Here is a 57,671-nt window from a genome sequence, read left to right on the forward strand (position 1 = left end):
CATGGCCCCGTTTGTGGAGCTGGAGTGGGGCGCTCAAGCCTATGCCCTGATGCAAGAGATTAAGCAGCTTTTTGACCCCGAAGGGCTGCTCAACCCCGGCGTCATCATCAACAGTGATGCGCAAGCCCACTTGCAGCACCTCAAGCCCATGCCCGCGGCTGGGCAACTGTATGCCGCAGTAGACCGTTGCATTGAGTGCGGTTTTTGTGAGCCGCAATGCCCCTCGCACGGGCTGACACTGTCGCCACGCCAACGCATCGTCGGCTGGCGCGAGCTGTCGCGCCGCGAGGCCGCAGGCGAGGCTCCGGGTGCATTGGGCCAAGATTACCTTTACATGGGGCTAGACACCTGTGCCACCTGTGGCCTGTGCGCCACGGCTTGCCCGGTGGGGATAGAGACCGGTGCCCTGACCCGTGCGGTGCGTGGTGAGCAGCTTTCGGGGGTGGCCCGCAGCTTGGGCCATGTGGCAGCGAATCATTTTGGGGCGACCCAAGCGTTGGCACGCACCGCGCTCAAGGCGGGCCATTGGGCCGAGGCTATGGTGGGCACGCAAGCCTTATCGCGCCTGACGGGCGGTGCTTGGAAAGAGGGCATGCCCACCCCGCAGCCGCTGGGCCGTGCCACCCGCACCCAAGGCGACAAGGTGGTGTATTTCCCCACCTGTGCAGGCCGCATGTTGGGTGCCGATAGCCCAGAGCAGGCTTTGTCTGCCACGGTGATTCGGGTACTTGAGCGTGCTGGTTACGCCCCCATCGTGCCAGACAACGTCAACCGCCTGTGCTGCGGCCAGTCTTTTGCCAGCAAGGGCTTGGCGCAAGATGCCGACGACAAAGCCGCCGAATTGGAAGCCGCCTTGCTCAAGGCCAGCAACAACGGGGCTTACCCGGTCATTTTGGACGCCAGTGCCTGCTCACTGCGCATGAAAACCTTTTTGGCCGAGCGCCTGAAGGTTTATGACTTGGTGGAGTTTGCCCACGATGCACTCCTGCCCCGCCTGATGCTGCACAAAAAGACCGAGCCGGTGCTGATCCATCTGAACTGTTCGGCCCGCCGCATGGGCTTGGAAGGCAAGTTGCGTCAACTCGCTGCCACCTGTGCCCACCAAACGGTATTGCCCGCCGAGGTCAAGTGCTGTGGTTTTGGTGGCGACCGGGGCTTTGTAGTGCCAGAACTCAACACCCATGCCCTGCGCAAGCTGCATGCCGAGGTGCCCACCGGGTGCTGCGGCGGCTACTCCAGCAACCAGACCTGTGAGATTGGCCTGACCCACGCCACAGGCATGCCTTACCGATCCATCGTCCATTTGCTCGATGAGTGCAGTGCCGAGGCCACCCGCCTTGCCACCTGCTGATACCGATTCACCCACTTTTACCCGTATCTCACCCTAGGAGAAAACACCACCATGCAACCCTGGACGCAAATCTACGACCCCCTGGGCAACCTTTGGTTGTCCTCGCTGGTCGCCGCGCTACCGATCATCTTCTTCTTTATCGCGCTGGCGGTGCTGCGCATGAAGGGCCATGTCGCGGGCACCATCACCGTGGCTATTTCGTTGGCCGTAGCCATCTTTTTCTACAAAATGCCGGTACAGATGGCACTGGCCTCGGCGGGCTATGGTTTTCTGTATGGTTTGTGGCCCATTGCGTGGATCATCATTGCAGCGGTGTTTTTGTACAAAATCACGGTCAAGACGGGGCAGTTTGATGTGATTCGGGCCTCGGTGGTGTCGATCACCGATGACCAGCGTTTGCAAATGCTGTTGGTGGGCTTTTCCTTTGGTGCCTTTTTAGAAGGTGCCGCTGGTTTTGGTGCTCCCGTAGCCATTACCGCCGCTTTGCTGGTCGGTCTGGGCTTTAACCCACTCTATGCGGCAGGTCTGTGCCTGATTGCCAATACGGCCCCAGTGGCCTTTGGCGCGATGGGTATCCCGATCATTGTGGGTGGTCAGGTCACGGGCATTGATCCGTTCAAGATTGGTCAGATGGCAGGCCGCCAATTGCCGCTGTTGTCGGTGATTGTGCCTTTCTGGTTGGTGGCCATGATGGACGGCTGGCGTGGCGTCAAGGAGACTTGGCCCGCTATTTTGGTGGCTGGCCTGAGTTTTGCCATCACCCAATATCTGACAGCTAACTTCATTGGCCCAGAGCTGCCAGACATCACATCGGCGCTGGTGAGCCTGATTTGCTTGACGGTGTTCTTGAAAAACTGGAAGCCCAAGCGCATTTTCCGTTTTGACAACCAGCAACCTACCGCAGCCGACCAGCAAAGCCACCATAGTTTTGGTCAGATTGCCAAGGCTTGGTCGCCCTTCGTCATTCTGGCTGTCATGGTCACGATCTGGAGTCTCAAGCCGTTCAAAGCCCTGTTTGCCAAGGGTGGGGAGTTGTATTCACTGGTGTTCCAGTTTCCGGTGCCCATGCTTGATCAATTGGTCATCAAGATGGAGCCAATTGTGGCCAAGGCCACACCCTATGTGGCGGTCTATAAACTCGACATTTTGTCGGCCACCGGCACCGCCATTTTCATTGCCGCCCTCATCAGCATGGTAGTGCTGGGCATGAAAACCAGTGATGCCGCCAAGGCGCTTAAGGAAACCGTGGTTGAACTCAAGCGCCCCATCTATTCGATTGGTATGGTGCTGGCCTTTGCCTTTGTGGCCAATTACTCCGGTCTGTCGGCTACTTTGGCGCTGCTGCTGGCGGGCACAGGGGTGCTGTTTCCGTTTTTCTCGCCATTTTTGGGGTGGCTGGGCGTGTTTCTGACGGGGTCGGATACTTCGTCTAATGCGCTGTTTTGCTCATTGCAAGCCACCACCGCACACCAAGTGGGCGTGTCAGACACCCTGCTGGTGGCAGCCAACACCACAGGCGGCGTGACGGGCAAGATGATCTCTCCCCAATCCATTGCCGTGGCCTGTGCTGCGGTCGGTTTGGTGGGCAAAGAGTCGGATTTGTTCCGCTTTACGGTCAAGCACAGCCTGATTTTTGCCACGATGGTGGGCATCATCACCACGCTGCAAGCCTATGTGTTTACTTGGATGATTCCGTAAGGTTCATCAGGCTCAGGCTCAGGCTCAGGCACTGGGCCGCTCGTACAGTCGCCAGCCGTTGCGCCCGGCATTCTTGGCTTGGTACAGCGCGGCATCAGCGCAGGCGATCAGGCCGTCCACATGGTCGGCATGGTCGGGAAACAGCGCGATGCCAATGCTGGTGCCAATTGAGGCAATGCCTGCTGCCAGTGGAAAAGGCTGGGCCAAGCTGTACACCAGGCGTGCTGCCAGCGCCTGGGCATCAGTCACCGTGAGCATATCGGGCAAGATGCACAAAAACTCGTCACCTCCCAAGCGGGCCACGGTGTCTACGGCGCGTACCGCATCGCGCAGGCGCTGCGACACTTGGCGCAGCAACTCATCTCCGGCGGCATGGCCCATGTTGTCGTTGACCCACTTGAAGCGGTCTAGATCCATGTAAAACACCGCCAGCGGCAAGTTGCTGCGTCTAGACTGCTCCATGCCTTGTTGTAATCGGTCGCGGGCAATGGCCCGGTTGGCCAACCCTGTCAGGGGGTCGTAGTTAGCCAACTCCAAGTCTTGTTTGGTGCGTTGCAGGTGGTCAATGGTGCATTGCAGCTCAAACTCCTTGACTTCATGCTGCACGACCAGTTTGGCAAAGGCCTCGGCCAGAGCGGCCAGCTCGGGGGATTCTGGGTGTTCCGAGGCCATGTCCAACAGTTCGGGCACGGCCTGCATGTCTCCTTGGTGGGCAATGCGTTCGGCCACGGTCAACAGCTTGGTCAGCAGCAGGGCATGGGGGGCTGCATCGTCGGAAAAAGGCAGGTCTGTGGGCATAGGTTCCTGGGCAGTGGTGAGGGAAGGCCTGGCGCTGCCGTGGCAGGCGAATCTGCGCGATGATAGCCACAGGCGGCTCGGCCTCATGCCTCCATGCGGTTTCGAGGCGCGACTTTTTGCGTCAGCGCAAAGCCACCAGAGCGCAGAGACAACAGCCCGTACTGGGCCTGTGCCCACATTCACATTTTTGCTACCAAATGCAGGATGTGTTCTACCTGCCGTTGCAATGCCGTGGGCACGGGCAAACGTCCTTGCATGACCGCTTGTGTATAGCGTGTGGTGCTGGCTACGTCAATTTCTGTGGGCAAGCCCGGCACCTCGCTGGCGGTGCCTGCCTGTTGCTCCTCCAGCAAGGAGTGCTGCCCCTGCACGAAGCCGTCGTAACGGGGCCAGCGGCGTGGGTCAGCAGCCACTTCGCCCTCTAGGCCGCGCGAGAGCAACGCATTGGCCTGGAGCAGCGTAAAGGTGGCACACAGCCGCTCTAGGTATTCAGGATGGGTGTAGCTGGTGACGACCAAGGCGGCTTCGGCGCCGGGGTTCATCAGTTTGACAACGCTGTGGCCGGGATTGCGCAGCCCAATCACTTCGCGTGCCGCCAGCAGGCGGGCCAGACCGGGGTGCAGATCGTGAGTGTCAATATGCGCCACTTGACCCGCAGCAATGGCTTCTGGTTTTGTCAGGGCTGCAACCCCCAGCGCCTGCAAAACCTCGGAGGCTAAAACCCGGCGCGCCTCGGTGCGCATGCCGTGTAGCAGCACGGGCAACCCCTCGCGGGCCAACAGCAAGGCCAACAGGGGCGTGAGTACCGGCAGCTTGCGGGCGCCGTTGTAGCTTGGCAGCACCACCAGCGGTCGGGTGCTGGTGGGCCACCGGGGCAATCGGGCGTGGGTAGCATCCAGAAAACCGGCCAGCTCTTGGGGGGTTTCACTCTTGATGCGCATAGCCAAGCAAAAGGCGCCAATTTCTAGATCACTCACCGTGCCGTCGAGCACCTGAGCGAATAAATCGGCGGCCTGTTCGCGGGTCAGTGGTTTGGCGCCGCGGGGGCCGCGCCCAATTTCTTTGATGTAGTGGCCTATGCCCATGAGGTTTCTCTGGCCTGGATCAGGCAGGTTGCAAAGGGCCATTTTCTACCAACCATCACGGCTCTGCCTGCAAGCGAGTTGCCCCGGTAAAATCGCTGCCTTGTACCCGGCCTGGTGTGCGCTTTGGGCGCCGACGGGCCACCCTCCCACAGTATCTCTCTGTGGCCGCTGCGCATTGGCAGTCGCTATCCCTCTCGTTCTGGAACGCTCCCCTGTGTCTTACGCCCCCGAAACCCGGCGCCGCCGCACCTTTGCCATTATTTCTCACCCCGATGCGGGTAAAACCACGCTGACTGAAAAGCTGTTGCTGTTTTCGGGTGCCATCCAGATTGCTGGGGCCGTCAAGGGCCGCAAGGCCAGCCGCCATGCCACCTCCGACTGGATGGAAATCGAAAAGCAGCGCGGCATCTCGGTGGCCAGTTCGGTGATGCAGATGCTCTACCGTGAGCATGTGATTAACCTGCTCGATACTCCCGGCCACAAAGACTTCTCAGAAGATACCTACCGTGTGCTCACGGCTGTCGATTCGGCCCTGATGGTGATTGACGCGGCCAATGGTGTCGAATCCCAAACCCGCCGCCTGATTGAGGTGTGCCGCCAGCGTGACACCCCCATCATCACCTTTGTCAACAAAATGGACCGCGAGGTGCGCGATCCGCTGGACATTCTGGACGAAGTAGAGCGTGAACTGGGCATGCCTTGCTGCCCTATGACGTGGCCGGTGGGCCAAGGCAAACGATTTGGCGGCATCATCAACCTGCGCAACCAGACCATGACGGTGTTTGAGTCGGGCAGCGAGCGCCGCCCGCAAGACTTTGAAGCCATCCCGCTCACCGAGGTAGACACCTTGCGCGCCCGCTTTGGCAGCGAGTTTGATGCTGCGATGGAGAGCATGGAGCTGGCGGTAGGGGCTTCACCCGCTTGGGATCATGCGGCGTTCTTGGCAGGCAAACTCACGCCGGTGTTTTTTGGCTCGGGGGTAAACAACTTTGGTGTCATGGAAGTGCTCGATGCGCTGGTAGACATGGCTCCATCACCTGGCCCGCGTGTCAGTACCTTGCAGGTCAACAAGCAGCCGGTGGTCAAAACCATCCAGCCCGAAGACGAAGGCTTTGCTGGCGTAGTCTTCAAGGTACAGGCCAACATGGATGCCAACCACCGCGACCGCATCGCCTTTGTGCGCGTGGCCTCGGGGCGCTACCAGCCTGGCATGAAGCTGCGCGTGCAACGCACCGCCAAAGAGCTGCGCCCCACCAGCGTGGTGACTTTCATGAGCCAGCGCCGTGAGGCCGTAGAAGAAGCCTATGCGGGCGACATCATCGGGTTCACCACCCACGGTGGTGTGCAGTTGGGTGACACCATTACCGATGGCGCGAGTTTGCAATTTACTGGCCTGCCCTTCTTTGCACCAGAAATGTTCATGACCGTGGTGCTCAAAAACCCGCTGCGCACCAAGCAGTTGCAGCAGGGCTTGGCGCAGTTGGGTGAAGAAGGCGCGATTCAGGTGTTCAAGCCCGACACTGGCGGCAACATGCTGTTGGGGGCCATTGGTCAATTGCAGTTTGAAGTAGTGCAACACCGACTGAAGGCTGAATACGACTGCGATGTGCGGCTAGAGAGCTGCCAATACACCGGCGCCCGTTGGATTACGGCAGACAGCCCCACCGACTTGCGCGCCTTTACCGATGCCTACCCCATGCGTTTGGCCCATGATGCTGCAGATACGCTGGCTTATCTTTGCACCAGCCCCTACGATGTGCGCTTGGCGCAAGAGCGATTTCCGAAGATTCATTTCCACCCACTGCGCGAGCATGCGGGCTTGAGCCTAGGCAGCGCAGGCTAAACCCATAAGCCACCGGGCCACTAGGCCAGCAACGCAGGAGGTATATTTTTAGTATGGTACGTCCTGCACTTCGCATTACCCTGCAACGGCTGTTGTTGGCGGTGCTGTTGTTGGTGTTGCTACCGTTGCTTATGGTGCATGGCTGGTTCTCCTACCGGGCGGCACAAACCTCTGCCGAGCAATACCAAACGCAATTGGCCCGCGAGGTCAGCGCGCGTATCTACGACAAGGTGGTGCAGTTCTTTGCGGTGCCACAGCAGGTGTTGTCGTTTAACGTACAGCTCTTTCGTGCCGGATTGTTGCAACCCCAAGATCAAGAGCGCCTGCTGCCATTCTTTTTGCACCAGTTGCGTCGTGAGCCGCTATTGACTTTTTTGTCGATGGGTAATGCCGAAGGGGAGTATTTTTCGGTCAGTCGTCCCCCGTTGGGAAAAGACAAGAGCTTGCGTCTGTTAGATGCACCCTTGAGCGAGGGGCGCGTGATGTCTATCTATCGCATCCGCGACGACAACCAGCGCGGCCAGCGCATCGCCTTGGGTAATCGCTATTTTGACGCCCGCACCCGGCCTTGGTTTCAAATAGCAGCGGATAGGGCGGGTATGCAATGGTATTTGCCCTATCGCTATGTCATCCACGATGAACAGGGCGCCTACGAGGCGATGGGCATGGGCATGTCGGCTCCCTTGCGCAATGCCGAAGGCCACTTTATCGGGGTGCTGAATGCCGATGTCGCGCTGGTGCAATTGAGCCAGTTGTTGGCCGACATCACCCGTGAGCTGGGCGGTGTGGCCTTGTTGGCGGACGCCAGTGGAGCCTTGTTGGCCACCTCCATCTCCGATCCGCTCTACCACTTAGACAATGGCAAAGCCGTCCGTATCCGGGCGGCAGATAGCCAACACCCAGTGATTCGCAGCACCGCCCAAGCAATGGACAGCCAAAACCAGCCACAGGGGCGGGCGATACGGCAAATTCAAGGAGAGCCGTACCTGTTGGATTGGTGGACATACCAACTCCCTGATGGCCCGCCCTTGCGCATTGGCGTAGCCTTGCCACAAAGCCGTTTTAATGCCCCCAGTGAAAATCTGATGGAGCATTTTGTGGGTTTGGTCATGGTGTCGGTACTGATCAGCCTGCTGGCGGCTTGGGTAGTGAGCAAATGGGTGGCGCGGCCCTTGGAGGCGTTGGGGCATTGGGCACAACAATTGGGGCAAGGCGATTGGAACAGTGCTCAGCCTCGTATCCATAGCCCGATGGCCGAAGTGGGGGCGCTGTCCCATGCTCTGGGGTTCATGACCGAGCAGATGCGCAACTACACACAAAATCTGGAAAGCCAAGTGGCCGAGCGCACGGCGGCACTAGAGGCTGCCAATCGTGAGCTGTCTAGCCAATCGCACACCGATGGCCTGACCGGGCTGGCCAATCGACGCTGTTTTGATGAGGTGTTGGCCGAGGAATGGTCTCGGGCCAGACGCACCCGCCAGCCATTGGCGTTGATCATGATAGATATCGATTATTTCAAACGCTACAACGACCATTATGGTCATGTGGAGGGCGACCACTGTCTGCGTCGGGTCGCCCAGATACTGGCGGACAATGTGCGCCGTCCTGGCGATTTGGTAGCCCGGTATGGAGGCGAAGAATTTGCCGTGATTGCACCAGCCACTGATCTGCATGGCATCCAGCAACTGGCAGAAAAGCTGCGTTTGGTCATTGCCCAAGAGGCCATTCCCCACGCCCTGCATACCCAAGGTTGTGTCACGGCCAGCTTTGGCGTAGCCATTGCGGTGCCCGATGGTAGCAACGGCCCCGAACCCTTGCTCCAGGCGGCCGATCGGGCGCTCTACCATGCCAAAGAAGCTGGTCGCGATCGGGTAGGGGTGGCGCTTTAGGAGGAAGGGGCCGCCGTCTGCTCGGCCAGCCGCTTGAGTTGGTAGAGGGTCTCCAAAGCCTCTCGGGGGCTTAGGGCATCGGGTTGTATCTGTGCCAGTGCCGCCTCTACGGGGCTGGATGGAGGTGGCTCTGCCGCTGGAGGTGCAGCAAACAAATCTACCTGGGCTTGGTGTTGGCTGGCACGCTCTTCCAAGCTCGCGAGGGTGTGGCGGGCGTGGTGCAACACAGCGGCAGGAATGCCCGCCAGCTTGGCTACTTGAATGCCATAGCTGCGGCTGGCTGGGCCACTTTGAAGTTCATGCAAAAACACAATATCGTGGCCGGATTCGGCGGCGCTCACATGCCAATTGACGGCATGGCGTGCTTGCGCAGGCAGTTCGGTCAGTTCAAAGTAATGTGTGGCAAACAGTGTGAGCGCCTTGGTCTTGTCATGCAAGTGGGTGGCAATCCCACTGGCTAGCGCCAATCCATCAAAGGTGCTGGTGCCTCGGCCAATCTCATCCATCAGCACCAGGCTGTGTGGTGTGGCGGCGTGCAAAATTTGCGCTGCCTCCACCATCTCTAACATGAAGGTCGATTGGGCGTTGGCCAAGTCATCGGCGGCCCCAATGCGGGTGTGGATGGCGTCAATCGGCCCCAAGCGGCAGGCGTTGGCGGGCACATGGCTGCCCATGCTAGCCAACAGCACGATCAGTGCCACTTGGCGCATATAGGTCGATTTACCGCCCATGTTGGGGCCGGTGATAATTTGCAAGCGTGTGTGGGGGTTGAGCCGTGTGTGGTTGGCTATAAAAGCGCCGCTCGAGGTTTGGGCCAATCGGGCTTCTACGACCGGGTGACGGCCCGCTTCAATGTCAATACAGGGCTCGGGGGTGAACTCTGGCACACACCAGTTCAGTGTGAGTGCGCGTTCGGCCAAGCAGCACAACACGTCCAGCGCCGCCAAGGCCCGTGCCATGCGTGTGAGTGCTGGCACATAGCCTTGTAACTGCTCCAGCACCTGCTCGTACAGCCATTTTTCACGGGCCAGTGCCCGCTCCTGTGCCGACAAAGCCTTGTCTTCAAAGGCTTTCAATTCGGGGGTGATAAAGCGTTCGGCGTTTTTGAGCGTCTGGCGGCGGCGGTAGTCGTCGGGCACTTTGCTGCTTTGGCCCTGCGTGACTTCGATATAAAAACCATGCACCTTGTTGAACTGCACGCGCAGATTGGCAATGCCAGTGCGGGTGCGTTCGCGGCTTTCTAAATCGAGCAAAAAAGCATCGCAATTGCTCTGGATGGCGCGTAGCTCATCCAAATCGGCATCAAAGCCATTGGCAATGACGCCACCATCGCGCACCAAGGCGGCTGGTTCTTCGGCTATCGCCGCTTGCAATAAGGTGACACAAGCCGGTGGCACTTGCAAATCAGCAGCAATATGGCTGAGGTAGGGGTCGGCCTCGGGGGGGAGCAGGGCGAGCAGCTCCTGCTTTTGCAAGGTTTTGCACAGCGCCACCAGTTCGCGTGGGCGCACTTGGCGCAGTGCGATGCGGGCACTGATGCGCTCGACATCGCTCACACCTTTTAGTGCGTTGCGCAAGGTTTGCCAGAGATTGCCATGCTTGTGCAGCGCCGTGGTGGCCGCCAGCCGCGCTTGGGCCTCGGTGCGCTCGCGCCGAGGCTCCAGCAGCCAAGTCTTGAGCAGGCGGCTGCCCATGCCGGTCATACAGGTATCGAGCAAGGACAGCAGTGTGGGCCCGTCTTCGCCACGCAGGGTTTTGACTAGCTCCAAATTGCGCCGTGTGCTGGCGGGCAGGTCGATCATGTCACCTGTGCGTTGCACTTGGATGTGGTGAACATGGGTCAGTGCCCGGCCTTGGGTGTGTTCGGCATATTGCAGCAGGGCACCAGCTGCCGCATGGGCTTGGGCCAAGTCTTGTGCGCCCCAAGCGTGTAGGCCAGCAGCCCCGAGTTGCGTTAGCAATTGGCGTGCCCCCAAAGCGGGGTCAAACTGCCAATCGGGCCTGGGGCTGATGGGGCATTGAAAAGCACCACGCTGTCGCAGCAGCAACAATTGCTGCTCAAAACGCTCGTTGCTACCGGCGCTGTAAATCACCTCGCTGGGGGCAATGCGCACCAACCATGCGGCCAGCTCGTCCGGGTGGCATTCTGCCAACTGCACAATGCCTTGCGTCACACTCATCCAAGCCAAGCCATAACGGGCGCGTGGCCCTTGGTGGATAGCCAACAACAGGGCTTCGGTTTTGTCTGAAAGCAATTCGGCATCGGTGAGCGTGCCGGGGGTGACCACCCGCACCACCTTGCGTTCCACGGGGCCTTTGCTGGTAGCTACATCCCCCACCTGTTCACAAATGGCAACCGATTCGCCCAACTTGATGAGGCGGGCTAAATAGTTCTCTAGCGCATGGAACGGCACCCCGGCCATCATCACCGGCTGACCTGCCGACTGGCCGCGTTGGGTCAGGGTGATATCCAGTAGCCGTGCTGCTTTTTCGGCATCGGCATAAAAGACCTCGTAAAAATCACCCATGCGATAAAACAAGAGCGTGTCGGGATACCCAGCCTTGAGGCTCAGGTATTGCTGCATCATGGGGGTGTGGTGTTCACCGGCCTTGGCCTTGATGGGTTTGTCGTTGTTATCCATTACTGATCCATGCCGCAGATAAAAAATTGCTTGGCACTAACTGTTTGCTAGACAAAGCGCAATTTTGCCGCTGTTGGGCTTAGCGAACTGCCCCATCTCGGACCGGACTGGGGTGCATTCCGTGGGCATTGGGCACGCTAATGGTGTCAGGCAAGCCGTTTTCTGTTACTTTCTTATGGCTATTGCACCTTACTATGTCTGATTCTTCGCCATTGCTGCACTGTCGCCGTGAATTCGTTTACCTCCAGAGCCTTATTTCCCGTCATCAGCCAGGGTAACGAGCCATCGTTGCAGCCCGAAACCTGTATGTCACTGGAAGACCCAGTGGTGGAAATTGCCGCCTTGCGCGCAAGGTTGGCGCAGACACAACAGCAATTGCAGGAGGCACAGCGCCAATTGCATGAGCAGGCCCGTGTCTTTCAGGCGATGGAGGACTTGGCCCGAGCGGGCTACTGGTGGCGTATTCGCGGAGACCACAGCAGCGGCTCGTACTGGTCTCCGGGGTTATGCCATTTGGCGGGTTTTCCTGAGCAAGAGTGGGTCAGTTGCCAACAGGGGCGCAGTGGCATCTTGCCCGACGATTGGAGCGCCTTTCAGGATGCAGTCGCCCGCATGGATGGCCGCGATATGGAATACCGCTGGCGCCGTCCCGACGGTCAGGTGCGCCGTTTGCGCACGCGCATGTGTCTGCACCAAACCCAAGAGGGCACCGTGATGGAGTTGGGTGTGGTGCTGGATGTGACCCAGGGGCACCAGGTGGCAGCACAACTGCGTGAACAACTGGACTTTATCCAACGCATTGCCAGCAGCATTCCAGGGTTTATTTACCAGTACCGCATTCGTCCTGATGGTTCGACCTGCATTCCGTACATCAGCGATGCCGTGCAAGAGCTGTTGGGGGTCTCGGCCCAGACCGTCATGCACGATTTGGCCCAAATTGAGGCCAGGGTCGATGCCAGTGATTTGCAACGCATGCGTCTTACGTTGCAGCGTGCGGCACACGACTTGCAACCGTGGCAAAGTGAATACCGAGTGCATGCCGACGATGGCACGATACGCTGGCACATGACCAGTGCCGTGCCGCAAATGGAGTCTGATGGCAGTGTGCTGCTGCATGGCTATACGTTGGACATGACCGAACGCAAGCGCGCTGAAGAAGAAATTGAACGACTGGCTTTTTACGATGCCCTGACCGGGTTGCCCAATCGGCGTCTGTTGCTCAATCGGCTAGAACATACGATTGCGGTATGTTTGCGCAAACAGCAGCGCGGGGCTTTGCTGTTCATTGATCTGGACAATTTCAAAGACCTCAATGACACCCAGGGCCACGATATTGGCGACCTGCTACTGACCCAAGTGGCACAGCGCCTCGTGGCTGTGGTGCGCGATGCTGACACGGTAGCCCGTTTTGGCGGTGATGAATTTGTGGTCATGCTCGATGGTCTCTGTGCTGATGTGAGCACCGCCACAGCCCAGGCCGAGACCGTGGCCGAAAAATTGTTGCGGGCCTTGAATACGCCCTACACCTTGGGCGCAGCACCGCATTACAGCACCCCCAGCATTGGTATCACGCTGTTTGGCGATGAGCGCCACAGCGTCGATGAACTGCTCAAGCGGGCCGATTTGGCTATGTACCAAGCCAAGGCCGCAGGCCGCAATACCCAACGCTTGTTTGACCCGTCCATGCAGGCGGCGCTGTTGGCCCGCTCCAGTTTAGAGGCCGACTTGCGCTTGGGGCTAGAGCGTGGTGAGCTGTTTGTGCAATACCAACCCGTGGTCAATCACCGTGGGCAGATTTTGGGCGCCGAGGCACTGGCACGCTGGCGTCACCCCGAGCGCGGCATGATCAGCCCGGCCGATTTCATCCCATTGGCTGAACAAACCGGCTTGATTTTGCCGCTGGGGCGTCATGTGTTGCGCACCGCTTGCCTGCAATTGGTAGAGTGGGCTGACGATCCGCAGGCTGCCCATCTCAGTGTGGCTGTCAATGTGAGTGCGCGCCAGTTTCGCCAACCGGGCTTTGTGGCCGAGGTGCTGGAGATTCTGGCCGAGACCGGCGCCAACCCGCGCCGACTCAAGGTGGAGCTGACCGAAAGCATGCTGTTGGGCGATTTGGAATGCACCATCGATCGTATGGAGCAACTCCAGCATGAGGGCGTAGGCTTTGCGCTGGACGATTTTGGTACTGGTTATTCCAGCCTTAGCTACCTCAAGCGCCTGCCGCTAGACCAAGTCAAGATTGACCAGAGTTTTGTGCGCGATGTACTCACCGACCCCAATGACGCCGCAATTGTGCGCACCATCTTGGCATTGGCGCAGAGCCTCGATTTGGTAGCCGTGGCCGAAGGGGTCGAGACCACCGGCCAGATGGGATTCTTGCGGTTGCACGGTTGTGAGCAGTTCCAGGGCTACCTGTTTGGCCGTCCGGGTTCGGCGCAGGCGTTGCAGGCACTGCTCCATGCCCAGCCCTGACTTTTACCAACGTTCAGTTTCCTATGCTCCAGCATCCCATGCCACAGCATCCTTTGTATGGCTGGCGTGGTGTGGTCGTGGTGTTGCTGTTGGCGGTGTTGGGGGCGGCACTGGCGGTGCAGGAGGTTCGCGAACAGCGTTTGCATGAGCGCCAAACCACCAAGGGGCAGATGCTGGAGTTGATGGCGCAGGCACTGGATGGGCAGGCGGCCCAGCAGGTATTGCGTGAGCACCTGAAAAATGGGGGGCAGGTGCCTTGCACACTGGCGCAACAGCGTGTGCAGCAACCAGCCACCATGCCCGAAAAAGCCCTTACCGCTTGGCTAACCAAAGTGCGCACAGCCCTGTCTGCCGAAGCGGTCTACATACTCGATGCCCAGGGGCAGGTGTTGGCCCAAGATGTTTCTAGTACCCGTTTATCTGCGGCTGGTCTGCACTTACGCCAGCGTTTTGCCATGGTGGCTGGCCCTGACATACAGGTACAAGCCGCCGTCAGCCCCAGCACCCATGAACGCCAGCTCTATCTGTTGGCACCTCTGTCGGCCCACTGCCCGCAGTCTGATCGAGTTTCTGGCGTGTTGGTGGTGCAGTTGGCGTTTTCTCCCTTGGATGCACTGTTGGCCCGTGCCGGCCATCCCATGCTGTTGCTGTCACCCCAAGGCGTGGTGTTTGCGGCCACACGGCCCGAGTGGATCTATACCGTGGCACCGCCACTGACACAAAGTCGCATTGACGCCATTGCCGCCTTGGGGCAGTTTGGTCATCATTTTGACAATGGTGTCGCCTCTGCCTTGCCGTTTTCACCTGTGGCCACCGAGGTGGTGGTAGATGGGCAGGCCCATACGGTACAGCAGCGTGGTATGGATTGGGGCCATCCCGATGGCCCTTGGCAGTTGGTCATGTTGGACAATGTCAGCCCGCAGATGTCTGCCGCCGACAGCTTGCGTTATGGTTCGATTGCTTGGGTCTTGCTGGTTTTGCTGGGGTTGTTGGTATTGGCCTTGCTGCGCAGCCGCGCCCGCATGGCGGCCATGTTGGCGCGCGTGCAACTGTTGGGCACAGCTTTGGAGCACAATCCGCTGGCAGTGGTTGTCACCGATGCCAGTGGTGTGATTGAGTGGGTCAATCCGCAATTTGAGCGCAATACCGGCTATGCGCTGCATGAAGTGCGGGGCCGCAAACCGTCTATGTTGGCCAGCGGCCGCACCTCGGCACAGACGTTCCATGATATGTGGAGTACCGTCATGGCGGGGCGCATCTGGACAGGGCAGTTTATTAATTGCCGTCGTGATGGCACCGAATACTACGATGATGTCACCATCTCTCCAGTGTTGGATGCCCAAGGCAAGTGCATGGGGCTGGTTGGATTGCAACAAGATGTAACCCGTCGTATTGGCGAGCAGCAAGAAAAACGCCACAGCGAAGCACGGCTGCGAGAACTCTTGCAAGAGCAAACGGCCATTTTTGACCATGCCCCACCGGTGCTGGTAGTGGGCAACGGTGTGGTGCACAAATTCAATCCAGCCTTGGTCGTTTTGTTGGGGCCAGTGCGTATCGGCCAAAGTACCAGTGCCTTTTTTGGTAATTTGGAGCAGCAAGCGGCTTTTTCGGCCAAGGTGGCCCCGTTGTTGGCGGATGGGCAACCCGTGCGGATCGATTGGCGTTTGTACCGCAGCAATGGCAGTCATTTTGAGGCCCGCTTGTCTGGGCATCGGGTGGAGCTGGAAGGCTGCCAAGAGGCCTCTTTGTGGGTGATTGAGGATGTGAGCGAGGCCCGGCGCATTGAGTTGGCGATGCAGGCGGCCATGCAGTTTCAGCAGGTGCTGATTGACACCATTCCGATGCCGGTGTTTTACAAAGATGCTCAGGGGCGTTATTTGGGCCTCAACCGTGCCTACACCCAAGCGTTTGGTCAACGCCGTGAAGACTTGTTGGGGCGCACGGTATTAGAGCTAGATTACCTTGGGTCTGCACTGCGTGAGGAGTTCCAGCAGGCCACCCAGATAGCCTTGGGCTGCATGCAAGCGCCTGTACACCGCGAGATCGATATTCCCCATGCCGATGGACAGCTGCACCACATGCTGTATTGGCTGCAAGGCTTTGCCCAGCCCGATGGTCAGCCGGGCGGAGTCATCGGTGTCTTTGTTGATATCACCGAACGCCAACGGGCTGCCCAAGAGTTGCAACAGGCCAAGGAGCGGGCCGAACAGTCGGTGGCCCTCAAGTCTAGTTTTTTGGCCAATATGAGCCACGAAATTCGCACGCCCATGAATGCCATCATTGGCATGTCACATTTGGCTTTGCAGTCGGGTCTAAATGAGCGTCAACGCGACTATATTGGCAAAATTGAGCAGGCCAGTCGCCACTTGATGGGCATCCTGAACGACATTCTGGACTTCTCGCGGGTGGAGGCTGGCAAGCTGCGCATTGACCCCCGTCCCTTTGTGCTCGATCAGGTGTTGGCTGGCGTCATTGATGTGATTGGTCAGAAGGCTGCGGCCCAGGGGTTGGAACTGATTTGTGATGTGGCCCCCGATGTGCCCACCCATCTGGTAGGCGATGCGCTGCGCATTGGTCAGATACTGATCAACTATGCCAACAATGCCGTCAAGTTTACCGAGCGTGGCGAGATTGGGGTGGCGGTGCGGGTGCAGGAAGAATGTGATGCCCGTGTGCTGCTGCGCTTTGAGGTGCGAGACACGGGCATTGGATTGGCCCCCGAACAGTTGCCACAACTGTTTCAGAGTTTTCAGCAGGCCGATGCTTCCACCACCCGCAAGTATGGGGGGACGGGTCTGGGTTTGGCTATTTGCAAGAGCTTGGCAGAACTGATGGGCGGGCAAGTAGGGGTACAAAGCCAGTGGGGAGAAGGATCGACTTTCTGGTTCACCGTACCCGTGCAACGCAGTGGCCCCGCCAGGGTGCTGCTGCCACCCCCCGATCTGCGTGGCAGCCGGGTGTTGGTGGTGGATGACAACCCTTCTGCTGCTGCGGTGTTGGCCGAAATGTTGCAGGCGATGGGTTTTGTTGTGGAGCAAACCCATTCTGGTGCCCAAGCATTGGTGGTGCTGTGGCAGGCCAGCGCCCAAGGCCGGGCCTTTTCCTTGGTCTTGCTGGATTGGCAAATGCCAGGCATGGATGGGTTGGAGTTGGCACGGCGCATGGGAGACATGGAGTTGCCACAACCCCCGCGCATTGCTATGGTCACAGCCTTTGGCCGCGAAGATGTGCTGCGCTCAGCCAGCAGTTGTGGCATTGCACAGGTGCTGATCAAGCCCGTCAACGCCTCCATGTTGTTGGACACCATTGTCGAAGTGCTGGCCAGCCCACAAGCCAAGTTTGCCAGCAGCACAGGTGGGGGTTGGCGCTCAGAAGCCGCATTGGTACCTCCGGCACTGCATGGGGCCAGGGTGCTATTGGTAGAAGACAACCTGCTCAACCAAGAAGTGGCCTGCGCTCTGCTAGAAGAAACGGGAGCGCAGGTGGATGTGGCTGGAGATGGGCAAGCGGCCATCGACTGCTTGCAGCACCAACATTACGATTTGGTGCTGATGGATATGCAAATGCCCGTCATGGACGGTCTGCACACAACGCGGTGGCTGCGGGCAGATCCGCGCTTTGCCACCTTGCCCATCATTGCCATGACGGCCAATGCCCTCGAGGTAGATCGCCAGCGTTGCTTGCAAGCAGGCATGAACGAGCACCTGTCCAAGCCGATGGAGCCAGAACGGCTGTGGCAGGTGTTGCAGCATTGGATTGCCCCCCGTGGGGCCACAGGTGGCGCAGCCTTGGTGCAGCCCCACATCGGGGCGACTGAGCACATAGAGCTGCCCCCACCGATTGCCGGGCTGGACATGGCCTTGGGCCTGCGCCACGCTTTGGGGCGGCGGGCGTTGTATGCAGACTTGTTACACCGCTTTGTCAGCCATCAAGCCAATACAGCGACAATTTTGGCGACCAGTCTGGCCCAAGGAGACCATGATACGGCCCGGCGGCTGGCCCACAGCTTGCGTGGGCTGGCCGCCACCTTGGGAGCCACTGCCCTGAGCCAAACGGCTGCAGAGCTGGAGCAAACCTTGGATGTGGACGTGGCACCCTCACAGGCTTGCGTGACCGAGCTGTTGGCCTCTTTGCAGACCCAGTTGCGGGCCGTTCTCGAGCCATTGAGCCTTTGGCAGGCCCAGCACAGCCGTTGCCAGTCTGCGCCCACAGACGACATGGCCCAAGGCAGCGAGGCAGCAGCACTGCAACGGCTTTATACCTTGTTGGATCAAGATGACCCCGCAGCTCTGGCTTATCTAGACCGCCATGCCGCTGCTTTGTCGCAGCGTGTGGGCACCAATTGGCCGCAACTGCTCAGTGCGGTGCGTCAATTTGATTTTTCAACGGCACAGACCTTGCTGCAAAGCTATCTGTCTTTGGAGCAAATCCCAGAACAAGGGGTACAACCCGGTGCTGCATCGGGCATTGGCTCCACCCCCTGACGTCACCATCACACCAGCCGCCAGCACACCAGGAGAGATCATGGAAGCAGCCTCTGTCACCCCTTTGCCACCGCAACGGCCCGAGCGGCCCTTGCCCGTGGTATTGGTGGTGGACGATACGCCAGACAACTTGGCACTCATGGCTGAGTTGCTCAAGGAGCGTTACAGCGTCAAAGTGGCTGCCAATGGAGAGCGGGCCTTAAAAATTGCCCAAGCCCGACCAGCCCCCGATTTGGTGTTGTTGGACATCATGATGCCTGGCATGGATGGCTACGAGGTGTGCCGCCAACTCAAGGCCCAAGAAACCACATGCGACATTCCGGTCATTTTTCTGACAGCCCGTGCTGATACAGAAGACGAACGCAAGGGCTTTGCCCTGGGAGCGGTGGACTACATTACCAAGCCAGTCAGCCCTCCCATTTTGTTGGCACGGGTGCAGACCCATCTGGCCCTCAAGGCCACTGCTGATTTTTTGCGTGATAAGAGTGCGTATTTGGAGCGTGAAGTAGCCTTGCGCACATTAGAAGTGCAGGCCATTCAGGACGTCACCATCATGGCGATGACCTCACTGGCCGAAACCCGCGATGATGAAACCGGCAACCATATTCGGCGCACCCAACTCTATGTCAAGGCCTTGGCCGAGCGCCTGCGCACCCAACCGCGTTTTGAGGCCCAACTCAATGAGCGCATGATTGAGCTGTTTTACAAGTCGGCCCCTCTGCACGACATTGGCAAGATTGGTGTTCCCGATGCCATCTTACTCAAGCCGGGCAAACTCACCGCAGAGGAGTTTGGTACCATGCAGCGCCATGCTTCTTTGGGGCGCAGGGCCATCGAAGGGGCTGAGCGGCGTTTGGGGATGCGGGTACCCTTTTTGCGCATCGCCAAAGACATGGCCTATAGCCACCACGAGCATTGGGATGGTGGTGGTTATCCGGAAGGGTTGGTGGGAGAAGACATCCCTTTAGCGGGGCGTCTGATGGCGCTGGCCGATGTCTACGATGCCTTGGTGCATCCACGCATCTATAGACCAGAACCGTTCACCCACGAGCAGGCTTGCACCATGTTGCTTCGGGGCCGAGGAACGCAATTCGATCCTGAAGTGGTGGATGCCTTTATTGACATAGCCCAAGACTTTCAGCGCATTGCCCGCAATTACCCCGACGAGAGCAGTACCCCAGCAGCCCGCACTGGGCGCAACAACCAGCCCCGACAAGCAAGCCACAGGCATTCAGATCCGCTCTCTGGTGCAAACACACCTGTTTAGAAAGGCGCGTCTGGCGTTTCGTGAGGGGTGGCCGTTGCGCTGGTTTCTGTGTCGGAGGCGGTGGCAGTGCTCACCGCATCGGTTTGGCGCAAACCTGCTTTTTCGCCTGCGCTGGCAAACTTGCTGTACTTACCCAGAATGCTGACCAGCTGGCCATAGATGCGTGGGTTGCCTGCCAGGCATTCGCCCTGCTCCAAGAAGTCGGCTTCTCCCGTAAAGTTGCCGATCAGGCCACCGGCCTCCGTTACCAACAACGAGCCTGCTGCCACATCCCAACTGCTCAAGCCAGATTCAAAGAAGCCATCGCAATAACCAGCGGCGATATAAGCCAAGTCCAGAGCTGCAGCACCGGGGCGGCGCAGCCCTGCCGTGCGTGGCATGACATCGGCCATCATGCGCATGTAGTTTTGAAAGTTGTCCCCAGGACGAAACGGAAAGCCTGTAGAGATCAGGCTGTCTTTGAGCTGGGTGCGTTTGCTGACGCGGATACGGCGCTCGTTCAGGTAGGCACCCCGACCTTTGGTGGCGGTGAATAGGTCATTGCGCGAGGGGTCGTAAACCACGGCCTGCTCAATTTTGCCGCGCACCGACAGGGCAATGCTGACCGCATAGACCGGAAAACCGTGGATGAAATTGGTGGTGCCGTCCAGTGGATCAATGATCCAGACAAACTCGGAGTCTTTGGCACCATATTGGCTGCCCGATTCTTCGGCCAAAATGCCGTGACCAGGATAGGCGGTGAGCAGGGTCTCAATAATGGCTTGTTCGCTGGCGTGGTCTACTTCTGTCACAAAGTCGTTGATCTGCTTTTGCGAAATGCGCACCGCCTCCACGTCCAAGGCCGCGCGGTTGATGAGGGCGCCGGCGGCGCGGGCAGCCTTAATGGCCACGTTGAGCATGGGGTGCAGATTAGACGACATAAATTGTGGGAGTTGGTGCGCTCACTGACAAAACAGCGGCGCACAGGCCAAGAACAAAGAAAACGCAGCCCGGCGATGCGCGCTGCGACAATAAGGCCCCTGATTTTACCTGTGCCGTCCCCAACGTGCATCGTGCCTTTGCAACGTTTGCAGCATGGGTGACGCCCCAGGTCTGCTCTGCCTGCCATGAAAACCCGCTTTATCCTGATCCAGACCAGCCATGCTGGCAATGTAGGTGCTGCTGCCCGCGCCATGAAAACTATGGGCTTTGATGATTTGGTGCTGGTAGCGCCGCGTTGGCCCAACGTGTTGCGCCGTGAAGAAACCATCCAGCGGGCCAGTGGTGCCTTGGATGTGCTCAAAAATGCCCGCATCGTTGAGACTCTCGATGAAGCCCTAGATGGCCTGAGTCATCTGTGCGCCACTGCCATGACACCGCGTGATTTTGGCCCGCCCACGCGCGCCCCGCGCCAGCATTTTGAGTTGCTGTTGCAAGGCGCCCTGTCTACCCATGCTGTGGCCCATGCAGAGGCCACAGCGGCTGCCACGGCTCCAACCAGTGCAGAGACGGGGGTGGGCTTTTTGTTTGGTTGTGAGCGTTTTGGCATGGCCAATGAAGATGTGTACCGTTGTGATGTTGCCTTGCAGATCCCAACGCACCCGCAATTTGGCTCGCTCAATTTGGCCGCTGCCATTCAGGTAATTGCCTACGAGTGGCGCCAAGCTTTGGGCGGGTTTGCTGCGCTTGCCACAGCACCGGCCACTACCACCACAAACCGGGCCGATGCAGCCCAAGTGGCAGGGATGCTGGCACATTGGGAGCAGGCGTTGCTGGCTGTGGGTTTTTTGGACCCTGCGTCACCCAAAAAGCTCATGCCCCGGCTCAACCAGCTTTTTAATCGGGCGCAATTGCAGACCGAGGAAATCCACATCCTGCGTGGTGTTGCCAAAGCCATGATCGAAGCAGCACAAGCAAAGCACTAAACTTGCCAGCTCTTTGGCTTGCACGGTACTTTCTTTCCATGTTCACCCGCCTGCGCTCCGATATCCAGTGCATTCTTGAGCGCGACCCGGCTGCGCGCAGCACTTGGGAGGTATTGACTTGCTATCCCGGCCTGCACGCACTGGTGCTGCACCGCCGTGCCCATTGGTGCTGGACGCATGGCCTCAAGTGGCTCGGGCGCTTCATTTCTCACAGTGCGCGCTGGCTCACGGGTATCGAAATCCACCCCGGTGCCCAGATTGCACCCTGTGTCTTTATTGATCATGGCATGGGCGTAGTCATTGGCGAAACCGCCGAAATCGGCCCCGGCTGCACCATCTACCACGGTGTCACGCTTGGTGGCACTTCTCTTTACAAAGGCACCAAGCGCCATCCCACCCTGGGGGCCAATGTGGTGGTGGGAGCGGGTGCCAAGGTGTTGGGCGGCTTCACGGTGGGCGATGGGGCCAAAATCGGCAGCAATGCCGTGGTGACCAAGCCCGTACCGGCAGGTGCCACGGCAGTGGGCAATCCGGCCCGCATCATTGAGGCACAGGCCGATGTGCGTCGCGAGGAAGCCGCCTCCAAAATGGGGTTTTCTGCCTATGGTGTCACGCAAAGCGATGATCCTCTCTCTCAGGCCATGCGTGGCCTGATCGATAACGCCAGTGCCCAAGAACACCAGATTGCCCTGCTGTGGCAAGCAATAGAAAAGTTGGCTGCCGCCCCCCAGAACGGCAATTGCGTGCCTGCTGATGCCGCCCGACAGGAGCAGTTCGAGGCAGACAAGCTCAATGCCTTGGTGGGCAAGTAAGGGCTGGAGCCACTTTCTTTTTTGTATCAGGAGATCAGACCGATGGATGTATCCCAAGCCTTGCAGCAGCGCCGTTCGGTGCGGGCGTTTTTGCCACAAACCCCGAGTGCCCTGCTGGTGCGTACTGTGCTCGAGCGCGCTGCCTGCGCTGCTTCGGGGGGCAACCTGCAACCTTGGCGTGTGGTGGCCCTGACGGGCGAGGCGTTGGCGCAGGTGCTCCAGGCCGCTGCTCAATCAAACCCCCAAGAATATGCCAACAGTTTGTCGTATCCACCCAACCTGTGGGAGCCCTACCGCACGCGCCGTTTTGCCAACGGGGAAGACCTTTATCGCACCTTGGGCATCCCCCGCGAAGACAAAGCTGCACGGTTGCAACAACTGGCCAAGAATGCGCAATTCTTTGGCGCTCCTGTGGGCATCTTCATCTGCATTGATGAGCGTATGGGCCTGCCGCAGTGGATGGATGTGGGGATTTACCTGCAATCGTTGATGCTCCAAGCCACTGAAAGCGGATTGGCTACCTGTGCACAGGGATTTTGGCGCAAATATACCGAGGTGCTGCGCGAGCCGTTGGCCTTGCCCCAGCCCTACACCATTGCCTGTGGCGTGGCATTGGGCTATGAAGACACTGCGGCTCCCATCAATGCCCTTGAGGCAGGCCGCGCACCCTTTGATGAATGGGCTGTGATGCGCGGCTTTTGAGCCTGTCAGGCCCAACTGTCTTTTAGCCCCACAGCCCGGTTGAACACTGGTTTGCCCGGTGCATGGTCTACGCGGTCGGCCACAAAGTAGCCGTGGCGTTCAAATTGAAACTTGGCATCGGGTTGGGCATGGGCCAACGAAGGTTCAATGATGGCTGTGACCACTTTCAGGCTGTTGGGGTTGAGCGCCTGCAAGAAGTCCTTGCCTCCGGCATCGGGCTGGGCGTCAGCAAACAGGCGGTCGTACATGCGCACTTCGGCCTGTATGCCGTCACTCACGCCGACCCAGGTGATGGCAGCCTTGACTTTGACGCTATCGGCACCGGGCGTGCCGCTCTTGGTATCGGGCACTACGGTGGCCAGCACCTCGGTGATCTGCCCATGGGCATCCTTGGTGCAGCCGGTGCATTCAATCACATAGCCACCCTTGAGGCGCACCTTGTTGCCGGGGAACAGGCGCTTATAACCCTTGGGCGGGACTTCGGCAAAGTCTTCGCGTTCAATCCAAACCTCTTTACCTATCTGAAAGTGGCGTAACGGTGGTTCGGTGCCTGCTGGGGGATGGGGCAATGCGGGCAAGACGCAAGGCTCCAGATGTCCAGCTCCCATCACTTCGTCCCAGTTGGTGAGCACCAATTTCACTGGGTCTAGCACCACCATGCCCCGGTGTGCCGTGGCTTCAAGGGTCTCACGCAGGCAACCCTCCAGCGTGCTGTAGTCGATCCAGCTGTCACTCTTGGTCACGCCAATGCGCTCAGCAAACAGTTGCAAGCTCTCGGGGGTGTAGCCCCGACGGCGCAGGCCCACGATGGTGGGCATACGTGGGTCATCCCAGCCACTGACTTTGCCTTCATTCACCAGCTGTGCCAGCTTGCGTTTGCTGGTGACGACATAAGTCAGGTTCAGGCGTGCAAACTCGTATTGGTGCGGTGCAGGTGCTGCCAGCAAACCGGCCTCAATCAGGCGTTGCAACAGCCAGTCGTAGAACGGGCGCTGGTCTTCAAACTCCAATGTGCAAATGCTGTGGGTGATTTGTTCCAGTGCGTCTTCAATCGGGTGGGCAAAGGTGTACATCGGGTAGATGCACCATTGGTCGCCAGTGTGGTGGTGGCTCGCGTGCTTGATGCGGTAAATGGCTGGATCGCGCAGGTTGATGTTCGGGCTTGCCATGTCGATTTTGGCGCGCAGCACGGCTGCACCATCGGGCAAAGCACCATCGCGCATTTGGCGAAAGCGGGCCAGATTTTCTGCGGGAGTGCGGCTGCGGTACGGGCTGTCTATGCCGGGTTTGCCAAAGTCGCCCCGGTTGGTGCGCATTTCTTCGGCAGTTTGCTCGTCCACATAGGCGTAGCCGGTCTCAATCAAAGCCTCGGCAGCCCGGTACATGAAGTCAAAATAGTCGCTGGCCTGGTAGGGCTGGTCGTTGCCCGGTTGGCTCCAGTCAAAGCCCAGCCAACGCACGGCATCCATGATGCTGTCGACGTATTCTTGGTCTTCTTTTTCTGGGTTGGTGTCGTCAAAGCGCAGATGGCATACGCCACCATAGTCGCGCGCCAAGCCAAAATTGATGCAGATGGATTTGGCATGGCCCACATGCAGATAACCATTGGGTTCGGGCGGAAAGCGGGTGCGGATTTTGGCCGGGTCGGGCGCGCCCGCAGCGTGGTGAGCGGCATCGCCAGGGCTACCCGCCCAGCGGCGGCTGGCATAAGTGCCTTTGTCCAGGTCGTGTTCGATGATCTGGCGCAAGAAGTTGCTGGTTTTGGTGACTTCAGGGGCCGCAGTAGCGGCGGGGGCAGATGTGGGAATACTCATAGCGGGCATTTTAGGTGGCGGGTATGGTGACGGTGGTGGTGCTATGGCCGTTAGATATACGTCCAGAAACAAGTTTGCTGGCTTTTCTTGCCATCCTGTAGCCGCTGTGCGGCGTTAAGTCTGCATTCAACCGCAGACATTCGGGTTTGTGGTTTTCTTTTCAGGAGATTTCGGTATGGCAAGCAACCGTTTTTTTAGCGCACTGCTGGCAGGTGCCAGCCTGACCTTGGCGGCACTGCTGGGTACTGGCGCTGCGCAAGCCCGCGATGTGAATTGGTCGATAGGGATCAGCACCCCCGGCGTGGTGGTGGATGTGGACAATGGCCGTGCGGTGCGTGTGGTTCCAGCTCCGGTGTATCTGACCCCCCCACCCCCCCGCCCGGTCTACTACCCAGCGCCCCCTCAGCCGGTGTATTACGCTCCGCCCCCGCGTCCCGTTTACTATGCCCCTCCCGTTTATGTGGCTCCGCCAGCGGGGTATTACTATCGTGATGGTCGTCGGCACCATCGGCACCACCACCATGACCGGGGCCATCGGTATGGGCATGATCGCCGTGGTGATTGGGATCGTCGCTGAGCTGGTGCGCGGGCGTTGATAATGCACGATTTGGCCCTGTCGGCACAGGGGGCGGATGGGACTGGCATGTCAGGAGTTTGCTGTTGAAAACTGTTTTTGTCCTCAATGGGCCCAACTTGAACCTATTGGGTACCCGCGAGCCCACTGTCTATGGTGCTCAGACTTTGGCTGATGTAGAGCAAATCTGCATTGCCGCTTGCGTTCGGCATGGTTTTGCATTGCGTTTTCACCAAAGCAACCACGAAGGTGTACTGTTAGACTGGATTCATGAGGCAGGTCGTTTACACGCGGCCGGGCAATTGGCTGGTGTCGTGCTCAATGCGGGAGCCTATACCCATACCAGCATCGCTCTGTCCGATGCCATCAAGGGCACAGGGGTAACGCTGATCGAGTTGCACATCAGCAACGTTCATGCGCGCGAGAGCTTTCGCCACCATTCTTATCTGTCGGCGGTAGCCAAGGCCGTGATGTGTGGCTTGGGGGTACAGGGCTATGGGTTGGCTATTGATGCACTGGCCTTGTAGGCAGGGGGTGGAACAGGCAAGGTATCCATCCGTACCCTAGAGCATGTTGGCGTGGCTCAGAGTAAAGTGCAACCTGTTTTGCTTGACCATGGTGGGAGCCTGACATGCTGGATTTGCCACTGACTTTTTTACAACGCCCTGCAGCGCCGGGCACGCCTCGGCCTTGGCTGCTGGTGCTGCTACATGATGTAGCCAGCAACGAGCACGATTTGCTACAGCAAGTTACGGCATTTCCTGAGCGTTTTTACTTGTTGAGTCTGCGTGCACCACACCGTATGGGGCCGGGCTCCCATGCTTGGTTTGATTTTGCAATACCGCCTGGTGGCAGTCCGGTGATCGATTTGGAGCAAGAAGCCCAGAGTCGTGCACTGGTGGTGCAAAGCATCGTGGCGGCAGGGCTGCGCTTGGGCATTACACCAGAGCATGTAGTGGTGGCTGGTTTTGGTCAGGGCGGCATCATGGCTTTGTCGCTGCTGTTGGGGCGCCCTGAGCTTATGCGTGCTGCCATTGTTTGGCATGGGCGTTTGTTGCCAGATGTATTGCCAGACATGCTGGATTTGCAGGCCGAACGCAGCGCCTTTCAAGGCCACCAGTTGTGGGTAAGCCACGGCACGCACGATGCCGTGGTGCCTGCCGTCCATGCCCAATCTATCCGTCGCCAGTTAGAAAATACACCCATTCGTACCACCTTCCGTGAGTTTGCTGTGGGCCATGAGTTGCGGGTGGGCGAGGTGGCTGCCACCGTCTCGTGGGTGGAGGGGTTGGCGACTTTACAGCCTTCTTTTTGAACCAATGCCGCTGCCACCTTGGTTTTGACTGTAGCAGCCCAGAGCATTAACGAGATGGGTACACGCGCAGACAAGGCAGCAAGGTGTAGGCAGCGGGACCGATACATTCGAGCACTTGCGGGCTTTGCATGTGACGTCTGCCAATCAGCCAGAGCGTGCCCCAGTAGAGGGGTTGTGCAATACGGGACAGAGGGCTGTAACAGAGACAGAGACGTTGACATCCTCCCCGCCCTAAAGGACGGGGATTCCTACTGCTAGACGGCGATGCCCCGCCGCGAGAATGTTGCGTGCCGCATTCACATCGCGGTCGTGTTCCGCTGCGCACTCGCTGCACTTCCACTCTCTTATTCGCAAACCCGCTCTACCTTTCGGACTGCTGGCAGGGATGGCCCCGCAGCACGAGCAAGTCTGGGTGGTGTAGCTTTCATTCACTACTTCAAAGACGACACCGGCCTGATGGCTCTTGTATTCCAACATCGTCTTGAGCATGGCCCAGCCCGCATCCAGTGTGGACTTGGCCATCTTGGTTGTGACCAGCTTGGCGCTGCTCACATCACCGACAAAAATAGCGGCGTTTTGTTTCACCAGTTCCGTGCTGAACTTATGCAGCACATCTTTGCGCTGGTTGGCAATTTTTGCGTGGATGGCTTTGATCCGGTGCTTTTGGTGCGCCCGCTGTGCAATACCGAGTTTGCATTCGAGCTTGCGGTAAAAACGCCCTTCAATGCGTTCGCCAGTAGAAGTGACCGCCGCCTCTTTCAAACCCAAGTCGATACCGACACTGGCTGCGCCCGCACTGGCCTGGGCCTGCACCTTGACCACCACATTCAAATACCAACGACCCCGGCTGTCTTGGCTAAAACGGCCCGCACGCAACTCGTAGTCCGCTAGGCCGTAGCTGTCCCACAAACAAAAGCGATGACCCGCAAAGGCGATTTGCCCCGCTTTGTATTGCAAGGCCCGCGCTTTGAACGGAATCCAGCCCAAGCTGTATTTGCTGGACTGGGGGTTGGAGATACGCCAGCGCAGTTTGGCTTTTTTGAATTGCTTGCGTACTTTGGCGTAGTCCTCGCACACCTGTTGCACAGTGGGCGAACCGATGTGTATGCGATCGCACTGGCTGAAACCGTTGGTGAGCTTTTGCAGGTCGTAGCCCGAGAGCCATTGGTGGCGCTCGCGGATGGCGCGGTGGCTGGTTTCGTTGCAAAAATTCCAGACCTGATTAACCTCACGCGCCATCAACGCCAGCACTTTGGCGTGCTTGTCTTTGATGCGCAGACGCAGGGTTTTGGTGCAGTCCATGACGTAGATTATGGATTGCGCTTAACCCCGGACTGAACTCCGGGGCTTCCCTCCCGCGCACCGGGTGAAGTATGGACTGCTGCTGGGTAGTTCACAACATGCTTTTAAAAAGCGGATACCAGACTTGGAAAACAAAAAGCCCCCTGAATTGCTTCAGGGGGCTGGTTTTGGCGGAAACGGAGGGATTCGAACCCTCGATGAGGCTCTACACCCCATACTCCCTTAGCAGGGGAGCACCTTCGGCCACTCGGTCACGTTTCCAATCCTGCCATTGTACCCTGATTTTCAGGGTGGTTGCAAGAATCACTCGGCAGGTTTGTCCAGATCGAAGGCGGTGTGCAAAGCGCGCACGGCCAGTTCCAAGTATTTCTCGTCGATGACGACCGAGGTCTTGATTTCGGAAGTAGAAATCATCTGGATGTTGATGTTTTCTTGGCTAAGCACGCGGAACATGGTGCTGGCTACGCCCACATGGCTGCGCATGCCAATGCCGACAATACTGACTTTACAGATATGGGGATCGCCGACCACTTCTTGGGCGCCCAATTCGGGCACCACCTTGGTGCGCAGCAGATCCAAGGCACGGTTGTAATCGCTGTGATTGACGGTGAAGCTGAAATCAGCCTTGCCATCTTTGCTAATGTTTTGGATGATGACATCCACTTCGATGTTGGCCTCTGCCACCGGGCCGAGGATACGGTAGGCAATGCCGGGGGTGTCGGGCACACCCAGAACCGAGATCTTGGCTTCGCCACGGTTGAACGCGATGCCGGATACAACGGCTTTTTCCATTTTTTCGTCTTCCTCAAAAGTGATGAGCGTGCCCGATTGGGCTTCTTCGGCCAGGTCAATGTCCCAAGGGGTGAAGCTTGACAGCACCCGCATGGGCACCTTGTACTTGCCAGCAAACTCGACCGAACGAATCTGCAACACCTTGCTACCCAAACTGGCCATTTCGAGCATTTCTTCGAAACTGACAGTGTGCAAACGGCGAGCAGCAGGCACCACGCGTGGGTCGGTGGTATACACCCCATCCACATCGGTGTAGATCAGGCACTCGTCAGCCTTCATGGCAGCCGCAATCGCCACGGCGGAGGTGTCAGAACCACCACGACCCAAGGTGGTGATGTGGCCGTCCTCGTCAATGCCCTGAAAGCCCGTGATAACCACTACCTTGCCACCGGCCAAATCGGCACGTACGCGCTGATCGTCAATCGACTCGATGCGGGCTTTGGTGTAGCTACTGTCTGTGCGCACAGGCACTTGCCAGCCGGTATAGCTGATGGCGTCCAGCCCTTCGGCCTGCAAGGCAATGGCCAACAGGGCCGATGATGCCTGCTCACCTGTAGCAGCCAGCATGTCCAGCTCGCGTTGGTACTCAGCCGTAGATTTGGCAGGAGCCAGTTCGCCCGCCAGACCCAGCAGGCGATTGGTCTCGCCGCTCATGGCGCTGGGTACAACCACCATCTGGTGGCCAGCGCGCGCCCATTTGGCCACGCGTTTGGCAACGTTGCGGATGCGCTCGGGCGAACCCATCGACGTGCCGCCATATTTATGAACGATCAATGCCATTGGAGATGTGTGGTGACGAAACCCAGAGGGCGCGGCGCAGGTTGAACAATGTTTTGGGGCGCCGCCGCGTTTCGTGCAAAAGTAGGCCAAAACTTGTCAATTGTACCAATGCAGCACCGCACCAGTGCGGATGACGAACCCACGCCCTACCTTGAGGTGGATGCGATGGCCTCGCGTGGTGCAGGCGTGTATTTGCTGTTGCAACTGGGTTAACTGGTTGTTGGCTGGAGTTGTTTGGTGGGCGATGAGCAACCAGTGGCGCAGCACATTGGCTTGGCGTGCCGGGCTGAGGGCTTGTAACGCATGGATGTGGGGTGGGTTGCCCACTTGGGCCAAGTCTTGCTCGGCCAGCTCTGACAACAACTCCTTGGCTTGTGCTGCATGGGAAGCACTGCGGGCAAAAGTTGCACGAAACGCCGGGAAGACAGCTTCTAACACGGGCAACAGGCGGGCGCGGATGCGGTTGCGTGTGTAGCGTTCGTCGGTGTTGCTGGGGTCTTCGACCCAGTTGTGGTGTTGGGTTTGTAACCAACGGCGGATGTCTGCACCAGCGACCAATAGCAAGGGCCGGTGCCAAACCAACCCGCCGCGTTGCCACTGTGCGGGCATGGCTGCCAGCCCGGCCACTCCAGCCCCGCGCGAGAGTGCCAACAGAAGCGTCTCTACTTGATCGTCGGCGTGTTGTGCCAGTGCGATAGACGCTGGTGCTATGGCATGGGTTGTTGCAGCGGTTTGCAGGGCTTGGTAGCGTGCTGTGCGGGCCGCTTCTTCTGGGCTTTGTCCACGGGCATGGCGGGCATCGACGCGTTGCACCGTTAAGTGCACTTGAAGCCGTGCACATAAATCGATGCAATGCTGTTCAAAGTGATCGGCTGCCGCTTGTAAGCCGTGGTGGACATGGATAGCCGACACTTGGCCTGGCCAACGCTGGGCGCAGGCCAGCAACAGTGCGGTGGAGTCCGCACCGCCACTCAAGGCGATGGTGAGAGGCAGCACAGGGTGAAAGGCCGCGATGGCCGCCTCAAAACACTGCGTCATGGCTGCCGAAGTGGCTTTGGTTCAGCGGTGGTTGGCTTTGGTGTCGCTAAAACGGCCATAGCTTTGCAGACGGGCGTAACGGCGCTCTATCAGCTCATCTACCTTGAGGTCTGCTACCTGCCGGAAGGCGTCGCCCAGCGCCCGCTTGAGCAGGGCCGCCATGTGTTTGCTGTCGCGGTGTGCACCACCCACCGGTTCATTGACGATTTTGTCCACCAGCCCCAGAGCCTTCAGGCGGTGTGCGGTAATGCCCAGGGCTTCGGCTGCATCTTGTGCTTTGTCGCTGGTTTTCCAAAGGATAGAGGCACAACCTTCAGGGCTGATGACCGAGTAGATCGAATACTGCAACATCAGCAATTGGTCGCAGACACTCAGGGCCAGCGCACCGCCAGAGCCGCCCTCGCCGATGATGGTGGTGATGATGGGCACTTCCAGTTGTGCCATCTCGTAGATGTTGCGGCCAATGGCCTCAGATTGGCCGCGCTCTTCAGCGTCAATGCCCGGAAAAGCACCAGGCGTATCGACAAAGGTGAAGACTGGCAGCTTGAACTTCTCGGCGGTTTTCATCAGCCGCAGTGCCTTGCGATAGCCCTCGGGGCGGGTCATGCCAAAGTTGCGCAGGGCGCGCTCTTTCGTATCGCGGCCTTTTTGGTGGCCCAGCACCATACAGGCGTTGCCATTGAAGCGTGCCAAACCGCCTACGATGGATTTGTCATCGGCAAAGTGGCGATCACCATGCAGTTCAACAAAATCGGTGAACAAGCCTTGCACATAGTCCAGTGTGTAGGGGCGCTCGGGGTGGCGGGCAATCTTGGTGACCTGCCAAGGTGACAGCTCGCTGTAGATGCCCTTGGTGAGTTGTAGGCTTTTTTTGCTGAGTTGGTCGATTTCTTCGGAGATATCGACGGCGCTTTCGTTTTGCACATAGCGCAGTTCTTCAATTTTGCTTTCGAGTTCAGCAATGGGTTGCTCGAAATCGAGAAAAGTTTTTTTGGCCAAAATGGGTTCTCCTTGTGCGTTCTCAGCGCCGAATCTGGCGGGAGCAACGGCGTTCAGGGCGCTAGCGGCTGGGGTTCCAGCGAGCGCCAAATATACCAAGTGGCTACGCTGCACCACGGCTGCCAGGCTTGTGCTACCTCGCGTGCTTCACTGCGGCTCACCAGATCACCAGAAAAATAATTGTGGCTGATGCCACGGATCAGCCCAGCATCATCCAATGGCAACACGTTGGGGCGCAGCAGATGAAACATCAGAAACATCTCTGCTGTCCAGCGGCCCACCCCTCGCAACTGCATCAACTGTTGGATGATGGCCTCATCGTCCATGGTGGCCCAGCTTTGGGGACGCAGTTTGCCGTGGACGAAGTGCTGTGCCAGATCCAGCAGGTAATCTACCTTGCGCGGCGATAGCCCTGCGGCACGCATGTCGTCGACCTTCAGCTGCAATACATCTGCTGGCAAGACCCGGCGCGGTTCATCAGCAACGGGTGGCGGGGCCAAATCCAAGGCCAGTTGCACCACCGTGGTGGGGGGCATTGGCTCTGCAACCAGCGGTGCAGGCAACAGCGCCAACAGACGCTGCCACAGCGTTCTGGCGGCTGAGACCGAAATTTGTTGCCCCACCATGCTGCGAGCCAGTGTGGTGAAAGCATCCCGACTTGGGCGCAGCACATGTTCACCCAACTGCGGAATCAGGCGACGTAACACCCGATCTTTTTGCATCAGCTGCGCGCAAGCCTGCGCCCAATAGGGCGGCAGGTCGGGGTGGCTGGTGTAGCGGCTGGTTTTTCTGGCGGTTTTCACAGGCGGTGCAGGGGGTAGAACGGCTATTGCACAGCTTCCCAAGTGGTGCCGGTGGGGCTGTCTTTGAGCACAATGCCTTGTTCTAGCAGCTCTTTGCGGATACGGTCGGCCTCGGCCCAGTTTTTGGCGGCTTTGGCTGTAGCACGGGCGGCAATCTGTGTGTCGATGGCGCTGACGTCTAGACTGCTGCCCGCCTGCAGGAAATCTTGCGCAGGAGTTTGCAGCAAGCCCAGCACGCCCCCCAGTGCCTTGAGCAGTCCGGCCACTTGGGGCGATTTGCTGCGGTTGGCTTCACTGGCTAAATCAAACAGCACGGCTACGGCTTCAGGGGTGCCAAAATCCTCGTCCATCGCTGCTTTGAAGCGGGCGGCATAAGGATCGGCCCAGTCGATGGCGATGTCTGCGGCGGGCACCTCGGCCAAGGCGGTATAGAGGCGCTTGAGTGCGGCACGGGCATCGTTGAGATGCACATCGCTGTAGTTGAGTGGGCTGCGGTAGTGGCTGCGCACGACAAAGAAACGCACCGTCTCGGCATCGTATTTTTGCAGCACATCACGGATGGTGAAAAAGTTGCCCAGGCTTTTGGACATCTTTTCGTTGTCGATGTTGATAAAGCCGTTGTGCATCCAGAAGCGGGCCAAGGGTTGGCCGTGCGCCCCTTCGCTTTGGGCGATTTCGTTTTCGTGGTGCGGAAACTGCAAATCAGCGCCGCCACCGTGGATATCAAAGGTCTGGCCTAGCAGCGCACAACCCATCGCCGAGCACTCAATATGCCAGCCGGGGCGGCCTTTACCAAACGGACTCTCCCACTGCACTTCGGCAGGCTCGGTGGGTTTGGCGGACTTCCAGAGGACAAAATCCAGTGGGTCGTGCTTGCCATCTTGTACCGCCACCCGCTCGCCAGCATTTAACTCGTCGAGCGACTTGCCCGAGAGCTTGCCATAGCCTACAAACTTGCGCACAGCATAGTTCATATCGCCATTGCCCGCTGGGTAGGCCAAGCCCTTGTCTTGAAGCTGACCAATCAGCGACAGCATCTGCGGCACATAGTCGGTGGCGCGCGGTTCGTGGCTGGGGCGTTCAATGCCCAAGGCATCGGCATCTTGGTGCAAGGCGTCGATCATCCGATCTGTCAGGTGGCGGATGCTCTCGCCATTTTGCACGGCACGCTGGATGATTTTGTCGTCAATGTCGGTGATGTTGCGTACATAGCTGACACGGTAGCCGCTGGCCTTGAGCCAACGTTGCACCACATCAAAGGCAACCATAGAACGTGCATGGCCCAGATGGCACAGGTCATACACCGTCATGCCGCAGACATACATGCGGACATGGCCCGGCTCCAGCGGCGAAAACGCCTCCAAGGCACGCGATAGCGTGTTGTAGATACGCAGACTCATGGAATAGTGAGATCAGGGAAAGAGAGGGTTGGGAAGCAAACACGCAGACCCATCGGTAGTCTGGCAGGCAATGACAGCACTGGTGGAGGGAATAGGTCTTGGTTCGGCCCCCCTCCGCTACAATCCGCGCCAGTATAAGCGCCTGCGGGCCTGCTACGGCCCCTCCATTTTCCCCTCTTCATGATGCACGTTCGCCGCACCTTCTCCCATGTTCTGCGCCTGCTGACCTTGACTGCATTGCTAGGCTCTGGCATAGCCCAGGCCGATGAATATGGCGACATCCAGAAGCTGCTGCGCGCAGGCAAGCCTGCGGATGCGTTAGCCAAAACAGACCAACTGCTGACAGCCAAGCCCCGTGATCCGCAACTGCGTTTTCTGCGCGGTGTGGCCCTGACGCAAGCGGGCAAACGTGAGCAGGCCATTGCCGTCTTTACCAAGCTGACCCAAGACTACCCCGAGTTGCCCGAGCCCTACAACAATCTGGCGGTGCTCTATGCCGGGCAGAACCAGTTTGACAAGGCCCGCTCTGCGCTGGAAATGGCGATTCGTACCAACCCCAGCTACGCTACGGCCCATGAGAATCTGGGCGATGTCTATGCCCGCTTGGCCAGCACGGCTTACAACAAGGCGCTGCAACTCGATGGCACCCAGACAGCCAGCGTGCAACCCAAGCTGGAACTGATTGAAGGCTTGGCCTTCCCAACCGGTACGGCCAAGCCCGGTGTGAGCACAGCAGCACCAGCACCAGCACCAGCACCAGCACCAGCACCAGCACCAGCACCAGCACCAGCACCAGCACCAGTGGCCGTCAAGCCGGCACCGGCGCCTAGCCCGGTAGCGCCGCCGCCACCACCAGCGCCTGTGCCACCCCCGCCTGCGGTGCCTGTTGCAGACGCAGCGGCTGTGCAGGCAGTGACGACTGCCGTAGAAGCATGGGCCAGTGCTTGGGGCAGCAAAGACCTGAACGGCTATTTTGCGGCCTATGCCAAAAATACCGTTCCTTCGGGCAAGCAAAGCCGCAAAGAATGGGAAGCAGAGCGGCGTTCGCGCATTGAGGGCAAATCTCGCATCAGCGTCAATGTGCGTGACCTGAAAGTCACTACAGAAGGCGATACAGCCATCGCTCGCTTCCGCCAGGACTACAGCGCCGGATCACTACAAACCAGCAGCCGCAAAACCCTAGAAATGAACAAGATTCAGGGGCGTTGGGTGATCGTGCGCGAAACCGTCGGTAACTGAGCGGCCTTGGTTGCCGCCTGCGTCATGGATATGGAAATCGATGTGATCTCTCGGTATTTCTCCCGCTCCAACACCACAAGTCGCTGGCCGGTACTGGCGGCTGCTCTGACCTGTCTCTTGGTAACGCAGACACCATCTGCCATAGCCCAAGACCCTAAGACATCGGCCCGTGCCAGTGCCAAAGCCAGCAGCAAAGCGCCACCAGCGGCTCTGGTTGATGGTCAGGCCGAGACGCGTCTACTAGAGATTTACCAATCGGTGGGGCAGGGCCAACACCGAGAGGCCTTGGCCGGTGCCGAAAGTTTGGTGCGTGATTACCCCAACTTCCAACTGGCCCAATTGGTGCTGGGTGATCTGCTGGCTGCACGGGCGCGCCCAGCGCAGCAAATCAGTGCCGTTCCAGGGGCCCATTTGCCGGCCACCACCACCGAAAACCACAATCTGAATGTGCTGCGTGAGGAGTCCCGCAGACGGCTGCAAGCACTGCATGCGCGCCCGCCGGCCAACACTATTCCGGCCCAGTTCCTGACCCTGTCTCCACGCCAGCGCCATGCGGTGGCAGTAGATGCGTCTCGCTCTCGCTTGTATTTGTTTGAAAACACGCGCGATGGCCTGCGCTTGGTGGCCGACTACTACGCTTCGGTGGGTAAACTGGGGATTGATAAATACGTGGAAGGCGACCAGCGTACACCCATCGGTGTGTACTTCATCACCAGCCGCCTAGACCCCTCTACTTTGCGTGATTTCTATGGTGCAGGGGCGTTGCCACTGAACTACCCCAATCCGTTGGATCTCAGCCGGGGCAAAACCGGCAGCGGCATTTGGTTGCATGGCACGCCACCAGAACAGTTTGCCCGTGCGCCCCAAGCTACCGATGGCTGCGTAGCATTGGCTAACCCCGATTTGGAGCGTCTGCTGCGCACAGTAGAACGTGCCACACCGGTAGTCATTGCCCCTGAGCTGCGTTGGGTAGCGCCAGACAGTGTAGAGACAGCCCGCCAACAATTTGACGCTGTGCTCCAGGCTTGGAGCAGCGCCAAGGTGCAAGGGGATGTGCAAGGGCTACAACGTTTCTACGCCCGAGACTTTAAAAGCGCCTCGCAACAACCCCGGCAAGAGTGGCTGAACCGGCTGGCCAATGCGCAGCGAAGCAAGGAAATAGAACTCAAAGACAAGTCCTATCTCCATTGGCGAGATTCCAGCGAAACAATGGTTGTCACCTTTGGTGAAGTTGCCAAGGGTGAGCGCAGCGGCACGACCCGGCGCCAATATTGGAAACGCCAAGGCGACCAATGGCAAATATTCTATGAAGGAGTGATCAGTTGATGATTTCCAGAAGAAAGTCTGTGCTGGCACTGACCGCCAGCAGTTTGGTCTTAGGGCTGGCAATGGTGCAACCTGTGGCGGCCCAAGACGCTCCTAAAGTCAAGCTCAGTACCTCGATGGGCGATATCGTGGTGCAGCTTGACCCGGCCAAGGCACCCAAGTCGGTAGAAAACTTCTTGGCTTATGTCAAAGACAAGCACTACGACGGCACTATTTTCCACCGCGTCATTGACGGCTTCATGATCCAAGGCGGTGGCTTTACCGCCGACATGACGCAAAAACCCACCAAGACGCCCATCATGCTGGAGTCGGGCAATGGCCTGAAGAACCAGACCTATACCATTGCGATGGCACGCACTGGCAATCCACATTCGGCCACATCGCAGTTCTTCATTAATGTCAAAGACAACGACATGCTCAATGCCCGTCAGCCCGGCAATGATGGCTATGCAGTCTTTGGCAAAGTGATTGATGGCACTGCCGTGGTAGACAAAATCAAGGCGGTGCCCACTGGCAACAAGGGGTTCCACCAAAATGTGCCCACCACGCCCATCACCATTACCTCAGCCACTGTGCTGCCCTAACCCTTTTTGATAGAAAGCCTTTTGCCATGAGCAACCCCCAAGTCGAACTGCACATTGCCAACTATGGCGTCATTACCCTGGAACTCGACGCAGACAAGGCCCCCAAGTCGGTAGCCAACTTTTTGGCCTATGTGGGTAAGGGCCATTACGACAACACCATTTTTCACCGCGTCATTCCGGGCTTCATGATCCAGGGCGGCGGTTTTGAGCCGGGCCTCAAGCAAAAGGGCACCGATGCCCCGATCGAGAACGAAGCCAACAACGGCCTGAAAAACGCCAACTACACCATCGCAATGGCCCGCACCAGCGATCCGCACTCGGCCACGGCACAGTTTTTTATCAACGTGGCCGACAATGGCTTCCTGAACCATACTGCCCCTAGCGCCCAAGGCTGGGGCTATGCAGTGTTTGGCAAGGTGGTCTCGGGCACCGAGGTGGTAGACAAAATCAAGGCCGTGAAAACAGGCCGCAGCGGCTTCCATGACGATGTACCCAAAGAAGACGTAGTGATCGAAAAGGCTGTGGCACTCTAAGCCTACCGTTTCTCTCTGTCCCCGTGACTACGACCGTGCCCCGGTTCGAGGAGCTTGTAGCTCCATCGCACTGGCGCACGGTTGATTTCATTGCTGATTTGCATTTGCATTCGGGCGATGCAGCCACCAGTGCGGCATGGCAATGCTATTTGCACACCACACCCGCCGATGCTGTTTTCATCTTGGGAGACTTGTTTGAGGTCTGGGTGGGCGATGATGCCTTGGCAGAGCCAGACAGCTTTGAGGCCCATTGTGCAACGGTGTTACAGGCAGCGGCACAGCGCCGAGCGGTTTTCTTTATGGCGGGCAACCGGGATTTTTTGCTCGGGGCTGCGTTCGCCCAACAGTGTGGCATCCACATCCTGACAGACCCTACCGTGCTGCAATGGGGTGTGCAACGCCTGTTGCTCAGCCACGGCGATGCCCTGTGTCTTGACGATGTGGAGTACCAGCGTTTTCGGGTTGTGGCCCGCAGCGCACCGTGGCAACAGCAGTTTTTAGCCCAGCCTTTGGCGCAGCGTCGGGTACAAGGCCGCCACATTCGGCAAGAAAGTGAGGCGCGCAAACAATCGGGTGCCTTCTATGCCGATGTGGACAGTGCCACCGCTATCGCGTGGTTAGAGGCCGCAACAGCCAACACCTTGATTCATGGTCATACCCATCGCCCGGCAGAGCATGTTTTGGCCCCCCATTTATCGCGCATGGTATTGAGCGATTGGGATTTGGCCGCCCAACCTGCCCGTGCGCAAGTGCTGCGCTTGGATGCTCAGGGGCTGCACCGCATTTCTTTGATCCATGCTCAACCCGGCGGGATATAAGGGATCTGTTGGCAGTGGACAGTCATGGCCTGCCCCTGGCTGCATGCACTGGCACCAGCAGTGCCCCCAAGGTGGGGCGTAGCGCCCACAGCAAATAGCCTTAAAACTTACGCATATCGTTGCTACCAGCCCTTCGTTGGCAGCCTTGCCCCAGATTTCTATGCTGCCTCCTTCAGATTTTTTGGAGGTGCACCATGCAAAGCAATTGGGGAAAGAGTACGCGGCGTCAATGGCTGGCTGGCGCTGCGGCCAGTGGCGCGGGTCTGTTGCTGCCACTGGGGGCGCGGGCGGCCCCCAAGGCCGACCTATCAGGCGTCACACTGCGCATTGGCACCTATAAGGGCAACTGGCGGGCGCTGTTAACGGCGGCACAACTGACCCAGACCCCCTACAAAATCGAATGGCGCGAGCTCAACAATGGTGTGCTGCACATCGAGGCTATTCATGGCAATGCGCTGGATTTGGGTTCGGGCAGTGAGATCCCGGCCCTGTTTGCGGCACGGCAAAAAACCCAGGTGCGCTTTATTGCCGTAGTGCGTGAAGACCTGAACAGCCAAGTCACACTGGCGCGTAAAGACAGCGGCATTCAGCGCATTGCTGACCTCAAAGGCAAGCGGGTAGGCTATGTGCGCGCCACTACGGCCCATTATTTTCTGAGCCGCCAACTGGCCGAGGCTGGGTTGAGCTTTAACGATATCACCCCCATCAATCTCACCCCTGCCGATGGGCTGTCTGCATTTGATCGGGGCGACATCGATGCTTGGGCCATTTATGGCTACAACGGCCAGACCGCACGCATCAAATATGGCGCGCAGGTGCTCAAGACGGGCTTGGGCTACCTATCGGGCAACTTTCCGGTCTATGCCAATCCGCAATCGGTGGAAGACACACTCAAACAAGCGGCCATTGCCGACTACTTGCAACGCCTGCGCACGGCCTACCACTGGGCCAACCAGAATTATTTGGCCTATGCCAAGGCGCAATCACAGGAGACCCGCATTCCGGTGGGCGATTTGATTGAGTTGTGGAACAACCGCAGCACCAACTATGCGCTACGCGCGGTGGACAACGCCGTAGTGCAAGGCCACCAAGCTGTGGCCGACACTTTTTTGCAACTGGGCGTGCTCGATGGCCCAGCACAGGTAGCCCCTTTATGGAGCCGTACATTTGACCCGGTGCTGCGCAGCGCCTGACCCCCACTCAGAGAGCACTTGCGCATGACCACCACACCAAGACAACTACGGCTGGGCGCCTACTTTACTGGCGCGGGCGTTCAGGGCGATAGCTGGCGCCATCCTGCGGCCCACACCGACGCCTATCGCAACTTTGACCGCTACAAGGAGTACGCACAAAAGCTCGAAGCCGCCTGCTTTGATGCCCTGTTTTTTTACGACAACGTGTTTGCCGCCAGCGATGCCACCACCGTCTCCACTGCCCCACTGTCGCCGCGTTGGGATCCACTGGTGCTGGTGGCGGCACTGGCCTTGGTGACCCAACGCATTGGGCTGGTCGCTACCGTCAGTACCAGCTACAGCGAACCCTACAACGTGGCCCGCCACTTTGCCTCATTAGACCACCTGAGCCAAGGACGGGTGGGCTGGAATATTGTCACCTCCACTGCTGGGGGCGAAAACTTCAACCTGCCCGCCCACCGCGACCACGCTGAACGCTACGCACGCGCCCACGAGTTTGTGGATGTGGTCACGGGGCTATGGGACAGTTGGGCTGACGATGCCTTTTTGGAAAACAAGGCCAGCGGCCAATGGGCCGACCCGGCCAAACTGCACTTGCTGCACCATGTGGGCCAGCATTTCCGGGTCAAGGGGCCGCTCAATGCGCCACGCCCTGTGCAGGGTTGGCCGGTGCTGTGCCAAGCGGGCTCCTCTGAGGCAGGCAAAAATCTGGCTGCCCGCGTGGGAGAACTGCTCTATACCGCTGCCCAAGACATTGACGAGGCGCGCGACTTTTACCGCGACGTCAAGGCCCGTGCCGTACGCTATGGCCGGTCTCCTGAACAGATCCACATCCTGCCTGGGGTGATGCCAGTGATAGGCCGCACCCACGCCGAAGCCAATGCCAAATTTGCCGAACTGCTGGCCTATCGTGATACCGATGTGCAGTTGCGCGCCTTGTCCAGCTATGCCAGCTTGGGCGTGGATTTGACCGGGCTATCGCCCAGCGACCGTGTGCCACTGCCCGAGCATATCCCCGAGACCAACGCACACAAAAGCCGACAAAAACTGCTGGTGGATTGGATACGCCATGAACGCCCCACCGTGCAGCAATTGCTCACCCGGTGGAGTGCGGGCGGCCACCGGATGCTGGTGGGTACGCCCCAGAGCATTGCCGATGATTTTGCGCACTGGTTCCACACGGGAGCCTGCGATGGCTTTAATGTCATGTTCAGCAGCACGCCGGGCGGGTTGGATGATTTTGTTGAATTGGTGGTGCCCGAATTACAACGGCGCGGCTTATTTCGTACCGCCTACACCGGCCACACCCTGCGCGAACATCTGGGGCTGCCCCGACCGGCATTTCCTGCGCAACCTGCCCAGCCACAACCATTGGCGGCCTGAACAGAAGGGTTTTTTCTGCATATCGATGTGCGGATCGGTGGTTTGACCATGCAGCGTCTAAGCACGACACTGGGTTTCTGTGGTGATCTGGCACATCCCATTCATTGATAGGAGCTGGTAAGGGGAACTTTCACAGCCCGCCTGGTGCGGGCTTTTTTTTGTTCTACTTAGGCCTATAAATTAGGCGCTTGGGTTATGAGGACAAGTGGTTTGATGCTTTGGTAAAACCACCCCTTACACGTACATTGGGTGCCATCTTTGCCAATTTTTTGGAGTTTGCATGACTCAGTCTTTCCATCCCCCTTTGAGCGATGCTGCGCTAGACCAGTTGTTCCGCGAAGCCCGCACGGTTCATGCCTTCAAGCCCGAACCTGTGTCAGACGAGACCATCGCCCGCTTGTACGACTTGCTCAAGTGGGGGCCAACGGCCTTCAACGCACAGCCTGCGCGTTATGTGTTTGTGCGCAGCCCCGAGGCCAAGGCCAAGCTGCGCCCCACCCTGTCGGCGGGCAATGTGGCCCAGACCGATGCCGCCGCTGTCACTGTGATCGTGGCCCAAGACACACGCTTTTACGAACACCTGCCCGAACAATTCCCGGCCTATAACGCCAAGCCGTTGTTTGAAGCCAATGCCGATTTGGCTGCCTCTACGGCATTTCGCAACAGCAGCCTGCAAGGTGCTTACCTGATTCTGGCAGCACGGGCGCTGGGGCTCGATGCCGGAGCACAATCGGGCTTCAACCCCCAAGCCGTCAATGACGCGTTTTTCCCCGATGGGCGCTATCAGGTCAACTTCATCGTCAATTTGGGCGTGGCTGACCACAGTGGCACCCATCCGCGTGGCCCGCGCTTGGCCTTCGAAGACGTAGCGCAAATCGTTTAACCTTTAGCCCATGTGTCCCCCCGTCCATCCGTGCTGTGCCGTGGCTGGCAAGGCGGGGGGGTTGTTTGCCATTCCAACACCGCTATTGCAACATGCCTCTTTTTCGCACTTCCCTGACTGCCCTGGCCTTGGGGCTGGCGGCCTTGCTGCCTGTAGCCCACGCAGGCAAAACGCTCGACACCATCCAACAGCGCGGCCAGATCACCGTAGGTGTGAGTACCGGTGTGCCCGGCTTCTCTGCCGCCAACAGCCAAGGCCAATGGGTGGGGCTGGATGTAGATGTTGCCAAGGCCGTGGCTGCTGCTGTGCTCAACGATGCCAACAAGGTGAAGTGGGTGCCGTTGGCCTCGCAACAGCGATTTACGGCCTTGCAATCGGGTGAAGTGGATGTGCTCTCGCGCAACACCACCGTGACATTGACGCGCGATGCCTCAATGGGGCTGGCTGCTACCGCTGTGGTGTTTTATGACGGCCAAGGCTTTATGGTGCCCGCCAAACTCAAGGTCAAGAGTGCCAAGCAGCTGAAGGGCGCCACGGTGTGCGTGCAGTCGGGCACCACGTCTGAGAAAAACCTGACCGATTTCTCACGCTTGCATAACCTCAACCTCAAACCGGTGGTGTTTGACAAGTTTGATGCTGCCAATGCGGCCTACTTTGCGGGCCGCTGCCAAGCCTATACCACCGACACCTCGGGGCTGGCCTCGGTGCGGGCCAAAGAGGCCAAGAACCCACAAGAGCATGTTATCTTGCCAGAGTTGATCTCTAAAGAACCACTGGGGCCGCTGGTGCGCCGGGGTGACGATGAGTGGCAAGCCATTGTGCGCTGGGTGGTGTATGGTCTGATCGAGGCCGAAGAAAATGGCATTACCCAAGCCAATGTAGGCCAACTCAAAGCCGAAAGCACCGACCCAGTGGTAGGCCGCCTGTTGGGCAAGACCGAAGACACCGGCAAGCTGCTGGGCCTAGACCGTGACTGGCTGGTGCGCGCCGTCCAAGCGGTGGGCAACTATGGCGAAATCTACGAGCGTAACGTGGGCGAGAAAACCCCGGTCGGTTTGCCGCGTGGCCTCAACCGCCTGTGGAACCAAGGTGGCCTGCTCTATGCTTTGCCGGTGCGGTGAGGGGGCGTGAGCACCCACTGATTGCCCCCCGTCCAGCGCCACCACGCGCGCGGCGGCGCTGGTCTTGGCACCACCCCGGCACACGGGCGTTAGTGTGGCAGTTGTTGGCCTTGCTGGCCGTGGTGCTGGGCTTGGGTTGGTTGGTACACAACACCCAAGCCAATATGGCGGCGCGGGGTATTCAAAGTGGTTGGGATTTTCTCAGCCAGACGGCGGGCTTTGACATCGGTGAGCAAGCCATTGCCTTTGCTTCCACCGATAGCTACGCCCGTGCCTTTGCTGTGGGTGTGCTCAACACTTTGCGCGTGTCGGTGGCCGCGATAGTCTTGTGTACCCTGCTGGGGATGTTGGTGGGCATTGGGCGCTTGTCGCGCAATTTGCCGGTGCGCATGCTGTGCCGGGGCTATGTCGAGCTGTTTCGCAACGTGCCATTGCTGGTGCAGCTGTTGCTGTGGTATTTGCTGCTGGTGGAATACCTGCCCGACCCCACGGAGGCTTGGCATTGGGGCGACTTTGTGTTCTGGAGCAAAGCTGGCCTGAGCTTGCCGTTTCCGGTGCAAGGCCCACAAGGTTGGCACTGGAGCTTGCCCACGCTGCAAGGCTTTGCCATTGAAGGCGGTGCGGCGCTCTCACCCGAGTTTTTGGCCCTGCTGTTAGGCTTGACGTTGTATACCGCCGCCTTTGTGGCCGAAGTGGTGCGCGCGGGCATCACGGCCGTGCCACGCGGCCAGATCGAAGCCGCCCTGAGCATTGGTTTGGGCCGGGGCCAAACGCTGCGCCATGTCACAGGGCCGCAGGCGCTGCGCATCATCGTGCCACCGCTGACCAACCAATACTTGAACCTGACGAAAAATTCGTCGCTGGCGGTGGCCGTAGGCTACCCGGATGTGGTGTCGATTGCCAATACCAGCCTGAACCAAACGGGGCGGGCATTGGAGTGCATTGCCGTCATCATGGTGGTGTATTTGGGCTTGTCGTTGTCTACCGCCTTGGTCATGGGCCATATCAACCGCCGGGCCGCATTGCAGGAGCGTTAACCCATGTCCGCTCCCCCTGCACGCTCGATAGCTGCCCGCCCTGCGCCCCCCCGTACCGGGGGGCTACTGGGCTGGCTGCGCCGTGAATGGTTGGGTGGCTGGGCGCACAGCCTGACCACGTTGGCCCTGCTCGGCTGCGCTCTCTGGCTGCTGCCACCGTTGGCCGACTGGGCTTTGTGGCAAGCCATTTGGCAACCCGATGTGGCCGCTTGCCAAGCAGCACGGGGCAACGGTGCCTGCTGGGGAATGTTGGCAGAGAAATACCAGTTCATCATTCTGGGCCGCTATCCGCAGGAAGAGGGCTGGCGCCCTTGGTTAGCTTCCGGGCTGCTGCTGGCGCTGGTAGTAGCCAGCGGGATGCGCCGCTGCTGGAACCGTGGGTTGCTGCTGGCTTGGGGGCTGGTGTGGGGTGTATTTGTGGCCCTGATGGGGGGCGGTGTGTTGGGTTGGGCCTCTGTGCCCACCGACCGCTGGGGCGGCTTGCCCCTCACGTTGATGCTCAGTACCTTGTCCATCGTGCTGGCCTGTCCGCTGGCGGTGCTGTTGGCACTGGGGAGGCGTTCCCAGATGCCCGCCGTGCGGGCCTTGTGTAGCTTGTATATCGAACTGGTGCGCGGTGTGCCGTTGATCTCAGTGCTGTTTATGGCCAGTTTTTTGTTTCCGCTGTTTCTGCCAGCGGGGGCCACGCCCGATGTGCTGCTGCGTGTGCTGCTGGGCATTGCCTTGTTTGCTGCCGCCTACTTGGCAGAAACCGTGCGTGCTGGGTTGCAATCAGTGCCACGCGGCCAGATCGAGGCCGCCGCCAGCATCGGGTTGGGCTGGTGGCAAACCCAACGGCTGGTGGTGTTGCCGCAAGCTTTGGGCGCGGTGGTGCCGGGGCTGATGAACAGCTTTATCTCCATCTTCAAAGACAGTTCACTCATCACCATTGTCAGCTTGTATGAGCTGACCGGCTCGTTGGGGCTGGCCCTGAGTGGCGACCCCATGTGGCGTCCGTTCATGCTTGAGGGCTATCTGTTCATCACACTGATTTATTTTGTTGTTTGTGCCGCCATGTCGCGCTACAGCCTATGGGTGGAGCAACAACAGGCAGGCAGCCACGCCCGCTGATTTTTTGAATGCTAGAAGCCATGACTGCCCCTGCCGATACGGCCCCGCTGATCCGTTTTCAGCAACTGAACAAATGGTTTGGCACAGACTTTCATGTGCTGCGCGACATAGACCTGGACATAGCCCGTGGTGAGCGGCTCGTGGTGTGTGGGCCATCCGGTTCAGGCAAATCAACCTTTATCCGCTGCATCAATGCACTAGAACCTTTCCAGCAGGGCCACCTGTGGGTGGCTGGAGTGCCGTTGCACCCCGAAGGCCAAGAAGACGAGCGCACTATTGCCCAAGTGCGCCGCCATGTCGGCATGGTGTTTCAGCAGTTCAATTTGTTTCCGCACCTGAGTGTCTTAGACAACCTGACGCTGGGGCCGATCCATGCCGCCAAGGTGCCACGCGCACAGGCCCAAGCCCATGCACTGGCCCAATTGGAGCGCGTACACATTGCCGATCAGGCACACAAGTTTCCGTTGCAACTCTCTGGGGGCCAGCAGCAACGGGTGGCGATTGCTCGGGCGCTGTGTCTGTCGCCCGATATTTTGCTGTTTGATGAACCCACCTCCGCCCTCGACCCTGAAATGGTGCACGAGGTACTGGATGTGATGACCACATTGGCCCGCCAAGGCATCACGATGGTCTGCGTCACGCACGAGATGGACTTTGCCCGCTCGGTGGCCGACCGTGTGGTGTTTATGGACCAAGGCCAAATCGTGGAACAAGCAGCCCCAGAGGACTTTTTTGCCCGTCCTGCTACCGAGCGAGCGCAGCAATTTTTGGACAAACTGATTGGGCGCAAAAGTGGCAGCCTGCCCACCTGAAGCGGGCCGTGGGGGTTGCCGTTATAGCGGCTGTATCGCAACTTATGACGGCAACATCTTTGTCTTTGCACATCGCTTTTTATTATTTATAAGTTTTAAGAAAATGTTTTACATTCGTTTTGGTTATTAAAAACGGATGGGGCTGCTCCCGTCCGGTGCCAACTTCACCATCGTTCAGGAGTTATCCCATGTCGATTCAAGCCATCAACGTACGCAACCAATTCAAGGGCAAAGTCAAAGAAATCATCCGGGGCGATGTGGTCTCGGAGATTGATGTCGAAACCCCTTGGGGCATCGTCACCTCCGTCATCACCACCCGCTCGGTAGACGATTTGGGCCTGACCCTTGGCTCCGAAGTGGTCGCACTGGTCAAATCGACCGAAGTGTCGATCGCCAAGCTCTAAACCCATAGGAATAGGGATACGCGCCATGACCACTGCTGCTGCACCGCGCCAACTGCATTTGGGCGCTTTTTTGTTTGGTGTGGGCCACCACATTGCTGCTTGGCGCCATCCCAAGGTAGACCCGGCTGCCGCTTTGCGCCCAGCCCACTACCAGCAACTGGCCCGCATTGCAGAATCGGGCCTGTTTGATGCCATTTTTAGCGCCGACACCATGGGCCTGCCCGGCACGCCCGCCGAGGCATTGGCCCGCAACGTGCCGCCGCACCAGTTTGAACCGCTAGAGTTGCTCACCGCCTTGGCCGGTGTCACTGAGCGCATTGGGCTGGTGGGCACGGTCTCCACCACCTACCTGCCGCCCTACCATCTGGCGCGCAAGGTTGCCACACTAGACCACCTGAGCGCAGGCCGTGCCGGCTGGAACCTTGTCACCTCTGGCTCTGACCAAGAGGCCCAACTGTTTGGTCTAGACCAACAAATTTCGCACGCCGATCGCTATGAACGCGCCCGTGAATATGTCGATGTGGTCAAAGGGCTGTGGGACACTTTTGAAGACCAGCCCTATCTGTTGGATAAGGCCGCTGGCCGTTACTTTGACCCGGCCAAACTGCACCGTCTGGCCCACGATGGCAAATACTTCAAGGTACACGGCGCTTTGCAAAGCCAGCGCCCGGTGCAGGGCTACCCGGTGCTGGTGCAAGCGGGCTCCTCCGAAGATGGGCAAGAACTGGCTGCCGCCACCGCCGAGTTGGTGTTTACCGCACACCAATCGGTAGAGAGTGCGCGGGCGTTCTACGCCAGCCTCAAGGGCCGTTTGGCCGCCTATGGCCGTAGCCCCGATGCCCTCAAAATTTTGCCCGGTGTCTCGCCCGTGGTAGGCCGCACCGAGGCCGAAGCGCAAGAAAAATACGAACAGCTGCAAGCGTTGATCGAGCCAGCGGTGGGCTTGGGGTTGCTGTCGCATTTTGTGGGTGGCTTTGATTTTTCTCCCTACCCCCTCGATGGCCCGGTGCCCAACCTGCCGCCCACCGAAGGCTGGCAAAGCCGCCAAGACCTGTTTCTCAAATTGGCCCGCGAAGAAAACCTCACCCTGCGCCAGCTTTACCAGCGCGTGGCTACCGCACGTGGCCACTGGACGGTGGTGGGTACACCTGAGTCGGTGGCCGATCAGTTAGAGCACTGGTTTACCACTGGTGCCGCCGATGGCTTCAACATCATGGCCCCCACGCTCCCCTTTGACTTGCAAGATTTTGTCGATCTGGTGATTCCAGAGTTACAGCGGCGCGGTTTATTTCGCACGGCCTATAGCGGCCACACCCTGCGTGAGCACTTGGGCTTGCCCCGGCCCACCCACCCCGCACAGCAGTCAACACGCCCATGAATTTTCAGCAATTGCGCTCTGTCCGTGAAGCCGTGCGGCGGGGATTTAACCTGACCGAGGTGGCCGCGATGCTGCACACATCGCAACCGGGCGTCAGCCGCCAGATTCGCGAGTTGGAAGAAGAACTGGGCGTAGAAATCTTTGCCCGGGCAGGCAAACGCCTGACGGGCCTGACCCCACCGGGCCAGACCTTGCTGCCCATCGTGGAGCGCCTGTTGCTGGAGTCTGAAAACCTGCGCCGGGCCGGACAAGACTTCAACGCCAGCGAACAAGGGCGCCTGTCTATTGCGGCCACACACTCACAGGCCCGTTATGCCTTGCCGCAGGTCGTGCATGATTTTCGGGCGCTGTTTCCACAGGTCAGCCTGCACCTGCACCAAGGCTCACCACGCCAAGTGGCCGAAATGCTGCTCTCGGGCGAAGCCGATATTGGCGTTGCCACCGAAGCACTGGCAGGCTACGACACCTTGGTCACGCTGCCTTGCTACCGTTGGACGCACAGCATCGTCGTGCCACCGGATCACCCGCTGCTGGCGTATCCCCACCCCATCACCTTAGAGCAACTGGCCCGCTACCCCATCATCACTTATGAACTAGGCTACACCGGCCGCGCCCACATTGACGAAGCCTTTGCCCGCGAAGGCTTGGCACCCGACATTGTGCTCAGCGCGATGGATGCCGATGTCATCAAAACCTATGTAGAACTGGACATGGGTGTGGGCATCGTCGCCTCTATTGCAGTCGATGCCGAGCGCGACCGCCACTTGCGCCTGATCGATGCACGCCACCTGTTTGAAGTCAACCTGACCCGCCTGGGCCTGCGCCGGGGCACTTGGCTGCGTGGCTATGCCTACCAGTTCATTGAAAGCTTTGTGCCCACCCTGACCCGCGCGGTGGTGGATCAGGCCATGCAGGAGGCCCATCACCTTGCCTGAGGGTTCTTGCCTCTGACTCTCAGCCACCCTGCCCTTGGATTTTGAGCCGAATGGCACTGACCTCCCAACCCTGGGCGCGCAAACGCGCTTGCAGCAGGGGCAACAACTGCCGCAGTTTGGCCGCTACGGCATTGTTCTTGACGACCAAACACCAAGTGTCCCCCTCAATTGGCCCCGCTTGCACACTAGGACGCAACAACACGGGAATCAACGGCTCCACCACCCGCAATCGCTCACTGGACTCACGCATCAAGGCCAGCAAGGGCGCCAGCACAGGCGCTTCTTCCGAAGCCTGCATCAACGTAATGGCGTGGTGACGGCGAGCAGAGGTCATGGGGTTGGCGTATGGCTGTGCAGATGCAATAAAAGACCAATTATCTGGCAGCCGCCCATCAGCACCCGTATCCCACATGGCGGCTAAAATCTGGAAACAAGTTTCCGGTGCCGGTAGACTCTCTAGTGCTGTCAACAGCCACAGTGCTGCCTGGCACCACCCGACATCTTCATATCTTCACAGGGATTCGGACACCCTGCGGGCTTGGCCTGCTGGTGTGTTCCCGCTCGCATGGTCACCAACTTCCTTACCAAACTTTTCGGCAGCCGCAACGACAGGTTGCTCAAGCAGTACCGCAAGACCGTGGCACGCATCAACGCCATGGAACCAGAGTTGGAGAAGCTCGATGACGCGGCGCTGCGGGCCAAGACCGAGGCATTTAAACAGCGGGTGGCCCAAGGCGAATCGCTCGACGCCCTGCTGCCCGAAGCCTTTGCCGTGGTACGCGAAGGCTCCAAGCGCGTCATGCGGATGCGCCACTTCGACGTCCAGTTGTTGGGGGGCATGGCCCTGCACTACGGCAAAATTGCCGAAATGCGCACCGGCGAGGGCAAAACCCTCACCGCCACGCTGCCGGTATACCTCAATGCGTTGTCAGGCCAAGGCGTGCATGTCGTCACTGTCAACGACTACCTGGCCAACCGTGACGCCCAATGGATGTCACGCCTCTACAACTTCCTGGGTTTGACGGTAGGCATCAACCTGCCCAACATGCCCCGCGAGGAAAAACAGGCCGCTTATGGCGCCGACATCACCTACGGCACCAACAACGAATACGGTTTTGACTACCTGCGCGACAACATGGTGTACGAGTCGGCCGACCGGGTGCAGCGCCAGCTCAATTACGCCATCGTCGACGAGGTGGACTCGATTCTGATCGATGAAGCGCGCACGCCCCTCATCATCAGTGGTCAAGCCGAAGACCACACCGCCCTGTATCTGGCCATGAACCAGGTGGTGCCGCTGCTCACGCGCCAAGAAGGTGAAGCCGACCCCCGCACGGGCGAGGGCGTGACCAAGCCCGGCGACTTTACGCTGGACGAAAAATCGCACCAAGTGTTCTTGACCGAACAAGGCCACGAAACTGCTGAGCGCGTGCTGGCAGCCCAAGGCTTGCTGCCCGAAGGCTCATCGTTGTACGATCCGGCCAACATCTCGCTGATGCACCACCTGTATGCAGCACTGCGCGCCCACAACCTGTACAACCGCGACCAGCACTATGTGGTGCAAAAGGGCGAGATCGTCATCGTTGATGAATTCACGGGCCGCCTGATGGCCGGACGCCGTTGGAGCGAGGGCTTGCACCAGGCTGTAGAAGCCAAAGAGGGCGTAGCCATTCAGGCTGAGAACCAAACCCTGGCCTCCATCACATTCCAGAACTATTTCCGCCTCTACAGCAAACTCTCGGGCATGACCGGCACCGCCGATACCGAAGCCTATGAGTTCCAAGAGATCTATGGCCTCGAAACGGTGGTCATTCCGCCCAACCAGCCCAGCAAGCGCGACGACCAGCTCGACCGCGTTTACAAAACCACCAAAGAAAAATACGACGCAGCCATCAAAGACATTCGCGAGTGCCACGAACGTGGTCAGCCGGTGCTGGTGGGCACCACCTCGATTGAAAACTCCGAGATCATCGACCACCTGCTAACCCAGGCCGGTCTGCCGCATCAGGTGCTCAATGCCAAGCAGCACGCCCGCGAGGCCGACATCATTGCCCAAGCGGGCCAGGCAGGCATGATCACCATTGCCACTAACATGGCTGGTCGGGGCACCGACATCGTCCTCGGTGGCAACATCGAAAAAGAAGTGGCCGCCATCGAGACCAACGAGGCACTGGATGCCGCCACCAAGGCCAGCCAGATCGAAGCACTGCGTGCGGCCTGGAAGCAAGACAACGAAAAGGTCAAGGCCTTGGGCGGCTTGCGCATCATCGCTACCGAACGCCACGAATCGCGCCGCATCGACAACCAACTGCGTGGTCGCTCTGGTCGCCAAGGCGATCCCGGCTCTTCACGCTTTTATCTGAGTCTGGATGATTCGCTGATGCGTATCTTTGCGGGCGACCGGGTGCGCTCCATCATGGATCGCCTGAAGATGCCCGAAGGCGAAGCCATTGAGGCCGGTATCGTCACCCGCAGTATCGAATCGGCTCAGCGCAAGGTAGAAGCCCGCAATTTTGATGTTCGCAAGCAATTGCTGGAATACGATGATGTTGCCAACGACCAGCGCAAAGTCATCTACCAGCAGCGCAACGACATTCTCGATGCCCAAGCTCTGCAAGATGTGATTCACGCCATGCGTGAAGATTGCTTCACGGATTTGGTGCGCCAACATGTGCCCGCCGAATCGGTAGAAGAGCAATGGAACCTGCCCGCCCTCGAAGCCGCCTTGGCCCAAGAATGGCAATTGCCGCTCCAGTTGCGCGCACTGGTTGAAGGTGCAGAATCCATCACTGACGAAGATATTTTGGAGAAGGTGCTGACTGCCGCCCATGCCGCCTTTCAGGCCAAGGTGGATTTGGTGGGTGAAGACAATTTCACTCACTTTGAACGCATGGTGTTGCTGCAAAACCTCGATTCCAACTGGCGTGACCACCTGAGCGCGCTGGACTATTTGCGCCAAGGCATCCACCTGCGCGGTTATGCCCAAAAGCAACCCAAGCAAGAATACAAGCGCGAGGCTTTCGAGCTGTTTCGCCAGTTGATTGATACTGTGAAAAACGATGTTACCCGCACTTTGATGACCGTGCAGGTACAGTCGCCGACACAGATCGAGCAGGTGGCCGAAGACATGGAGCAACGCGCAGAGCACATTGCCAACGTCACCTACACCGCCCCCACCGAAACCGGCGAAGCCCAAACCACTTTGGACGAAAGCACCGTGCCCCACGCTGCCGCTACCGTGGCCGCCGTGGCTGGTGCCCACATCGGCCGCAACGATCCCTGCCCCTGTGGCAGCGGCAAAAAATACAAGCAGTGCCACGGCAAACTGGCCTGAGCAATAGCGTCATCAAACCACTGCACAATGGCACGGGCTTGGGCCCGTGCTTGCATGTAACCCCATCCTTTGGCTCGTTTCGATTTCATTCAGGAAGCTTCCTATGCCCGTGAATCTGTCTGCTCCTGTGGCCTCCGATCTGCTCCCGGTGGCTGGTGTGCGTATTGGCGTGACCGAAGCTGGTGTACGCAAAGTCAACCGCAAAGATCTGACCGTCTTTTTGCTCGATGAAGGTGCCAGCGTCGCTGGTGTGTTTACCCAAAACCGCTTCTGTGCTGCACCCGTACAAGTCAGTCGCGAGCATTTGGCCGCAGGCCAAGGCATCCGCGCGATGGTGATCAACACCGGCAACGCCAATGCAGGCACTGGCGCACAAGGGTTAGAGAGCGCCCGCGCCACCTGCGCGGCACTGGCGGCTCAGTTGGGCGTGACAGCCGCACAAATTTTGCCGTTTTCGACAGGCGTCATCATGGAGCAGTTGCCCGTGGAGCGCATCACGGCTGCCCTACCTGCTGCCTTGGCCGATGCCCAAGCCGCCCACTGGGGCCGCGCTGCCGAGGGCATCATGACCACTGATACCCCCTGCCCAAAGCCTACAGCCGCCAGGTCAATATCGCAGGCCAAACCATCACCATTACCGGCATCAGCAAGGGCGCAGGCATGATTCGCCCCAACATGGCTACCATGCTGGGCTTTTTGGCTACCGATGCCGCTATAGATCCAGCACTGGTGCAACCCTTGGTTAAAGCTTTGGCCGATGGCTCCTTCAACCGCGTGACGATTGATGGCGACACTTCTACCAACGACTCATTTGTGCTGGTAGCCACACACCAAGCGGGCAATCCCACCATCACCAGCTTAGACAGCGCCGAAGGCCAAGCACTGCAAGCTGCATTGCTGGATGTGGCGCAAAAGCTGGCCCAAGCCATTGTGCGCGATGGCGAAGGGGCCACTAAATTCATCACTGTGCGTGTGGAGGGTGGCAAAACTGGCGAAGAATGCCGCCAAGTGGCTTACGCCATTGCCCAATCGCCATTGGTCAAAACCGCTTTCTACGCCAGCGATCCCAATTTGGGCCGCATTTTGGCAGCAGTGGGTTATGCCGGTATCGACGACCTCGACCAAACCGGCATCGACCTGTATTTGGATGACGTGCATGTTGCCATCAACGGTGGCCGCAACCCTGCCTACCAAGAAGAAGACGGCCAGCGTGTGATGAAGCAGCAAGAAATCACCGTACGTGTGTTGCTGGGCCGAGGTACAGCGCAAGACACGGTGTGGACTTGCGACTTCAGCCACGAATACGTCACCATCAACGCCGACTACCGCTCCTGATCGCTCCGGCATTGCCGGATGCCTGCTGCCATGACTTCTCCGTTAGAAACCCTGATGGCCCGTGCCGAGCAATTGTTGGCACGCATTGAAACTGTGCTGCCGCAGCCGTTGTCGGCCCCGTCCGACTGGTCGGTGGCTGTGGCTTGGCGTTATCGCAAGCGCAGCAGTGGTCATGCCACGCTGGAGCCAGTGCGCCATGTCAGTGGTATGGCGCTGCACGAGTTGAAAGAAATCGAGGTGCAAAAGGAGAAGATTGAGCGCAACACCCGGCAGTTTGTGGCTGGACGCACCGCCAACAACGTGCTGTTGACGGGTGCGCGCGGCACGGGCAAATCTTCGCTGATTAAAGCCTGCCTTAATGCCTTTGCATCGCAAGGGCTGCGCCTGATCGAGGTAGACAAGGCCGATTTGGTGGATTTGCCTGATATTGTGGATGTTGTCTCCAGCCGCCCCGAAAAGTTCATCATTTTCTGTGACGATTTGAGCTTTGAGGATGGCGAGCCGGGCTACAAGGCGCTCAAGTCTATTTTGGATGGTTCGGTGGCTGCAGCCACGCCCAATGTGCTGATCTATGCCACCAGCAACCGCCGTCATTTGCTGCCCGAATATATGTCGGAGAACCTGAGCTATCGGCACACCCCCGATGGCGAAGTGCATCCGGGCGAGGGCGTCGAAGAAAAAATCTCCCTGTCTGAACGCTTTGGTCTGTGGGTGAGCTTTTACCCCTTCAGCCAAGAAGAATATCTGACGATTGTGGCGCAGTGGCTTTCGGCTTTGGGGCTGGATGCTGCGGCCATTGCCACGGCCCGCCCCGAAGCACTGGTGTGGGCCTTGGAGCGTGGCTCACGCAGTGGCCGCGTGGCGTACCAGTTTGCTCGCGATTATGCTGGGCGCACACAGGCGCAACCTACCCACCCCGAACGCATTGCCGATGTGACCGGGCTGGCAGAGTCCAGCACCCTTTGAATTGATTGCCGAAAGCCTTGCCGTGAGCGATGTCACCCCCAGTGCTGCCTCCCCTGCACGCCAACACACCGAAGTGGCTGTGGGCGTGCTCTTGCGCCCTGACGGCGCACTGCTGCTCTCCACCCGGCCACCGGGCAAAGCCTATGCCGGTTATTGGGAGTTTCCAGGGGGCAAAATCGAAGCCGATGAAACGGTAGAGCAAGCGTTGCGCCGCGAGCTCATCGAAGAACTAGGCATCACCATAGGCCCAGCCACCGTCTGGAAAATCACGGAACACGACTATCCCCATGCTTTGGTGCGCTTGCACTGGTGCAAAGTATGGGACTGGACAGGCGAGTTTGAGATGCGCGAAGGTCAGCAAATGGCTTGGCAACAGCTGCCGTTGCAAGTGCGGCCTGTATTGCCCGGTGCTTATCCGGTGCTGGAATGGCTGGCCCAAGAGCGCGGCCAGCCGTTTGATCTTGCGGCCCTTCAGGCGGGGTAAATAGCCCCAAGCACTCGTGCGCCCCGCGCGCCAGTCACGCTGGGCAGATTGCCCGGCGCCCCGAGCAAGGCTTGGCGGGCCAACCAGGCAAAAGCTGCGGCCTCCACCTGTTGGGCGGGCAACCCGTGGCAATCGCTGGGTTGCACTTTCAAGTGGGGCAATAAGGCCTGCAAACGTGCCATCAGGTGCTGATTGAACGCCCCACCACCGCACACTATCAAGACATCGCTGTGCGGGCCGTGGCTTTGCACGCAGTCCGCACAGACCAAGGCCGTGAACTCAGTCAAGGTGGCTTGCACATCTTGGGGGGCCCAATGGGAACCACCTTCGAGTTGGGCCGCCAGCCAATCTGCATTGAATAAATCGCGGCCCGTGCTCTTGGGGGGAGGCTGGTGCAAAAAGGGTTCGGCCTGCAAACGTTGCAACAAGGCAGCAACCACCTGACCGCTGGCGGCCCAAGCACCCGCAGCATCAAAGGGCTGACCTGTGTGGCGTTGGCACCAAGCGTCCATCAAGGCATTGCCGGGGCCACAGTCAAAACCCAGCACACGACCATCGGCAGCCAAAACACTCAAATTGGAGATGCCACCGATATTGAGCACCAATGTGTCTTGCCCCGGTCGGCCAAACACCTGTTGGTGAAAGGCAGGCACCAATGGCGCACCTTGGCCGCCTGCGGCTACATCGCGGCTGCGCAAATCGGCCACCACGGTGATACCCGTCAATTCGGCCAGTAAGGCCGGGCTGTTGAGTTGCAGGGTATAGCCGGTGCCATCGTAGAGTCCGGGGCGGTGGCGCACCGTTTGGCCGTGGGCGCCCACGGCTGCAATAGCGTAGGCGGGCAAATCACTATCGGCCAACAAGGCCCGAACCACTTGGGCATAGGTACGCGCCAAAGCATTGGCGGCCAGCGCAGCCCGGTGCAGCTCATCGGGGCCGCTGCTGTTCAAGGCCAACAGCTCGGCCCGCAATGTGGGCTGAAATGGTACAGACTGGTGGCATTGCACCATACAACGGTTGCCAGCAAACTCCACCAGCACCCCATCTACCCCATCCAGTGAGGTGCCCGACATCAGGCCAATATAGCGTTCCATGGGGCCTCCAAGCTCTGGCGGCACGGCCAATGCCTGGTTATTGGGCGTTGGCCTGATGCACCAACTCTGCCGATGCCAACTGGAGACGCATGGCCGTAGCTACACGGTCAAAAGCCGGACGTTGGGCGGCAGCCACTGGCGCAGCCGCTTCACTTTGCTTGGCGATGATCATGGGATCTTGGTGGACACCATTGACACGGAACTCAAAGTGCAAGTGCGGCCCAGTGGCCCAGCCCGTAGCACCGACCGCCCCAATGTTCTCGCCTTGCGCAACGCTTTGCCCTTTGCGCACATCCATGCGGCTCAGGTGGGCATAGGCTGTGACATGCTGGTTGCGGTGCTTGATGATGACGATATTGCCATAGCCGTTTTGGGTACCAGCAAACTCCACCACACCATCCCCCACCGTACGCACGGGGGTGCCAGTGGGGGCACCAAAATCAGTGCCAAGGTGGGCGCGCCAAGTTTGGTGGATGGGGTGAAAACGCATGGCAAAACCACTGGTCACACGCGAGAACTCTAGCGGTGAACTCAGGTAAGCGCGGCGCAGGCTTTGCCCCTCCAAGTTGAAGTAGGCTCCTTTGTCTGCACCGGGGGACTGGAACCAAACTGCCTGGTGGGTTTTGCCATTGTTACGAAATTCGGCACTGAGCACCCGACCACTGCGCAATGGCTCACCATCGGCTTCTAGGGTTTCATACACGATGGAGAATCGGTCTCCCTTGCGCAGGGAGCGGCGAAAATCAATCTCGCTGGAGAAGATTTCGGCCACTTGCGTGGCCACGCTGTCGGGGATGCTGGCATCGTCGGTGGCAGCAAAAAGTGAGCTCTGGATAATGCCACCGGCCAAGCGTGTAGAAATGGTCAATGGTGCGGTCTCAAGGCGAGACGTGAACTTGCCTTGCTCATCCTTCTCCACCACCAGCCGGTTGAACAGGCCGTTGTCCTCATGGGCCCAGCGTGCGACCAAACGCAGCAGGCGGTGGTCATCGGTGGTTTCTGCACGTACCACACGGCCATTGCGGCCCAACAGATTTTGTTGGGTGCTGCTGTCACGGCGCAAGAAAGCGGCAGCCGCCGGATCGGCAACACCCATGCGGCGCAACAGAGATTCGGCCGTATCGGTATTGCGCACATTGTCGGCGCGGTACAAGGAGAAACCGACACCATCGGTCAGATCGGCCAAGGTAGAACCGCTGGCCAAGGACTGTACGGGTTGCTCCACCAAACGCACGGGCAAATCGGCAGGATCTGGCCCCAAAGAGGCCACAGCAAAGGCACCTCCACCGCCGGTAAGAAGCACGGTAGCCAATGCAGCGGTGATGCGCTTAGGGTGTTGCTGAAGACTGTGGGAGAGTCGCGAAAGCAAGGCCGTGCTGGCGGTGGTGAAGCCGTTTTTCAAAATTTTCTTCCCAGGGTGAGCGTGTGTCCGGGGCAAAATCCCAGCTGAAAGACTGGGTGCGGCGGAGCGCACAGACTGACGGACTTGCAGCGTCTCAGTTGGGTCTGAAAAAGCGGGCTACTAGAATCCGCCACTGCAAAGTGGGCGAAGTATAGCCAAGCCCACCGTTTAGAAATGTAAGAAATATCATATGGATGACTCTTTTGTGACGCCAACCTCCTTGTCGGACGGGGTACGCCAGGCTTTGGAAATCTCGCTGCGTGGAGTGCAAGAACTCCTGCCCCAAGACGAGTGGGTAAAAAAACTGGTGCGTGCCGAGACCACCGGCCAGCCCTTGCGCATCAAGTTGGGGCTAGACCCTACAGCCCCCGACATCCACATTGGCCATACTGTGGTGCTCAACAAGATGCGCCAATTGCAGGATTTGGGCCACCAGGTGATTTTTCTGATTGGCGACTTCACCAGCCTGATTGGCGACCCTTCGGGCCGCAACAGCACCCGCCCACCACTCACGCCCGAGCAGATCAAGGCCAATG

Annotated in this window: 46 protein-coding genes, 1 tRNA gene and 1 pseudogene (2 of these 48 cut by a window edge); 33 read left to right on the forward strand and 15 right to left on the reverse strand. The window is 58.8% G+C overall.

What is annotated here, in order from left to right; genetic code table 11:
* Both ACFO6X_RS10120 and lldP read left to right on the forward strand, forming a co-directional pair.
* Window positions 1–1,351, forward strand: the 3' portion of a protein-coding gene (locus tag ACFO6X_RS10120; RefSeq protein WP_382432615.1) for an FAD-binding and (Fe-S)-binding domain-containing protein. Its footprint begins 1,430 nt before the window's first position; 1,351 of the gene's 2,781 nt are visible here — the last part of the coding sequence; its start codon lies off the left edge, out of view; it ends in the stop codon at window positions 1,349–1,351.
* Window positions 1,352–1,402: 51 nt separating this feature from the next.
* Window positions 1,403–3,049: an L-lactate permease gene (gene lldP, locus ACFO6X_RS10125; protein ID WP_382432617.1), complete on the forward strand. Its 1,647-nt coding sequence runs from the start codon at window positions 1,403–1,405 to the stop codon at window positions 3,047–3,049.
* Between the two features lie 24 nt (window positions 3,050–3,073).
* Here the strand turns inward: lldP and ACFO6X_RS10130 are convergent, their stop codons facing one another.
* Together ACFO6X_RS10130 and ybiB are read right to left on the reverse strand one after the other, a co-directional pair.
* Window positions 3,074–3,847, reverse strand: a complete 774-nt coding sequence (locus tag ACFO6X_RS10130) for a diguanylate cyclase domain-containing protein (RefSeq protein ID WP_382432619.1) — start codon at window positions 3,845–3,847, stop codon at window positions 3,074–3,076.
* A 179-nt stretch (window positions 3,848–4,026) separates the two neighbouring features.
* The gene (ybiB, locus tag ACFO6X_RS10135; protein ID WP_382432621.1) at window positions 4,027–4,932 is read right to left on the reverse strand and encodes a DNA-binding protein YbiB; all 906 of its coding nucleotides are present in this window, start codon (window positions 4,930–4,932) and stop codon (window positions 4,027–4,029) included.
* Window positions 4,933–5,146: 214 nt separating this feature from the next.
* On the opposite strand from ybiB, the gene ACFO6X_RS10140 reads away from it, so the two are divergent.
* A complete protein-coding gene (locus ACFO6X_RS10140; protein WP_382432623.1) occupies window positions 5,147–6,775 on the forward strand; it encodes a peptide chain release factor 3 in 1,629 nt (542 codons plus the stop codon).
* A gap of 53 nt (window positions 6,776–6,828) precedes the next feature.
* Window positions 6,829–8,664 (forward strand): diguanylate cyclase, encoded by a 1,836-nt coding sequence (locus ACFO6X_RS10145; RefSeq protein WP_382432625.1) that lies wholly within the window; start codon window positions 6,829–6,831, stop codon window positions 8,662–8,664.
* Here ACFO6X_RS10145 and mutS read toward each other — a convergent pair.
* Window positions 8,661–11,306 carry a DNA mismatch repair protein MutS gene (gene mutS / locus ACFO6X_RS10150; RefSeq protein ID WP_382432627.1) on the reverse strand — a complete coding sequence of 882 codons (2,646 nt, stop codon included), beginning with the start codon at window positions 11,304–11,306 and terminating at the stop codon, window positions 8,661–8,663. The two genes, ACFO6X_RS10145 and mutS, sit on opposite strands and share 4 nt — an antisense overlap.
* Window positions 11,307–11,534: 228 nt before the next feature.
* Between mutS and ACFO6X_RS10155 the strand changes: the two genes are divergently transcribed.
* Genes ACFO6X_RS10155 through ACFO6X_RS10165 form a run of 3 tightly spaced genes read left to right on the forward strand, consistent with a single transcriptional unit; the run spans window position 11,535 to window position 19,529 of the window.
* Window positions 11,535–13,778 carry a putative bifunctional diguanylate cyclase/phosphodiesterase gene (locus tag ACFO6X_RS10155; RefSeq protein WP_382432629.1) on the forward strand — a complete coding sequence of 748 codons (2,244 nt, stop codon included), beginning with the start codon at window positions 11,535–11,537 and terminating at the stop codon, window positions 13,776–13,778.
* A 23-nt stretch (window positions 13,779–13,801) separates the two neighbouring features.
* Entirely contained in the window at window positions 13,802–18,262 is a 4,461-nt protein-coding gene (locus ACFO6X_RS10160) for a response regulator (protein WP_382432631.1), read from the forward strand.
* 40 nt (window positions 18,263–18,302) lie between these two features.
* Window positions 18,303–19,529, forward strand: a complete 1,227-nt coding sequence (locus ACFO6X_RS10165) for a response regulator (protein WP_382432633.1) — start codon at window positions 18,303–18,305, stop codon at window positions 19,527–19,529.
* On the opposite strand, the gene ACFO6X_RS10170 is transcribed toward ACFO6X_RS10165, so the two are convergent.
* Complete coding sequence (locus tag ACFO6X_RS10170) at window positions 19,526–20,449, reverse strand: inositol monophosphatase family protein (RefSeq protein ID WP_382432635.1); 924 nt, start codon at window positions 20,447–20,449, stop codon at window positions 19,526–19,528. The two genes, ACFO6X_RS10165 and ACFO6X_RS10170, sit on opposite strands and share 4 nt — an antisense overlap.
* 186 nt (window positions 20,450–20,635) lie before the next feature.
* Here ACFO6X_RS10170 and ACFO6X_RS10175 point away from each other — a divergent pair, with 186 nt between their 5' ends.
* From ACFO6X_RS10175 to ACFO6X_RS10185, 3 genes are read left to right on the forward strand one after another with little or no spacing between them, the layout of a single operon-like run.
* Window positions 20,636–21,433 (forward strand): RNA methyltransferase, encoded by a 798-nt coding sequence (locus ACFO6X_RS10175; protein ID WP_382432637.1) that lies wholly within the window; start codon window positions 20,636–20,638, stop codon window positions 21,431–21,433.
* A 38-nt stretch (window positions 21,434–21,471) separates the two neighbouring features.
* Window positions 21,472–22,245 (forward strand): serine O-acetyltransferase, encoded by a 774-nt coding sequence (gene cysE / locus ACFO6X_RS10180; RefSeq protein WP_382432639.1) that lies wholly within the window; start codon window positions 21,472–21,474, stop codon window positions 22,243–22,245.
* 42 nt (window positions 22,246–22,287) lie between these two features.
* Window positions 22,288–22,947, forward strand: a complete 660-nt coding sequence (locus ACFO6X_RS10185; RefSeq protein ID WP_382432641.1) for a nitroreductase — start codon at window positions 22,288–22,290, stop codon at window positions 22,945–22,947.
* Window positions 22,948–22,952: 5 nt separating this feature from the next.
* Here ACFO6X_RS10185 and ACFO6X_RS10190 read toward each other — a convergent pair whose 3' ends face one another.
* A complete protein-coding gene (locus tag ACFO6X_RS10190; protein ID WP_382432643.1) occupies window positions 22,953–24,761 on the reverse strand; it encodes a glutamine--tRNA ligase/YqeY domain fusion protein in 1,809 nt (602 codons plus the stop codon).
* A gap of 175 nt (window positions 24,762–24,936) precedes the next feature.
* Between ACFO6X_RS10190 and ACFO6X_RS10195 the strand changes: the two genes are divergently transcribed.
* The 3 genes from ACFO6X_RS10195 to ACFO6X_RS10205 all read left to right on the forward strand — a co-directional run bounded on the left by ACFO6X_RS10195 (window position 24,937) and on the right by ACFO6X_RS10205 (window position 26,650).
* Window positions 24,937–25,338: a hypothetical protein gene (locus ACFO6X_RS10195; protein ID WP_382432645.1), complete on the forward strand. Its 402-nt coding sequence runs from the start codon at window positions 24,937–24,939 to the stop codon at window positions 25,336–25,338.
* Between the two features lie 80 nt (window positions 25,339–25,418).
* Entirely contained in the window at window positions 25,419–25,862 is a 444-nt protein-coding gene (gene aroQ / locus ACFO6X_RS10200) for a type II 3-dehydroquinate dehydratase (protein WP_382432797.1), read from the forward strand.
* 104 nt (window positions 25,863–25,966) lie between these two features.
* Entirely contained in the window at window positions 25,967–26,650 is a 684-nt protein-coding gene (locus ACFO6X_RS10205) for an alpha/beta hydrolase (RefSeq protein WP_382432647.1), read from the forward strand.
* A gap of 231 nt (window positions 26,651–26,881) precedes the next feature.
* Here the strand turns inward: ACFO6X_RS10205 and ACFO6X_RS10210 are convergent, their stop codons facing one another.
* The 7 genes from ACFO6X_RS10210 to cysS all read right to left on the reverse strand — a co-directional run bounded on the left by ACFO6X_RS10210 (window position 26,882) and on the right by cysS (window position 33,764).
* Window positions 26,882–27,952 carry an RNA-guided endonuclease InsQ/TnpB family protein gene (locus ACFO6X_RS10210; RefSeq protein WP_382432649.1) on the reverse strand — a complete coding sequence of 357 codons (1,071 nt, stop codon included), beginning with the start codon at window positions 27,950–27,952 and terminating at the stop codon, window positions 26,882–26,884.
* Between the two features lie 168 nt (window positions 27,953–28,120).
* Window positions 28,121–28,213, reverse strand: a tRNA-Ser gene (locus ACFO6X_RS10215).
* Between the two features lie 42 nt (window positions 28,214–28,255).
* Window positions 28,256–29,524, reverse strand: a complete 1,269-nt coding sequence (locus ACFO6X_RS10220; protein WP_382432651.1) for an aspartate kinase — start codon at window positions 29,522–29,524, stop codon at window positions 28,256–28,258.
* Between the two features lie 96 nt (window positions 29,525–29,620).
* Window positions 29,621–30,562 (reverse strand): tRNA lysidine(34) synthetase TilS, encoded by a 942-nt coding sequence (tilS, locus tag ACFO6X_RS10225; protein ID WP_382432653.1) that lies wholly within the window; start codon window positions 30,560–30,562, stop codon window positions 29,621–29,623.
* 21 nt (window positions 30,563–30,583) lie between these two features.
* A complete protein-coding gene (locus tag ACFO6X_RS10230; RefSeq protein WP_382432655.1) occupies window positions 30,584–31,561 on the reverse strand; it encodes an acetyl-CoA carboxylase carboxyltransferase subunit alpha in 978 nt (325 codons plus the stop codon).
* A 53-nt stretch (window positions 31,562–31,614) separates the two neighbouring features.
* On the reverse strand, window positions 31,615–32,364 hold the full coding sequence (locus tag ACFO6X_RS10235; protein ID WP_382432657.1) for a DNA-3-methyladenine glycosylase family protein: 750 nt from the start codon (window positions 32,362–32,364) through the stop codon (window positions 31,615–31,617).
* Window positions 32,365–32,387: 23 nt separating this feature from the next.
* Entirely contained in the window at window positions 32,388–33,764 is a 1,377-nt protein-coding gene (gene cysS, locus ACFO6X_RS10240) for a cysteine--tRNA ligase (RefSeq protein ID WP_382432659.1), read from the reverse strand.
* Between the two features lie 180 nt (window positions 33,765–33,944).
* Here cysS and ACFO6X_RS10245 point away from each other — a divergent pair, with 180 nt between their 5' ends.
* From ACFO6X_RS10245 to ACFO6X_RS10315, 15 genes are all read left to right on the forward strand, one after another.
* Window positions 33,945–35,003, forward strand: a complete 1,059-nt coding sequence (locus ACFO6X_RS10245) for a YybH family protein (protein WP_382432661.1) — start codon at window positions 33,945–33,947, stop codon at window positions 35,001–35,003.
* 30 nt (window positions 35,004–35,033) lie between these two features.
* Window positions 35,034–36,329, forward strand: coding sequence for a L,D-transpeptidase family protein (locus tag ACFO6X_RS10250; protein ID WP_382432799.1), 1,296 nt, complete (start codon window positions 35,034–35,036; stop codon window positions 36,327–36,329).
* Window positions 36,329–36,913, forward strand: coding sequence for a peptidylprolyl isomerase (locus tag ACFO6X_RS10255; protein WP_382432663.1), 585 nt, complete (start codon window positions 36,329–36,331; stop codon window positions 36,911–36,913). The genes ACFO6X_RS10250 and ACFO6X_RS10255 overlap by 1 nt, the downstream gene beginning before the upstream one ends.
* A gap of 26 nt (window positions 36,914–36,939) precedes the next feature.
* The gene (locus ACFO6X_RS10260; protein ID WP_382432665.1) at window positions 36,940–37,446 is read left to right on the forward strand and encodes a peptidylprolyl isomerase; all 507 of its coding nucleotides are present in this window, start codon (window positions 36,940–36,942) and stop codon (window positions 37,444–37,446) included.
* A 23-nt stretch (window positions 37,447–37,469) separates the two neighbouring features.
* Window positions 37,470–38,264 (forward strand): UDP-2,3-diacylglucosamine diphosphatase, encoded by a 795-nt coding sequence (locus tag ACFO6X_RS10265; RefSeq protein WP_382432667.1) that lies wholly within the window; start codon window positions 37,470–37,472, stop codon window positions 38,262–38,264.
* Window positions 38,265–38,458: 194 nt separating this feature from the next.
* Complete coding sequence (locus tag ACFO6X_RS10270) at window positions 38,459–39,457, forward strand: ABC transporter substrate-binding protein (RefSeq protein WP_382432669.1); 999 nt, start codon at window positions 38,459–38,461, stop codon at window positions 39,455–39,457.
* Between the two features lie 24 nt (window positions 39,458–39,481).
* A complete protein-coding gene (locus ACFO6X_RS10275) occupies window positions 39,482–40,840 on the forward strand; it encodes an LLM class flavin-dependent oxidoreductase (protein WP_382432671.1) in 1,359 nt (452 codons plus the stop codon).
* Between the two features lie 280 nt (window positions 40,841–41,120).
* Window positions 41,121–41,723, forward strand: a complete 603-nt coding sequence (locus ACFO6X_RS10280; RefSeq protein ID WP_382432673.1) for a malonic semialdehyde reductase — start codon at window positions 41,121–41,123, stop codon at window positions 41,721–41,723.
* A 92-nt stretch (window positions 41,724–41,815) separates the two neighbouring features.
* Window positions 41,816–42,844, forward strand: a complete 1,029-nt coding sequence (locus ACFO6X_RS10285) for an amino acid ABC transporter substrate-binding protein (protein WP_382432675.1) — start codon at window positions 41,816–41,818, stop codon at window positions 42,842–42,844.
* Window positions 42,841–43,881, forward strand: coding sequence for an amino acid ABC transporter permease (locus ACFO6X_RS10290; protein ID WP_382432677.1), 1,041 nt, complete (start codon window positions 42,841–42,843; stop codon window positions 43,879–43,881). The genes ACFO6X_RS10285 and ACFO6X_RS10290 overlap by 4 nt, the downstream gene beginning before the upstream one ends.
* 3 nt (window positions 43,882–43,884) lie before the next feature.
* Window positions 43,885–44,991, forward strand: coding sequence for an amino acid ABC transporter permease (locus ACFO6X_RS10295; protein WP_382432679.1), 1,107 nt, complete (start codon window positions 43,885–43,887; stop codon window positions 44,989–44,991).
* Between the two features lie 20 nt (window positions 44,992–45,011).
* Window positions 45,012–45,803, forward strand: a complete 792-nt coding sequence (locus ACFO6X_RS10300) for an amino acid ABC transporter ATP-binding protein (RefSeq protein WP_382432681.1) — start codon at window positions 45,012–45,014, stop codon at window positions 45,801–45,803.
* 188 nt (window positions 45,804–45,991) lie between these two features.
* A complete protein-coding gene (locus tag ACFO6X_RS10305; RefSeq protein ID WP_382432683.1) occupies window positions 45,992–46,207 on the forward strand; it encodes a TOBE domain-containing protein in 216 nt (71 codons plus the stop codon).
* Window positions 46,208–46,232: 25 nt separating this feature from the next.
* Window positions 46,233–47,585 (forward strand): LLM class flavin-dependent oxidoreductase, encoded by a 1,353-nt coding sequence (locus ACFO6X_RS10310; RefSeq protein WP_382432685.1) that lies wholly within the window; start codon window positions 46,233–46,235, stop codon window positions 47,583–47,585.
* Window positions 47,582–48,520, forward strand: a complete 939-nt coding sequence (locus ACFO6X_RS10315; RefSeq protein ID WP_382432687.1) for a CysB family HTH-type transcriptional regulator — start codon at window positions 47,582–47,584, stop codon at window positions 48,518–48,520. Before ACFO6X_RS10310 ends, ACFO6X_RS10315 begins: the two co-directional genes overlap by 4 nt.
* Before the next feature lie 19 nt (window positions 48,521–48,539).
* Here ACFO6X_RS10315 and ACFO6X_RS10320 read toward each other — a convergent pair whose 3' ends face one another.
* Window positions 48,540–48,854, reverse strand: a complete 315-nt coding sequence (locus tag ACFO6X_RS10320) for a hypothetical protein (RefSeq protein ID WP_382432689.1) — start codon at window positions 48,852–48,854, stop codon at window positions 48,540–48,542.
* Between the two features lie 231 nt (window positions 48,855–49,085).
* On the opposite strand from ACFO6X_RS10320, the gene secA reads away from it, so the two are divergent.
* The 4 genes and pseudogenes from secA (at window position 49,086) to ACFO6X_RS10340 (ending at window position 54,639) form a co-directional block, all read left to right on the forward strand.
* The gene (secA, locus tag ACFO6X_RS10325; RefSeq protein WP_382432691.1) at window positions 49,086–51,854 is read left to right on the forward strand and encodes a preprotein translocase subunit SecA; all 2,769 of its coding nucleotides are present in this window, start codon (window positions 49,086–49,088) and stop codon (window positions 51,852–51,854) included.
* Between the two features lie 103 nt (window positions 51,855–51,957).
* A pseudogene (gene argJ, locus ACFO6X_RS10330) lies at window positions 51,958–53,189 on the forward strand (bifunctional glutamate N-acetyltransferase/amino-acid acetyltransferase ArgJ).
* A gap of 30 nt (window positions 53,190–53,219) precedes the next feature.
* Window positions 53,220–54,155 carry an ATP-binding protein gene (locus ACFO6X_RS10335; RefSeq protein WP_382432693.1) on the forward strand — a complete coding sequence of 312 codons (936 nt, stop codon included), beginning with the start codon at window positions 53,220–53,222 and terminating at the stop codon, window positions 54,153–54,155.
* A 22-nt stretch (window positions 54,156–54,177) separates the two neighbouring features.
* Window positions 54,178–54,639 carry an NUDIX domain-containing protein gene (locus ACFO6X_RS10340; protein ID WP_382432695.1) on the forward strand — a complete coding sequence of 154 codons (462 nt, stop codon included), beginning with the start codon at window positions 54,178–54,180 and terminating at the stop codon, window positions 54,637–54,639.
* Here ACFO6X_RS10340 and ACFO6X_RS10345 read toward each other — a convergent pair.
* Both ACFO6X_RS10345 and ACFO6X_RS10350 read right to left on the reverse strand, forming a co-directional pair.
* The gene (locus ACFO6X_RS10345; protein WP_382432697.1) at window positions 54,627–55,733 is read right to left on the reverse strand and encodes an anhydro-N-acetylmuramic acid kinase; all 1,107 of its coding nucleotides are present in this window, start codon (window positions 55,731–55,733) and stop codon (window positions 54,627–54,629) included. The genes ACFO6X_RS10340 and ACFO6X_RS10345 overlap by 13 nt on opposite strands.
* A gap of 37 nt (window positions 55,734–55,770) precedes the next feature.
* Window positions 55,771–57,135, reverse strand: a complete 1,365-nt coding sequence (locus ACFO6X_RS10350; protein ID WP_382432699.1) for a peptidoglycan DD-metalloendopeptidase family protein — start codon at window positions 57,133–57,135, stop codon at window positions 55,771–55,773.
* Between the two features lie 190 nt (window positions 57,136–57,325).
* Here ACFO6X_RS10350 and tyrS point away from each other — a divergent pair, with 190 nt between their 5' ends.
* Window positions 57,326–57,671: the 5' portion of a tyrosine--tRNA ligase gene (gene tyrS, locus ACFO6X_RS10355; RefSeq protein WP_382432701.1), read on the forward strand. Its footprint extends 887 nt past the window's final position; only the first 346 of its 1,233 coding nucleotides appear in the window; it begins with the start codon at window positions 57,326–57,328; its stop codon lies off the right edge, out of view.

It is taken from the genome of Giesbergeria sinuosa (genome assembly GCF_042652905.1).
Taxonomy (GTDB): domain Bacteria; phylum Pseudomonadota; class Gammaproteobacteria; order Burkholderiales; family Burkholderiaceae_C; genus Simplicispira; species Simplicispira sinuosa.

Excerpts from the sequence above, each read along its gene's own strand:
- lldP (WP_382432617.1), top strand. The coding sequence starts at position 1,403 with ATGCAACCCTGGACGCAAATCTACGACCCCCTGGGCAACCTTTGGTTG.
- ACFO6X_RS10130 (WP_382432619.1), bottom strand. The coding sequence starts at position 3,847 with ATGCCCACAGACCTGCCTTTTTCCGACGATGCAGCCCCCCATGCCCTG.
- ybiB (WP_382432621.1), bottom strand. The coding sequence starts at position 4,932 with ATGGGCATAGGCCACTACATCAAAGAAATTGGGCGCGGCCCCCGCGGC.
- ACFO6X_RS10145 (WP_382432625.1), top strand. The coding sequence starts at position 6,829 with ATGGTACGTCCTGCACTTCGCATTACCCTGCAACGGCTGTTGTTGGCG.
- mutS (WP_382432627.1), bottom strand. The coding sequence starts at position 11,306 with ATGGATAACAACGACAAACCCATCAAGGCCAAGGCCGGTGAACACCAC.
- ACFO6X_RS10160 (WP_382432631.1), top strand. The coding sequence starts at position 13,802 with ATGCTCCAGCATCCCATGCCACAGCATCCTTTGTATGGCTGGCGTGGT.
- ACFO6X_RS10165 (WP_382432633.1), top strand. The coding sequence starts at position 18,303 with ATGGAAGCAGCCTCTGTCACCCCTTTGCCACCGCAACGGCCCGAGCGG.
- ACFO6X_RS10170 (WP_382432635.1), bottom strand. The coding sequence starts at position 20,449 with ATGTCGTCTAATCTGCACCCCATGCTCAACGTGGCCATTAAGGCTGCC.
- ACFO6X_RS10175 (WP_382432637.1), top strand. The coding sequence starts at position 20,636 with ATGAAAACCCGCTTTATCCTGATCCAGACCAGCCATGCTGGCAATGTA.
- cysE (WP_382432639.1), top strand. The coding sequence starts at position 21,472 with ATGTTCACCCGCCTGCGCTCCGATATCCAGTGCATTCTTGAGCGCGAC.
- ACFO6X_RS10185 (WP_382432641.1), top strand. The coding sequence starts at position 22,288 with ATGGATGTATCCCAAGCCTTGCAGCAGCGCCGTTCGGTGCGGGCGTTT.
- ACFO6X_RS10190 (WP_382432643.1), bottom strand. The coding sequence starts at position 24,761 with ATGAGTATTCCCACATCTGCCCCCGCCGCTACTGCGGCCCCTGAAGTC.
- ACFO6X_RS10195 (WP_382432645.1), top strand. The coding sequence starts at position 24,937 with ATGGCAAGCAACCGTTTTTTTAGCGCACTGCTGGCAGGTGCCAGCCTG.
- ACFO6X_RS10205 (WP_382432647.1), top strand. The coding sequence starts at position 25,967 with ATGCTGGATTTGCCACTGACTTTTTTACAACGCCCTGCAGCGCCGGGC.
- ACFO6X_RS10210 (WP_382432649.1), bottom strand. The coding sequence starts at position 27,952 with ATGGACTGCACCAAAACCCTGCGTCTGCGCATCAAAGACAAGCACGCC.
- ACFO6X_RS10220 (WP_382432651.1), bottom strand. The coding sequence starts at position 29,524 with ATGGCATTGATCGTTCATAAATATGGCGGCACGTCGATGGGTTCGCCC.
- tilS (WP_382432653.1), bottom strand. The coding sequence starts at position 30,562 with ATGACGCAGTGTTTTGAGGCGGCCATCGCGGCCTTTCACCCTGTGCTG.
- cysS (WP_382432659.1), bottom strand. The coding sequence starts at position 33,764 with ATGAGTCTGCGTATCTACAACACGCTATCGCGTGCCTTGGAGGCGTTT.
- ACFO6X_RS10245 (WP_382432661.1), top strand. The coding sequence starts at position 33,945 with ATGATGCACGTTCGCCGCACCTTCTCCCATGTTCTGCGCCTGCTGACC.
- ACFO6X_RS10250 (WP_382432799.1), top strand. The coding sequence starts at position 35,034 with ATGGAAATCGATGTGATCTCTCGGTATTTCTCCCGCTCCAACACCACA.
- ACFO6X_RS10255 (WP_382432663.1), top strand. The coding sequence starts at position 36,329 with ATGATTTCCAGAAGAAAGTCTGTGCTGGCACTGACCGCCAGCAGTTTG.
- ACFO6X_RS10260 (WP_382432665.1), top strand. The coding sequence starts at position 36,940 with ATGAGCAACCCCCAAGTCGAACTGCACATTGCCAACTATGGCGTCATT.
- ACFO6X_RS10270 (WP_382432669.1), top strand. The coding sequence starts at position 38,459 with ATGCAAAGCAATTGGGGAAAGAGTACGCGGCGTCAATGGCTGGCTGGC.
- ACFO6X_RS10275 (WP_382432671.1), top strand. The coding sequence starts at position 39,482 with ATGACCACCACACCAAGACAACTACGGCTGGGCGCCTACTTTACTGGC.
- ACFO6X_RS10280 (WP_382432673.1), top strand. The coding sequence starts at position 41,121 with ATGACTCAGTCTTTCCATCCCCCTTTGAGCGATGCTGCGCTAGACCAG.
- ACFO6X_RS10285 (WP_382432675.1), top strand. The coding sequence starts at position 41,816 with ATGCCTCTTTTTCGCACTTCCCTGACTGCCCTGGCCTTGGGGCTGGCG.
- ACFO6X_RS10295 (WP_382432679.1), top strand. The coding sequence starts at position 43,885 with ATGTCCGCTCCCCCTGCACGCTCGATAGCTGCCCGCCCTGCGCCCCCC.
- ACFO6X_RS10300 (WP_382432681.1), top strand. The coding sequence starts at position 45,012 with ATGACTGCCCCTGCCGATACGGCCCCGCTGATCCGTTTTCAGCAACTG.
- ACFO6X_RS10305 (WP_382432683.1), top strand. The coding sequence starts at position 45,992 with ATGTCGATTCAAGCCATCAACGTACGCAACCAATTCAAGGGCAAAGTC.
- ACFO6X_RS10310 (WP_382432685.1), top strand. The coding sequence starts at position 46,233 with ATGACCACTGCTGCTGCACCGCGCCAACTGCATTTGGGCGCTTTTTTG.
- ACFO6X_RS10315 (WP_382432687.1), top strand. The coding sequence starts at position 47,582 with ATGAATTTTCAGCAATTGCGCTCTGTCCGTGAAGCCGTGCGGCGGGGA.
- ACFO6X_RS10320 (WP_382432689.1), bottom strand. The coding sequence starts at position 48,854 with ATGACCTCTGCTCGCCGTCACCACGCCATTACGTTGATGCAGGCTTCG.
- secA (WP_382432691.1), top strand. The coding sequence starts at position 49,086 with ATGGTCACCAACTTCCTTACCAAACTTTTCGGCAGCCGCAACGACAGG.
- ACFO6X_RS10335 (WP_382432693.1), top strand. The coding sequence starts at position 53,220 with ATGACTTCTCCGTTAGAAACCCTGATGGCCCGTGCCGAGCAATTGTTG.
- ACFO6X_RS10345 (WP_382432697.1), bottom strand. The coding sequence starts at position 55,733 with ATGGAACGCTATATTGGCCTGATGTCGGGCACCTCACTGGATGGGGTA.